General features: G+C 63.3%; 48 protein-coding genes and 3 pseudogenes (1 of these 51 only partly in view). 10 read left to right on the plus strand and 41 right to left on the minus strand.

Annotation, left to right across the window (positions count from 1 at the left end; all coding sequences use genetic code 11):
• From ACNQPL_RS11180 to ACNQPL_RS11205, 6 genes are all read right to left on the minus strand, one after another.
• Positions 1-40, minus strand: the start of a protein-coding gene (locus ACNQPL_RS11180; RefSeq protein ID WP_346613423.1) for an ABC transporter ATP-binding protein. 800 nt of this gene lie to the left of the window's left edge; the window shows 40 of its 840 coding nt (coding positions 1-40); its start codon is at positions 38-40; its stop codon lies off the left edge, out of view.
• 11 nt (positions 41-51) lie between these two features.
• Positions 52-969 (minus strand): ABC transporter permease, encoded by a 918-nt coding sequence (locus ACNQPL_RS11185; RefSeq protein ID WP_346613424.1) that lies wholly within the window; start codon positions 967-969, stop codon positions 52-54.
• 24 nt (positions 970-993) lie between these two features.
• Complete coding sequence (locus tag ACNQPL_RS11190; protein ID WP_416466734.1) at positions 994-2,604, minus strand: ABC transporter substrate-binding protein; 1,611 nt, start codon at positions 2,602-2,604, stop codon at positions 994-996.
• 45 nt (positions 2,605-2,649) lie between these two features.
• Positions 2,650-3,687, minus strand: a complete 1,038-nt coding sequence (locus ACNQPL_RS11195) for an ABC transporter permease (protein ID WP_346613426.1) — start codon at positions 3,685-3,687, stop codon at positions 2,650-2,652.
• Between the two features lie 66 nt (positions 3,688-3,753).
• Positions 3,754-5,364: an ABC transporter substrate-binding protein gene (locus ACNQPL_RS11200; protein WP_416466735.1), complete on the minus strand. Its 1,611-nt coding sequence runs from the start codon at positions 5,362-5,364 to the stop codon at positions 3,754-3,756.
• A 69-nt stretch (positions 5,365-5,433) separates the two neighbouring features.
• Positions 5,434-6,588: a mandelate racemase family protein gene (locus ACNQPL_RS11205; RefSeq protein ID WP_346613428.1), complete on the minus strand. Its 1,155-nt coding sequence runs from the start codon at positions 6,586-6,588 to the stop codon at positions 5,434-5,436.
• A 358-nt stretch (positions 6,589-6,946) separates the two neighbouring features.
• Here ACNQPL_RS11205 and ACNQPL_RS11210 point away from each other — a divergent pair, with 358 nt between their 5' ends.
• From ACNQPL_RS11210 to ACNQPL_RS11235, 6 genes are all read left to right on the plus strand, one after another.
• Positions 6,947-7,672 carry an oligogalacturonate-specific porin KdgM family protein gene (locus tag ACNQPL_RS11210; protein WP_346613429.1) on the plus strand — a complete coding sequence of 242 codons (726 nt, stop codon included), beginning with the start codon at positions 6,947-6,949 and terminating at the stop codon, positions 7,670-7,672.
• A 78-nt stretch (positions 7,673-7,750) separates the two neighbouring features.
• Positions 7,751-8,569, plus strand: coding sequence for an NAD(P)-dependent oxidoreductase (locus ACNQPL_RS11215; protein WP_346613430.1), 819 nt, complete (start codon positions 7,751-7,753; stop codon positions 8,567-8,569).
• Between the two features lie 144 nt (positions 8,570-8,713).
• Positions 8,714-11,251 (plus strand): HWE histidine kinase domain-containing protein, encoded by a 2,538-nt coding sequence (locus ACNQPL_RS11220; protein ID WP_416466736.1) that lies wholly within the window; start codon positions 8,714-8,716, stop codon positions 11,249-11,251.
• 196 nt (positions 11,252-11,447) lie between these two features.
• Positions 11,448-12,821 carry an APC family permease gene (locus ACNQPL_RS11225; RefSeq protein ID WP_416466737.1) on the plus strand — a complete coding sequence of 458 codons (1,374 nt, stop codon included), beginning with the start codon at positions 11,448-11,450 and terminating at the stop codon, positions 12,819-12,821.
• Positions 12,822-12,955: 134 nt separating this feature from the next.
• The gene (locus ACNQPL_RS11230) at positions 12,956-14,248 is read left to right on the plus strand and encodes an MFS transporter (RefSeq protein WP_416466738.1); all 1,293 of its coding nucleotides are present in this window, start codon (positions 12,956-12,958) and stop codon (positions 14,246-14,248) included.
• A gap of 24 nt (positions 14,249-14,272) precedes the next feature.
• Positions 14,273-15,043 carry a substrate-binding domain-containing protein gene (locus tag ACNQPL_RS11235; RefSeq protein ID WP_416466739.1) on the plus strand — a complete coding sequence of 257 codons (771 nt, stop codon included), beginning with the start codon at positions 14,273-14,275 and terminating at the stop codon, positions 15,041-15,043.
• Here the strand turns inward: ACNQPL_RS11235 and ACNQPL_RS11240 are convergent.
• Positions 15,033-15,938 carry a LysR family transcriptional regulator gene (locus ACNQPL_RS11240; RefSeq protein WP_387524448.1) on the minus strand — a complete coding sequence of 302 codons (906 nt, stop codon included), beginning with the start codon at positions 15,936-15,938 and terminating at the stop codon, positions 15,033-15,035. The genes ACNQPL_RS11235 and ACNQPL_RS11240 overlap by 11 nt on opposite strands.
• A 99-nt stretch (positions 15,939-16,037) precedes the next feature.
• On the opposite strand from ACNQPL_RS11240, the gene ACNQPL_RS11245 reads away from it, so the two are divergent.
• Positions 16,038-17,225, plus strand: coding sequence for an MFS transporter (locus tag ACNQPL_RS11245; protein ID WP_416466740.1), 1,188 nt, complete (start codon positions 16,038-16,040; stop codon positions 17,223-17,225).
• A gap of 136 nt (positions 17,226-17,361) precedes the next feature.
• Here the strand turns inward: ACNQPL_RS11245 and ACNQPL_RS11250 are convergent, their stop codons facing one another.
• From ACNQPL_RS11250 to ACNQPL_RS11315, 14 genes are all read right to left on the minus strand, one after another.
• Entirely contained in the window at positions 17,362-18,360 is a 999-nt protein-coding gene (locus tag ACNQPL_RS11250) for a 2-hydroxyacid dehydrogenase (RefSeq protein ID WP_416466741.1), read from the minus strand.
• 11 nt (positions 18,361-18,371) lie between these two features.
• Positions 18,372-19,664, minus strand: coding sequence for an MFS transporter (locus ACNQPL_RS11255; RefSeq protein ID WP_416466742.1), 1,293 nt, complete (start codon positions 19,662-19,664; stop codon positions 18,372-18,374).
• 63 nt (positions 19,665-19,727) lie between these two features.
• Positions 19,728-20,678, minus strand: a complete 951-nt coding sequence (locus tag ACNQPL_RS11260) for a sugar kinase (RefSeq protein WP_416466743.1) — start codon at positions 20,676-20,678, stop codon at positions 19,728-19,730.
• Positions 20,671-21,450 carry an AP endonuclease gene (locus tag ACNQPL_RS11265; RefSeq protein WP_416466744.1) on the minus strand — a complete coding sequence of 260 codons (780 nt, stop codon included), beginning with the start codon at positions 21,448-21,450 and terminating at the stop codon, positions 20,671-20,673. The genes ACNQPL_RS11260 and ACNQPL_RS11265 overlap by 8 nt, the downstream gene beginning before the upstream one ends.
• A 67-nt stretch (positions 21,451-21,517) precedes the next feature.
• Complete coding sequence (locus ACNQPL_RS11270; protein ID WP_346613441.1) at positions 21,518-22,540, minus strand: LacI family DNA-binding transcriptional regulator; 1,023 nt, start codon at positions 22,538-22,540, stop codon at positions 21,518-21,520.
• Between the two features lie 587 nt (positions 22,541-23,127).
• Positions 23,128-24,366, minus strand: coding sequence for a c-type cytochrome (locus ACNQPL_RS11275; RefSeq protein WP_416466746.1), 1,239 nt, complete (start codon positions 24,364-24,366; stop codon positions 23,128-23,130).
• A gap of 12 nt (positions 24,367-24,378) precedes the next feature.
• Positions 24,379-26,163 carry a GMC family oxidoreductase gene (locus ACNQPL_RS11280; protein WP_416466747.1) on the minus strand — a complete coding sequence of 595 codons (1,785 nt, stop codon included), beginning with the start codon at positions 26,161-26,163 and terminating at the stop codon, positions 24,379-24,381.
• A 3-nt stretch (positions 26,164-26,166) separates the two neighbouring features.
• Positions 26,167-26,901 (minus strand): gluconate 2-dehydrogenase subunit 3 family protein, encoded by a 735-nt coding sequence (locus ACNQPL_RS11285; protein WP_416466748.1) that lies wholly within the window; start codon positions 26,899-26,901, stop codon positions 26,167-26,169.
• Positions 26,902-27,449: 548 nt separating this feature from the next.
• Complete coding sequence (locus ACNQPL_RS11290) at positions 27,450-28,733, minus strand: OprD family porin (protein ID WP_416466749.1); 1,284 nt, start codon at positions 28,731-28,733, stop codon at positions 27,450-27,452.
• A 34-nt stretch (positions 28,734-28,767) separates the two neighbouring features.
• Complete coding sequence (locus ACNQPL_RS11295; protein WP_346613446.1) at positions 28,768-30,084, minus strand: MFS transporter; 1,317 nt, start codon at positions 30,082-30,084, stop codon at positions 28,768-28,770.
• Positions 30,085-30,146: 62 nt separating this feature from the next.
• Positions 30,147-30,671: a gamma carbonic anhydrase family protein gene (locus ACNQPL_RS11300; RefSeq protein WP_416466750.1), complete on the minus strand. Its 525-nt coding sequence runs from the start codon at positions 30,669-30,671 to the stop codon at positions 30,147-30,149.
• Positions 30,672-30,673: 2 nt separating this feature from the next.
• The gene (locus ACNQPL_RS11305) at positions 30,674-31,867 is read right to left on the minus strand and encodes a CaiB/BaiF CoA transferase family protein (protein ID WP_416466751.1); all 1,194 of its coding nucleotides are present in this window, start codon (positions 31,865-31,867) and stop codon (positions 30,674-30,676) included.
• Between the two features lie 11 nt (positions 31,868-31,878).
• On the minus strand, positions 31,879-32,787 hold the full coding sequence (locus tag ACNQPL_RS11310) for a hydroxymethylglutaryl-CoA lyase (protein ID WP_416466752.1): 909 nt from the start codon (positions 32,785-32,787) through the stop codon (positions 31,879-31,881).
• Positions 32,788-32,887: 100 nt separating this feature from the next.
• Positions 32,888-33,799 (minus strand): LysR family transcriptional regulator, encoded by a 912-nt coding sequence (locus ACNQPL_RS11315; RefSeq protein ID WP_346613450.1) that lies wholly within the window; start codon positions 33,797-33,799, stop codon positions 32,888-32,890.
• Positions 33,800-34,090: 291 nt separating this feature from the next.
• Here ACNQPL_RS11315 and ACNQPL_RS11320 point away from each other — a divergent pair, with 291 nt between their 5' ends.
• Together ACNQPL_RS11320 and ACNQPL_RS11325 are read left to right on the plus strand one after the other, a co-directional pair.
• Positions 34,091-34,942 (plus strand): LysR family transcriptional regulator, encoded by an 852-nt coding sequence (locus ACNQPL_RS11320; RefSeq protein WP_416466753.1) that lies wholly within the window; start codon positions 34,091-34,093, stop codon positions 34,940-34,942.
• A gap of 97 nt (positions 34,943-35,039) precedes the next feature.
• Positions 35,040-36,035, plus strand: a complete 996-nt coding sequence (locus ACNQPL_RS11325; RefSeq protein ID WP_346613452.1) for an aldo/keto reductase — start codon at positions 35,040-35,042, stop codon at positions 36,033-36,035.
• Between the two features lie 39 nt (positions 36,036-36,074).
• Here the strand turns inward: ACNQPL_RS11325 and ACNQPL_RS11330 are convergent, their stop codons facing one another.
• From ACNQPL_RS11330 to ACNQPL_RS11345, 4 genes are all read right to left on the minus strand, one after another.
• Positions 36,075-37,424, minus strand: coding sequence for an MFS transporter (locus ACNQPL_RS11330; RefSeq protein ID WP_416466754.1), 1,350 nt, complete (start codon positions 37,422-37,424; stop codon positions 36,075-36,077).
• Positions 37,425-37,517: 93 nt separating this feature from the next.
• Entirely contained in the window at positions 37,518-37,865 is a 348-nt protein-coding gene (locus tag ACNQPL_RS11335; RefSeq protein ID WP_416466755.1) for an NIPSNAP family protein, read from the minus strand.
• Entirely contained in the window at positions 37,865-39,580 is a 1,716-nt protein-coding gene (locus ACNQPL_RS11340; RefSeq protein WP_346613455.1) for an FAD-dependent oxidoreductase, read from the minus strand. The genes ACNQPL_RS11335 and ACNQPL_RS11340 overlap by 1 nt, the downstream gene beginning before the upstream one ends.
• Complete coding sequence (locus ACNQPL_RS11345) at positions 39,577-40,404, minus strand: SDR family NAD(P)-dependent oxidoreductase (RefSeq protein ID WP_416466756.1); 828 nt, start codon at positions 40,402-40,404, stop codon at positions 39,577-39,579. Before ACNQPL_RS11345 ends, ACNQPL_RS11340 begins: the two co-directional genes overlap by 4 nt.
• A 178-nt stretch (positions 40,405-40,582) precedes the next feature.
• Between ACNQPL_RS11345 and ACNQPL_RS11350 the strand changes: the two genes are divergently transcribed.
• The gene (locus tag ACNQPL_RS11350) at positions 40,583-41,464 is read left to right on the plus strand and encodes a helix-turn-helix domain-containing protein (RefSeq protein ID WP_346613457.1); all 882 of its coding nucleotides are present in this window, start codon (positions 40,583-40,585) and stop codon (positions 41,462-41,464) included.
• A 15-nt stretch (positions 41,465-41,479) separates the two neighbouring features.
• On the opposite strand, the gene ACNQPL_RS11355 is transcribed toward ACNQPL_RS11350, so the two are convergent.
• The 16 genes and pseudogenes from ACNQPL_RS11355 to ACNQPL_RS11430 all read right to left on the minus strand — a co-directional run bounded on the left by ACNQPL_RS11355 (position 41,480) and on the right by ACNQPL_RS11430 (position 56,896).
• Positions 41,480-42,538 (minus strand): lipocalin-like domain-containing protein, encoded by a 1,059-nt coding sequence (locus ACNQPL_RS11355; RefSeq protein WP_416466758.1) that lies wholly within the window; start codon positions 42,536-42,538, stop codon positions 41,480-41,482.
• A complete protein-coding gene (locus tag ACNQPL_RS11360; RefSeq protein WP_416466760.1) occupies positions 42,528-44,987 on the minus strand; it encodes an FtsX-like permease family protein in 2,460 nt (819 codons plus the stop codon). The genes ACNQPL_RS11355 and ACNQPL_RS11360 overlap by 11 nt, the downstream gene beginning before the upstream one ends.
• A complete protein-coding gene (locus tag ACNQPL_RS11365; protein WP_416466761.1) occupies positions 44,987-45,643 on the minus strand; it encodes an ABC transporter ATP-binding protein in 657 nt (218 codons plus the stop codon). The genes ACNQPL_RS11360 and ACNQPL_RS11365 overlap by 1 nt, the downstream gene beginning before the upstream one ends.
• 684 nt (positions 45,644-46,327) lie before the next feature.
• Positions 46,328-47,101 (minus strand): IclR family transcriptional regulator, encoded by a 774-nt coding sequence (locus tag ACNQPL_RS11370; RefSeq protein ID WP_387524513.1) that lies wholly within the window; start codon positions 47,099-47,101, stop codon positions 46,328-46,330.
• 69 nt (positions 47,102-47,170) lie between these two features.
• On the minus strand, positions 47,171-48,628 hold the full coding sequence (locus tag ACNQPL_RS11375) for an amidase (protein WP_416466762.1): 1,458 nt from the start codon (positions 48,626-48,628) through the stop codon (positions 47,171-47,173).
• Positions 48,625-49,935, minus strand: coding sequence for a citrate-proton symporter (locus ACNQPL_RS11380; protein ID WP_416466763.1), 1,311 nt, complete (start codon positions 49,933-49,935; stop codon positions 48,625-48,627). Before ACNQPL_RS11380 ends, ACNQPL_RS11375 begins: the two co-directional genes overlap by 4 nt.
• A 96-nt stretch (positions 49,936-50,031) precedes the next feature.
• Positions 50,032-51,207, minus strand: a complete 1,176-nt coding sequence (locus ACNQPL_RS11385; protein WP_416466764.1) for a M20 aminoacylase family protein — start codon at positions 51,205-51,207, stop codon at positions 50,032-50,034.
• Positions 51,208-51,720: 513 nt separating this feature from the next.
• Positions 51,721-52,197: a hypothetical protein gene (locus ACNQPL_RS11390; RefSeq protein WP_346613465.1), complete on the minus strand. Its 477-nt coding sequence runs from the start codon at positions 52,195-52,197 to the stop codon at positions 51,721-51,723.
• A gap of 158 nt (positions 52,198-52,355) precedes the next feature.
• Positions 52,356-52,820, minus strand: coding sequence for a hypothetical protein (locus tag ACNQPL_RS11395; RefSeq protein ID WP_346613466.1), 465 nt, complete (start codon positions 52,818-52,820; stop codon positions 52,356-52,358).
• Between the two features lie 223 nt (positions 52,821-53,043).
• Entirely contained in the window at positions 53,044-53,475 is a 432-nt protein-coding gene (locus ACNQPL_RS11400) for an NTF2 fold immunity protein (protein WP_416466765.1), read from the minus strand.
• Positions 53,476-53,631: 156 nt separating this feature from the next.
• Positions 53,632-54,123 carry a hypothetical protein gene (locus ACNQPL_RS11405; RefSeq protein WP_416466766.1) on the minus strand — a complete coding sequence of 164 codons (492 nt, stop codon included), beginning with the start codon at positions 54,121-54,123 and terminating at the stop codon, positions 53,632-53,634.
• A gap of 51 nt (positions 54,124-54,174) precedes the next feature.
• The gene (locus tag ACNQPL_RS11410; RefSeq protein ID WP_416466768.1) at positions 54,175-54,813 is read right to left on the minus strand and encodes an NTF2 fold immunity protein; all 639 of its coding nucleotides are present in this window, start codon (positions 54,811-54,813) and stop codon (positions 54,175-54,177) included.
• Between the two features lie 42 nt (positions 54,814-54,855).
• A pseudogene (locus tag ACNQPL_RS11415) lies at positions 54,856-55,051 on the minus strand (hypothetical protein); the annotation flags it as partial.
• Positions 55,052-55,152: 101 nt separating this feature from the next.
• Positions 55,153-55,675: pseudogene (locus ACNQPL_RS11420) on the minus strand (DUF6386 family protein).
• A pseudogene (locus tag ACNQPL_RS11425) lies at positions 55,652-56,252 on the minus strand (type IV secretion protein Rhs); the annotation flags it as partial. The pseudogenes ACNQPL_RS11420 and ACNQPL_RS11425, both read right to left, overlap by 24 nt.
• 152 nt (positions 56,253-56,404) lie before the next feature.
• Complete coding sequence (locus ACNQPL_RS11430) at positions 56,405-56,896, minus strand: SMI1/KNR4 family protein (RefSeq protein WP_416466770.1); 492 nt, start codon at positions 56,894-56,896, stop codon at positions 56,405-56,407.
• Positions 56,897-57,449 lie beyond the last annotated feature (553 nt).

The raw sequence follows: 57,449 nt of genomic DNA on the forward strand, positions 1-57,449 counted from the left end.
GCACGTTGAGCGAATCGACATTGAGTTTGAGCGTCGACATGTAACCTCCAGTTATTCGCTACGTGGATCGAGAATGTCCCGCAGGCCATCGCCCAGCAGGTTGAACGCCAGGCTCACCAGCATGATGGCCGCACCCGGCACGGCGACCAGCCACCAGCATTCGAGCATGTAGCGCCGGCCGGTGGAGATCATCGCGCCCCATTCCGGCAGCGGCGCCTGCGCGCCCAGGCCGAGAAAGCCCAAGGCCGCGGCGGTGAGGATGATGCCGGCCATGTTCATCGTCAGGCGGATGATCACCGACGACAGGCACATCGGCACGATGTGGCGCAGGATGATCCGTGTCGACGAGGCGCCCTGCAGCTCGACCGCCACGACGAAGTCGGCCTTGCGCAGCGACAGCGTTTCGGCCCGCGCCAGGCGTGCGATCGGTGGCCATGAAGTCAGTGCAATGGCCACTACCGCATGCTCGAGGCCAGGGCCCAGTGCGGCGATGAACGCCAGCGCCAGGACCAGGCTGGGGAACGAGATGAAGATGTCGGTGATGCGCATGAACACGCTGTCGACAAGGCCACCGTAGTAGCCGGACACCGTGCCGATGAACAACCCGATCGGGCCGACGATGACGGTCACCAGGGTAATGATGTAGAGGGTGATGCGTGAGCCATGGACCAGCCGGCTGAAGATGTCGCGGCCGTATTCATCGGTGCCGAACCAATGCGCGGCACCGGGTGCCTGCAAGGCGTTGGCAAGGTTTTGCACGACCGGGTCGTGGGTGGCGATCCACGGCGCAAAGGCGGCTACCACCACCAGCAGCAAGGCCACCAGCAGGCCGGCCAGGGTCATGGGGTTGCGCAACAGGTGGCGCAGCACCCGTAGGCTGCTTTTGTACAGTGCATCGACGCTTGAAGCAGGCGACCGGTCGGCCTGCGGCTTGGCGCTTGAACCGGTAGAAGAAATGTTGGCAATCATCGGCATGCTCTCGAAGTGAAAGGTTCAACGTTGCTTGTAGACGCCCAGGTAGCGGGTCGCTTCGGCGTCATCACCGGTAAAACCGCGGACATCCCGTGCGCTGACGGCGGTGTCGGTCATCTGCGAGATCATCATGATCGGCCCGGCCTGTTCGTCGTAGCGCTGCTGCGCCTGGTGGTACAGGTTCAGCCGCGCGGCTGCGTCGCGCTCGACCCCGGCCCGGTCGATCAGCGCGTTGAGCTGCGGGTCGAAGAACGACGCCCGCCAGCCCTGGAAGTTAGGCAGGCCGGCGTTGTCGCTGTTGTCCGGGTTGTAGGCAAAGGTGCGCAGGCTGAAGTACGGGTGCGGGTAACGCTCGGCGCCGCGGGCCACGATCATCTCGAAGTTGCGCGCGCGCATGGCGCCATACACCTGGTTGCCGGTGCCGGTGACGATGTTGGCGGTGATGCCGCCTTCGGCCAGGGTGGCCTGCATGCGCGCGGCAATGTCGATGAATGGCGGCTCGGACAGCGTGCGAATGGTGGTGCTGAAACCGTGCGGGTAACCGGCTTCGCTCAGCAGCGCCTTGGCCTTGGCCACGTCGAGCTTGTAGCCTGGGTCTGGCAGGCGGGCCTGCAGGCCCAGTTGCATCGGCTGCTGGTTGAGCACGCCGTAATGCGGCATTACCTGCTGGTCGATGCCCTGGTAGTCGATCAGGTTGCGCACCGCCTCGCGTACCTTGCGGTTGGCGAACTCGGGCTGCTTCATGCTCATTGCCACGTAATACAGGGTGCCGCGTTGCAGCGGCTGCACCTGCAGCGTGGCGGCGTTCTCGATGGCCTTGATGTCGGGCGCGGCCATGCCGTACGCCAGGTCGAGGTCACCGCGCTCGAGCATCAGGCGCAATGATTGCGACTCGGTCATGTGCCGCACCAGCACCCGTTTCATCCTCGCCGGCCCACCCCAATAGCCATCGAAACGGGTCATCACCAAGGTGTCGTTGGCGGTCCATTTGGCCAATGTGAAAGGCCCGCTGCCGGCTTCGTTGGTGACCAGCCAGGCAGCCCCGAGGTCGCCGTTCTTCTCGTGCTTCAACACCGCCAGGCGGTCGACCACCACCGCGCTGGGCGAAGTGGCCAGCGAGTCGATCAGCAGCAGTGGGTCTGCCGGTTGCGGCAAGTCCAGCACCAGGGTGTGCGCGTCAGTGGCGCGGATCAGCCCCTGGATGTTCTCGGAGGTGTACCCGTAGGCCTTCCAGGTGGTGGCCAGGCCATAGTTGAGTTTCATCACGCGGTACAGCGACCAGGCGACGTCTTCTGCCGTCAGCGGGTTACCGGAGTGAAACGTGACATCGCTGCGCAAGTGAAAGGTGACCTGCCGGCCGTCGTCGCTGATTTCCCAGCGCTCGGCCAGTTGCGGCAGGTGTTGCTCCGGGTTGCCCTGGTCGCGCTTGACCAGTGTGTCGTAGAGGTTGGCATTGACCCCGGAGGCGTCCAGCCCTGGGGCGTTTGCCGGGTCGATGGAAAACAGGTTGACCATGCTCATGCCGACGATCAGCTGGTCGGCAGGGGTCTTGGCCTGCACCGCGGCCATCGGCGCCAGCGCCAAGGCGACAGCCAGCAGGTGCAGGTGCAGTGGGTAACGTAGTGTCTTCATTGAGCGTCCTTCTTTTTATAGTTGTTCACGCCAACCCCGCAGGGCTCAGCGGGTCCGTGGGTCGAACACCTTGTACAGGGCATCGCTGATCAGGTTGAGGGCGACGAAGATCAGGCCGATCACCAGCACGCAGCCCATCACCGCGTTCATGTCGCCGAGCATCAGGCTGCTGGTGAGGTACTGGCCGAAGCCGGGCCAGGCGAACACGGTTTCGATCAACACCGCACCTTCGAGCAGTGAGCCGTAGGCCAGGGCCACCACCGTCAGCAGTTGCACGAGGATGTTGCGAAACGCATGGCCCCAGACCACCTGGCGCCGCGACAGGCCCTTGACCCGCGCGGTGATGATGTACTCCTGGGACAACTGCTCGAGCATGAAGCTGCGGGTCATGCGGCTGATATAGGCCACCGAGTTCAGGCCGAGAATCAGCCCAGGCAGAATGATGTGGCGCACGGCGCTGCTGAAGGCTTCCCAGTCACCGGCCAGGGCCGTGTCGATCAGCAGCAGGCCGGTGACGTCTGGCACCATGCCGTCGTAGGCCAGGTCGATGCGCCCTGCCCCGCCCGCCCAGCCGAGCCAGGCGTAGAACACCAGCAGGCCCATCATGCCCACCCAGAAAATCGGTGTGGAATAGCCGAACAGGGTAATGACCCGCGCCACATGGTCGCCCACCCGGCCCTGGTTGCTGGCCGCGACCACGCCCAGCGGCAAGCCGATGAGGATGCCGAACAGGATCGCCAGCGTGGCCAGTTCGATGGTCGCCGGGAACACGCGCCGGATGTCTTCGAGCACCGGGTGGCCGGTGAGCAGCGCGTTGCCGAAATCACCGTGCAGCAAGTCGCTCAGGTAAAGCCCGAACTGGGCCCAGATCGGCTGGTCCAGGCCCATGGCCCGGTACACCTGGTCGTAGGTGGAGCTGTCGGCGTCCGGCCCGACCACGGCCAGCACCGGGTCCAGCGGCATCACCCGGCCAATGAAAAAGGTCAGCGCCAGCAGGCCGAGCAAGGTCACCAGCACCGTGCTGGCGCGGCGGGCAGTGGCGGACACACGGGTGCCCATCACAGAGGCAGTCGAAAGCAACATTACAGGCTCCTGAAAAAACGTTCAGCAAACACCGTGGCGTGCGGGGCGCGCACGCCCCTGGCCCGCTCATCGCGACTTGTAGACGTCTTTGTAACGGGTGGTGGCCGCGCTGTGGGCCTGATAGTTCTGCACATCGTGGTAAAGCACCACGGTGTCGGTCATCTGCGAGATCGGCAAGATCGCCCCCACCTGCGCATCCAGGGTTTGCTGGATCTGCTGGTACTGGGCTTGCTGGCGGGTCTTGTCGGGCTCGACTTCGGCCTGTTCGATCAGGCTGTTCAGCTCCGGGCTGTAGAACGAGGTGCGCCAGCCCTGGAAGTTGCTCAGCTTGGCTTCATCGCGGTTGTCGGGGTTGTACACCAGGGTGCGCAGGCTGGAATGCGGGTGGCGTTCGGCGCCGCCACCGCCACGCCCGACCAGGATGTCGAAGCTGCGTTCACGCATGGCGCCGTAAATCTGGTTGCCGGTGCCGGTCACGATGGTGGCCTGGATGCCGGCTTGGGCCAGGGTCGCCTGCAGGCTGGAGGCGATGTTGATGAACGGCGGCTCGGTGAGCACGCGGATGGTGGTTTTGAAGCCGTCGGGGTAACCCGCGTCGGCCAGCAGCTTTTTCGCCTCGGCCACGTTCAGCCTGTAGCCCGGGTCATCCAGGCGCGCCGGCAAGCCCAGCGGCAGCGGGCGCTGGTTGAGCTGGCCGTAGTGCGGCATGACGGTCTGGTCGATGCCTTGATAATCGATCAGCGACCGGACGGCCTGGCGCACGCGGGCGTCGTCGTAAGGCTTGTTCTTGACGCTCAGCGCCACGTAGTAGAGGGTGCCGCGCTGTACCGTCTGGGTACGCACCCGGTCGGACTTTTCCAGCGCCTCGATGTCGGGCGCGGACATGCCCTTGGCCAGGTCCAGGTCGCCGCGCTCGACCATCAGGCGCAACGACTGCGACTCGGTCATGTTGCGCATGACCACCCGCTTGAGCTTGGCCGGGCCGCCCCAGTAGCCATCGAAGCGGCTCATCAGGATCACGTCGTTGGCGCGCCAGGCATTGAGGATGTAAGGGCCACTGCCGGCCGCGTGGGTGGTCAGCCAGGCGCCGCCCATGTCATTGCCCCTCTGGTGTTGCTGAACCACCTTACGGTCGAGGATGAAGGCGCTTGGCGAGGTCGCCAGGGTGTTGAGCACCAGCATCGGGTCGGTCGGGCGCGGCAGTTCGACCACGAAGGTGTGTTCATCGACCGCGCGCATGTGCTGGTCGACGTTGCCGGCAGTGAACCCGTAAGCCTTCCAGGTCGAAGCCAGGGCCAGGTTGAGCTTGAGCACGCGCTGCAGCGACCAGGCGACGTCCTCGGCGCTCAACGCGTTGCCGGACTGGAACTTGACGCCCTGGCGCAGGTTGAACGTAAGGGTCTTGCGGTCATCGCTGACCTGCCAGCGCTCGGCCAGCGCCGGGACCAGTTGGTCGGGGTTGTTCGCATCCTGCACCAGCAGCATGTCATAGAGGTTGGCGTTGACCTCGGACACGTCCAGCCCGGTGGCAGCGGCCGGGTCGAGCGACAGCAGGTTGATCATGCTCATGCCGACGATCAACTGGTCGGCAGGTGTTTTGGCCAAAACAGCAGGCACTGAGGTCATCGCCAGCGACGCCGCCAGGACCCCCGCCCACAATTTGGGGAGAACGCTCATGTGAGATTGCCTTTTTATAGTTATTGGACTCTCGGGCGGCACGCTGTGGCGCGTGCCGCCATGCACGCATCAGAAGCTGCGCAGCGTGTTGGTTTCGACGTAGTCGAAGTCGATTTCCTCGCCCAGGCCCGGCAGGTCGGACAGGTGCACGAAGCCGTCTTCGTCCATCGGGTCGACCAGGCGCTTGAGGTAGGCCGGCACCTCGTCGTAGTTGAGGAAGGGGTGCAGCAGGCCGCGTTCGTACCAGCTGCAGTTCTTGATCGCACCCACCACCGCCAGGTTGGCCGCGCCGTTGCCATGGATCTCGCAATCCATGCCGAATGACTCGGCCATGTGCGCCACCTTCAGGCACGGTGCGATGCCACCCACGCCAGCGACGCCGGCCCGCAGGATGTCACAGACATCGTGCTTCACCCAGCTGGCCCGGCTCAGGTGCTTGCCACCCAGGCTTTCCGGGCCCAGCACCGGGATGTCCAGCTGGCCGGCCAACCAGGCGTAGGATTCTGCAGAGTCCTCCATCATCGGCTCCTCGAACCAGGCGAAGTCGAGCTTCTCCAGGGCGCGGCCGATGGTCAGAGCCTCGGTGCGGCTGTACCAGTGGTAGCCGTCGATCATCAGTGCGATGTCCGGGCCTACGGCTTCACGTACCGCGGCGCATGCCTTGATATCCATGCTTACGCTGGGGGCAAACGAGACCGGTGGCATCCAGGTGTGCAACTTGATGGCCTTGTAGCCGCGCTTGACCAGGGCCTCGGCAAAGCGGCCGTACTCTTCAGGGGTCGACAGCCCGCCGGCAAGCTCATCACCACACATGGTCGAGCCATAGGCAGGCACCTTGTCGCGGTAGCCGCCAATCAGCTTGTGTACCGGCAGGTTCAGCTTGCGCCCGGCCCAGTCCCACAGCGCTTGCTCGACCAGCGCCAGGGCGCGGTCGGTCAACTGGCTGGCGCTGCCGCGCTGCCAGTGCGCCAGGTCGTGCCAGATCTTTTCGCGGTCGAAGGCGTTGGCGCCCACCAGCACTTTGCGCACAAAACCGTCGAGCACATACGGGCGGATCAATTCAGGGGCGCCCAGGGCATACCCTTCGCTGCCGCATTCGGTGCGGATGCGCAGCAAGGCCATCTGGGCCTGGGTCACGTCGCCTGGGTGGGCATGGCCTGCGCTGTCGACGGCGCGGCGGGTGGGGTAGGAAAAAACCTGGACGTTTACGGCGGTGATGATCATGGACGTCTGAGCCTTCTTATTGGATTTGTGGCGGGTGAGTCACGCTCTGGCAGTGATCCTACGTCATCATACAACTTTTGAAAAGCACCCCTCGAAAACTTTCAGAAAGTGCCAGATCGGTTCACATTTTTGCCCGTACCCTGCCCTCCACGTATAGACAACACAGTCTATACAGCTCTAGAACAGTGCTCAAAAGCTGCCCTACAAGGTCGTCCGACAACATTTGAATAAATCGTAGACAACCCTGAGGTCGTACGATAACTTACGCAAAAATTGCCTTGGAGCCCTGCCCTCGACCAACCCGCCACTGACGCCTCACCTCATAACGACCTCGACAAAAACAACAAAAGAAGATCGCATGAACACCACACTCCGCCTGCTCGTTGCTGTCAGTACCCTCGGCCTGTCGTTCCATGCCTGCGCAGACTCGGCCAGCATCAACTACCGCCACGGCTACACCGAAGACGACAGCATCCACTCCGACCGGATCAAGCTCAGTTACAGGAAGGACAGCGGCCTGGGTTTCGCCGCCGAGATCAAATACAAGACCGCTGGCGATCGCGAAGACGTCGCCTACGACAACATGGTCAACAACGGTCACGAGTTCACCATCGACTACAACTACAAGCTCAGCGCCCAATCGACCCTGACGCCCGCGTTCCAGATGGACAGCTCCAAGGACTCCACCACCTACAAGTTCGGCCTCAAGTACAGCTACAAGGTCTCCGACACCTGGTACGTCGCCGGCCGCGTGCGCCAGGATGCACGCAGCCTGGACCGCGACCAGGTCGACCATGACTGGCCCGACCGTGCCAAGGACAACCAGAACACCACACGCCTTGAAGGCTGGCTGGGCTACACGCCCAAAGGCCCCTGGGCGTTCGAGTACCAGTACATCCACTTCCAGACCGACTACATCCGCTACGACAACAAGAAGAGCGACTACGAACAGAACCTGATCATCAAGTACAAGCTCGACAAGCAGTGGGCGCCGTTCATGGAGGTGGGGGACATCAAGGTCAATTCCTACACCGACGACCGCCAGGCCCGCTGGCGTGTGGGGATCCAGTACAACTTTCTGTAAACCCTGGCCCGGGCAGTCAGCGGATTGCCCCACGGCAGCACCACGTCATTTACCAACCCTCGACAACAGGCGCCCGCCATGACCACATCCTTGAGCAAACCCTTCAATCGCATCCTGCTGACCGGCGCCGCCGGCGGCCTTGGGCTGATCCTGCGCGAAGCCTTGCAAACCCATGCACAGGTGGTGCGCGCCTCGGACATCAGCGCCATGGCGCCTGCGGCCGGCGCGCATGAAGAAGTGATCAGTTGCAACCTTGCCGACAAGGCCGCAGTCCTGGCGCTGGCCCAGGACGTGGATGCGATCGTGCACATGGGCGGGATCTCCACCGAACGGGCCTTCGAGGAAATTCTCGACGCCAACGTCCGCGGTACCTTTCATGTCTATGAGGCTGCGCGCAAACACGGCATCAAGCGGGTGGTGTTCGCCAGTTCCAACCATGTCACCGGCTTCTATACGCAGGACCAGCAGCTGGATGCACACACCCCGCGCCGCCCGGACTGCTACTACGGGCTGTCCAAGTCGTATGGCGAAGACCTCGCGACCTTCTACTACCACCGCTATGGCATCGAAACCGTAAGCCTGCGCATCGGCTCGTCATTCCCCGAACCACGCAACCTGCGCATGTTGTCGACCTGGCTGAGCTACCCCGACCTCGTGCACCTGCTGGAGCGTGCGCTGCTCGCAGAAAACGTCGGCCACACCGTGGTGTATGGCGTTTCGGCCAACCGCGAGCTGTGGTGGGACAACCGCTACGCCGCGCACCTGGGCTTCAACCCGCAAGACAGCGCCGAGCGTTTTCGCCCGCAGATGGAACAACTGCCCAAGCCCGCTGCTGATGACCCCAACGCACGTTTGCAAGGTGGCGCATTTACGGCGGCCGGGCCCTTTGACGACTGAGCCTTGCGCGCGGCGTTCCGACGTGGATGACGAAGATTATCGAGCCAGCTAGACTCCGAGGCAGAATGTGACTGTGAACATATCGTTTGCCTGAAATTCGCCGGTCATGCAGGCAGCCGGTCTTCGATCAACCGGCAGGTACCCATGACTTTGCAACCCCACGTCAACTTGACCAACTGTGACCGTGAGCCGATCCAGATCCCCGGCAGCATCCAGCCGCACGGCTGCCTGCTGGCCTGTAACGCCTCGGCAACCCTGGTATTGCGCCATTCGGCGAATGCCCCGGGCATGCTGGGCGTGACGGGAGGCATAAACGGGCAATGCCTTGAAGCGATCATCGGTACCGAAGCGGCGCACACCCTGCGCAACTCCCTGGCCCGCGTCAAAGAAGGCTCGCGCCCGGCGTTGTCGTTCGGTGTGGTAAGCGCTTGCGGCCAAGCGTTCGATGTGGCTGCACATGTGTTCAAAGGCACCGCCATCATCGAGTTCGAGCCCTGCGGTTCGAGCATCGCCGAGCCGATTGAGCTGGTGCGCACGGTGATCGCCCAGTTGCGTGAGATTGACCGCAGCGAAAAGCTGATTGCCGATACTGCCCGGCGTGTGCGCGCCCTGCTCGGCTATGACCGGGTGATGATTTATCAGCTTGGCGCGGACGGTGCCGGCAAGGTCGTTGCCGAAGCCAAGCGCAGCGGCCTTGAGAGTTTTCTTGGGCAGTACTTCCCGGCCTCGGACATCCCCCAGCAGGCACGCGCGCTGTACCTGCGCAACCCGGTGCGGATCATCTCCGATGCCAAGTTCAAGACCGTCCCCATCGAGCCTGTACTGGACCTGTCTGGCGAGCCCCTCGACCTGTCCTACGCCCACCTGCGCAGCGTTTCGCCGATCCACTGCGAATACCTGACCAACATGGGTGTGGGCGCTTCCATGTCGATTTCGGTGATCGTCGACGGCGCACTGTGGGGGCTGATCGCCTGTCACCACTACGCGCCGCGTATCCTGAGCATGGGCCAACGGGTGGCCGCAGAAATGTTCGGTGAATTCTTCTCGCTGCAGATCCAGACCCTGCAGGCCAGGCAAACCCTCGAGGCCGCCGCGCATGCCCGGCGGGTGCTCGACAACCTGCTGCACGACGCCCACCGCACGCCCGATATCGACGAGCTGCTGCGCGCCCGCCTGCCAGACTTCGAAGCCTTGATCCCCTGCGACGGCATCGGCATGGTGCTGGAAGGGCAATGGACCGCCGCCGGGCTGACCCCGCCCAGGCACGCCATTCCCGGGTTACTGCGCTTTGCCGAGGGTGTCGCGCAAGGCTGCACCTGGGCATCTAATTGCCTGTCCATGGCCCACCCCGCAGCCGACGCTTATGCCACCGAGGTGTCCGGGGTGCTGATCATTCCGATGTCGCAGCAGCCCAAAGACTACCTTGTGCTGTTCCGCAAAGAGGTGATCGAGACCCTCGATTGGGCCGGCGACCCGAACAAGACCTATGAAAGCGGCCCGCTGGGTGAGCGCCTGACGCCACGCAAGAGCTTCGCCGTGTGGAAGCAGACGGTGCACCACCACTCGCTGCCCTGGTCGGCGCAGGACCGCCAGTTTGGCGAGGCCATTCGCGCAGCGATCGTCGAAGTCGCGCTGCACAACAGCGAACTGCTGGCCGAGGAACGTTCCCGGTCGGACGTGCGCCAGCGCATGCTCAACGAAGAGCTCAACCACCGGGTAAAGAACATTCTGTCGCTGATCGGTGCGCTGGTGGCGCACCCCACAGCGGAAAACCAGACCCTCAGCGGCTACGTGGCCACCCTGAAGGGGCGCATCCAGGCGCTGGCACTGGCACACGACCAGGTGGTGCGCGGTGACGGTGGCGGGCGTTTCTCGGCGCTGCTCGAGGCGGAGCTTTCGCCTTACCGCACCGCAGCCGATGCGCTCGAGTTGCGCGGCCCCAACCTGCTGCTCGATGCCCGTGCTTTCTCCGTACTGGCGCTGGTACTGCACGAGCTGGCCACCAACGCCGCCAAGTACGGCGCGCTGTCGCGGGCAGGCGGCAAGCTTTCGGTCACCTGGGCGATCGATGCTGGCGGCGCCTGCGACATCACCTGGTGCGAGAGCGACGGGCCAACCGTGCGCCCGCCCACGCGCAGCGGCTTCGGCTCGGTACTGATCGACCGCAGCATCCCATTCGACCTAGGCGGCACCAGCGCGCTGGAATACCGGCCCGAGGGCCTGCTGGGGCGCTTCAGAATTCCCGCCAGGCACCTGACCTTGTTGGAGGATGTCGACACCGAGGTGCCTGCAACGGCGCCGGCTCAGCCGCAGGTAGACTGCGCACGGCTGGCCAACGCCTGCGTGCTGATCCTCGAAGACCAGCTGGTGATCGCCGTGGGCCTGGAGCAGATCCTGGCCGATGCGCAGGTCGAGGATGTCATCACTGCAAGTTCCGAAACCGAGGCCATGAATGTGCTCGCCGGCCGACAACCGGACGTGGCGGTGCTGGATATCAACCTTGGTGCGGGCACTTCGATTGGCGTGGCCGAAGCGCTCACGCAGCTCAACATTCCGTTCCTGTTCGCCACCGGCTATGGCGACAGCGTGATCATCCCCGCGCATCTGAAGCATGTGCCTGTGGTACGCAAGCCTTACGACGCTGCTTCGATCCTGCAGAACCTGGAAACGCTGTTGACCTGAAGGGGTAGCTCAGCCTGTAGGCGCAACCAGATCGGCACCCGGGTAGCTCCCCCCAAAGGGTGATTTCGGGGGGGACGCGAGTGTGGGAGCATTCCCCCAGCCCCACCCCCTAGCTCTGCCCCTGATCAAACGCCACCCACAGTATCGAGCCCGCTCGCATATTGCGGCGTCCTGCATCCAAAACCAGGAGTCAGCAATGCATACAACAACAACTACAGCCCATCCACCCCACCCTGCGTCGCAACCCGATTCCGCCGGCCGCTTCAGAAAATCCATGGGCATGACCGCGCTGGTACTGTTCGGCCTCGCCTACATGGTCCCGCTCGCTGTTTTCACCACCTACGGGCTGGTCACGCAGATGACCAAGGGGCATTTGCCCACCGCCTACCTGCTGACCCTCGCCGCAATGCTGCTCACCGCCTACAGCTATGGCCGCATGGTCCAGGCCCACCCCTACTCGGGCTCGGTCTACACCTACACGCGCAAGGCGTTCGGCAGCCATTTCGGCTTCATCGCCGGCTGGACGTTGCTGCTCGACTACATCTTCCTGCCGCTGCTGAGCTACCTGCTGATCGGTATCTACATGTCCGAGTACTTCCCGGCAGTGCACGCCTGGGTATGGGTGCTGGGGTCCATTGCCCTGGTCACCTTCCTCAACCTGATCGGCATCGAGTCGATCACCCGGGTCAACTGGATACTCGTGGTGGCCCAGCTGGTGTTCATCGTCGTCTTCGTTGCCCTGTCGGTGCGCAACCTGGCCGGGCAGGCCGAGCCGGTCTCGCTGCTGGCGCCGTTCCACCACGACGGCTTCAGCGTGCCGTTGATCATGACCGGTGCAGCGGTGCTGTGCTTGTCGTTCCTGGGCTTCGACGCGGTGTCGACCATGGCCGAAGAAACCAGCAACCCGACCACACGCATCCCCCAGGCAATCATGGCGGTGTCGGTAATCGGCGGCCTGCTGTTCCTGCTGGTGTCGTACTTCGCGCAGATGGTCTTCCCGGAATGGGCCACGTTCGCCGACCCGGACTCGGCCTCGGTGGATGTCATGCGCCGGGTGGGTGGCGAGCTGCTGGTCACAGCTTTCACCGCCACCTACGTGGCCGGGTGTTTTGCCTCGGCCATGGTGTCCCAGGCCAGCGTGTCGCGGGTGCTGTTCGCCATGGGCCGTGACGGCGCCCTGCCCCGGGTGTTCGGCCAGCTGGCGACCCGCAAGCGCGTGCCGGCCACGGCGATCATGCTGGTCAGCACGCTGTCGCTGGTCGCCCTGTTCATCACCCTCGACACCGTCGCCAACATGATCAGCTTCGGTGCGCTGTTCGCCTTCTCGGCCGTCAACCTGGCGGTGGTCAAGCATTACCTGGTCGACAGCAAGCTGCGAGGTTCGCGCAATTACCTGCTGTATGGCGGCATACCGGCCCTGGGGTTTCTCAGCACGCTGTGGCTATGGAGCAGCCTGTCGAGCATGTCGTTCACCATCGGCCTGTGCTGGATGGGCGCAGGCTTCCTGTGCCTGTTGGGGCTGACCCGCGCGTTCCGGGTAAAACTGCCGGAGCTGCAGATGGCGGATTGATCCAGCGGGCACATCAATCAATGCGAACAATGCAATTCTCATATCAATCACCCTGCCGCACCATGCTCCGCCAATAAGAACCGTGCGCCGTCTCCCGCCGGCGCATGTCACAAAAGCGGTATGGAGTACAGGCAATGACAGCAGCAACCTCCTCCGGCGGTTCCCGGGCCGGTGCAATCTTCCGGGTCACCTCGGGCAATTTCCTCGAACAGTTCGACTTCTTCCTTTTCGGTTTCTACGCCACGCAGATCGCGGCGGTGTTCTTCCCTGCCAGCAGTGAATTCGCATCCTTGATGATGACCTTCGCCGTGTTCGGCGCGGGCTTTCTGATGCGCCCGCTGGGTGCCGTGGTGCTGGGTGCCTACATCGACGAAGTGGGCCGGCGCAAAGGCCTGATCGTTACCCTGTCGATCATGGCCAGCGGCACGATATTGATCGTGCTGGTGCCCGGTTACGAAAGCATCGGCCTGCTCGCGCCGGCGCTGGTGCTGGTCGGCCGGCTGCTGCAAGGCTTCTCGGCGGGCGCAGAACTGGGCGGCGTTTCGGTGTACCTGGCGGAAATCGCCACGCCCGGCAACAAAGGCTTCTTCACCAGTTGGCAGTCTGCCAGCCAGCAGGTGGCGATCATCGTTGCGGCGGCGCTGGGCTTTGGCCTGAACCAGTGGATGGCCCCGGCGATGATCGCTGATTGGGGCTGGCGCATTCCGTTTTTCGTCGGCTGCCTGATCGTGCCGTTCATTTTCTTCCTGCGCCGCAACCTGGCGGAGTCCGAGGAGTACGCCGCACGCACGCATCGCCCAGGCATGGCCGAAGTATTCCGCACCCTGCTGCAACACTGGACGACAGTGCTCGCCGGCATGCTCATGGTGGCGCTGACCACCACGGCGTTCTACCTGATTACCGTGTATGCGCCCACCTTCGGCAAGACCGTGCTGCACCTGAGCACCTCCGATGCGCTGCTGGTGACCTTGCTGGTGGGCGTCTCCAACTTCCTCTGGCTGCCGCTGGGCGGCGCGCTGTCCGACCGCATCGGGCGCCGCCCGGTGCTGATCGCCATGACCCTGCTGACCTTGGCCACGGCTTACCCGGCGCTGGACTACCTGGTCAACGCGCCCAGCTTCCTGCACATGCTGCTGGTGCTGCTGTGGCTGTCGTTCATCTACGGCCTGTACAACGGCGCGATGATCCCGGCGCTGACCGAAATCATGCCGGTCGAAGTGCGCGTTGCCGGCTTCTCGCTGGCGTACAGCCTGGCCACGGCCGTATTCGGTGGCTTCACCCCGGCGATTTCGACCTTCCTTATCCAGTACACCGCCGACAAGGCAGCGCCAGGTTACTGGATGAGTTTCGCGGCGCTCTGCGCGCTGGGTGCGACGCTGTTCCTCTATCGCCGCGCCAGCGGGCGCCTGCAACCGGCGATGTCTTGAACCTTACTGCCCGAGAACACAACGATGCGTAAATTACTGCAATCCATCGCCTTGCTGGCCAGCGCCGGCCTGGCCACCGCCGCCCAGGCAGAACACCTGCAGGTGATGACCTCCGGCGGCTTCACGGCGGCGTACCAGCTGCTGGGCCCGAAATTCGCCGCAGCCAGCGGCAATACCCTGGAAACGAGCCTCGGGCCGTCGATGGGCAAGGCGCCCGAAGCCATCCCCAACCGCCTTGCCCGCGGCGAAAAGGCCGATGTGGTCATCATGGTCGGCTACGCACTCGATGAGCTGATCAAGCAAGGCAAGGTCGACCCGGCTTCTCGGGTGGAGCTGGCCGATTCGCGGATCGGCATGGTGGTGCGCGCTGGCGCGCCGAAGCCGGATATCGGTTCGGTGGAGGCGCTGAAACAGACCCTGCTGGCGGCCAACTCGGTGGCCTATTCGGACAGTGCCAGCGGTGTGTACGTCGAAAATCAGCTGTTCAAGCGCCTGGGCATCGAAGATCAGCTCAAGCCCAAAGCCACGATGGTGCCGAAAATCCCGGTAGGCTCGGTGGTTGCCAAGGGTGATTACCAGGTGGGTATGCAACAGGTGAGCGAGCTGCTGCCGGTGCCCGGCGTGAGCTTTGTCGGCAAGCTGCCCGAGGCGGTGCAGTCGGTGACGCGCTTCGCTGCCGGCATCCCGGTCGGTGCGCAGCACCCGCGCCAGGCCAAGGCACTGCTCGACTACCTGGCCTCGCCAGGCGCGCAGCGGGACGTGCAGGCCACCGGGCTGGACTCGGTCAGCCGCTGACGTCGGCCTTCATCTGCACCACCAGGCGCTCCAGCGCCAACGCCGCCGGGGTCAGCGTACGGCCCCGGCGCTTGATCAGGCCAACGCTGCGCATGACCACCGGGTCGGTCAACGGTACCCGGGTGAGGATCGGGTGGTCCGCCGCCGGCATCGCCATCAACGGCACGGCGGCAACGCCCAGGCCGGCTTCCACCAGGCCGATCATGGTCGTCACGTGGCGGGTTTCGCAGATGCTCTGGCGCTGCGGCACGATGCCACTGAGCGCCTGGTCGAGCAAGAAGCGGTTGCCCGAGGTCTTGCCCAGCGAGATGTAGTCCTGCTGGTAGAACGCTTCCCAGCTGACGCTGCTGCGCCCCGCCAGCGGGTGGTCGCGCCGGCACGCCACCACGTAGCTCTCCTGCACCAACGGCTCGAACTCCACGTCGGCTTCCAAGGTGCCCATGAAACTCACGCCGAAATCCGCCTCGCCATCCACCACCGCGCTCAGCACGTCGTGGGCGCTGGAGTCCAGCACCTTGACCTTGATGCGCGGGTACTGCTGGTGGTAATGGGCGATCACCTGGGGCATGAAGTAATACGCCGCTGACGGCACGCAGGCGACCGTCACCTGGCCAAGGCGCGTCGAGGCCACTTCGCTGATGCCCAGCAGCGCGTTGTCCAGGTCGTCCAGCAAACGCTCGACGCTGGGCATGAAACCCCGCCCGGCCTGGGTCAGGCTGACCTTGCGCGTGGTGCGCTCGAACAGTCGCACACCCAGCGCATCTTCAAGCTTTTCGATGCGCCGGCTCAGCGCCGGCTGCGAAATGCGCACGGCGTCCGCGGCCTTGCTGAAACTGCCTTGGTCGACCACCGCACGGAAGGCTTGCAAGTCGTTGAGGTCGAAATTGATGGCCATGGCGCGCACTCGGACGGGCGGATTGATTCAGCCATTTTATGAGTACAGCGAATTAATGCAAAATGTAACGAGCAAATAACGATTCAGCTAAGGATCCAGATGTCTGTTCAGGAATTACCGCCGCTCACCCGCTCCAAAGGCGAAATCGGCAAGATGGAAGCGGCCATGGCGTTGGGCAGTTTTGCCATCGGCACCGGCGAGTTCGCGATCATGGGGCTGATGCCCGACATCGCCAGCAACCTGCAGTTGAGCGAACCCCAGGTGGGCCACGCCATCAGTGCCTACGCGCTGGGCGTGGTGGTCGGTGCACCGGCGCTGGCGATTCTCGGCGCCAAGCTGCTGCGCAAGCACATGCTGCTGCTGTTGATGGCGCTGTACGCGGTTGGCAACCTGGCCACCGCCTTTGCCCCGTCGTTCACCAGCATGGTCGCCTTCCGCTTCATCAGCGGCCTGCCCCATGGCGCGTACTTCGGCATCGCCGCCGTGGTGGCGTCGAGCATGGTGCCGACCAATCAACGGGCGGGGGCCGTGGCCAGGGTGATGATGGGCCTGACCCTGGCCATGTTGCTGGGCAACCCGGTGGCAACCTTCCTTGGCCAGTTTTTCGGCTGGCGCTCGGCATTCATCCTGGTGGGTGTGATCGCGCTGTGCACCATCGCACTGGTGTGGCGCTACGTGCCCCAGCCGCACGATGAGCCGCGCAGCGACCCGCGCAAGGAGCTGCAAGCCTTCACCCTGCCCCAGGTGTGGATGGCGCTGGCGATTGCCTCGATCGGCTTTGCCGGCATGTTCTGTGTGTTCAGCTACCTGGCACCGACCATGCTGCAGGTGACAAAGGTATCGCCGGAGTGGATTCCGTTCGGCCTGGCCGCGTTCGGTGCCGGTGGCATCATTGGCAACATCGCCGGCGGCAAACTGTTCGACCGCCTGCAGTTCCGCGCGGTGGGCATCGTGTTGCTGTGGTCGGCCGCCGTGCTGCTGTTCTTCACCTTCGCCGCGCACTCACTGTGGACGATTCTGCTGGGCATCGGCCTGGTCGGCACCATGATCGCCCTGGCAGCGCCGCTGCAGATCCGCCTGATGGACATCGCCCACGAGGCGCCAAGCCTGGCCGCTGCCTCCAACCACGCTGCCTTCAACCTGGCCAATGCCCTTGGCCCCTGGTTTGGCGGCATGGCGATCAGTGCCGGGTTGGGCTGGACCAGCACCGGCTACATCGGCGCCGCTACTGCGCTGGCCGGCCTGGGTATCTACCTGGTGGCACGGCGCATGAAGGGTGGTCACTAGTCAGATGACGTTATTGGGGCTGCTTCGCAGCCCATCGCCGGCAAGCCAGCTCCTACAGGTACCGCGCAAACCTCAAGCATTGTGCGGTACCTGTGGGAGCCGGCTTGCCGGCGATGGGCCGCAGAGCGGCCCCAATTCAAGCCTTGTATGCCCCGGTGACCGCTTTCCAGGCACCCTCATTCACCAGGTTCATCGGTCGCTCACCCGCCAGCGCACTCAGCAGGTTCTCCACCGCACAACGCGCCATCGCCTCGCGTGTCTCGTGGGTTGCCGAGCCGATATGCGGCGTCGCCACTACGTTATCGAACTGCAGCAGCGGCGACGCGGTTGATAACGGCTCCTGCACGAACACATCCAGCCCGGCGGCGCGAATGCGCTTTTCCCGCAACGCTTCGATGAGCGCGGGCTCGTCCACCACTCGCCCGCGCGCGATGTTGATCAGAATCGCCTCGGGCTTCATCAGCGCCAGCTCGCGCGCGCCAATCAAGCCCTCGGTGCTGGCACTCAGTGGCACCGTCAAACAGACGAAGTCCGCTTCGCGGAGCAGCGCATCGAGGTCGCAATAACGCGCGCCATAACGCGCGTCCACCTCAGGCTTGGGCCGCGAGCTGTGGTAGAGCACGCGCATGCCGAACCCGGCGGCGCCACGGCGGGCCAAAGCTTCGCCAATGCGCCCCATGCCGACGATGCCCAGGGTCTTGCCATGCACATCAGTGCCAAAGTGTGCCGGCCCCAGGTTGGCCTGCCAGTGGCCGTCACGCACCCAGCCGGCCAGCTCCACCACGCGCCGGGCGCTGGCCAGGATCAAGGCGAAGCCGGTGTCTGCAGTGGTTTCGGTGAGCACGTCGGGCGTGTTGGTAAGCATCACACCGCGGCGCGTCAGCTCGGCGATGTCGTAGTTGTCCACCCCTACCGATACGCTGGACACCACCTGCAACTGCGGCGCCAGGTCCAGCAGGCTGCTGTCCAGCCGCAGGCTGGCACCCAGCAGGCCATGGGCGCCGGGCAAGGCGTCGCGCAGCCGCGCCAGGCCGTCTGTGCCGGTGGTATCCACCCAGGTCACCTCGGCCTGCTGCTGCAGGCGCGCCAGCAATGCTTCGGGCAGGCGCTTGTAAAGGACGATTCGCTTTTTCATGGTCGGTTTTCCTATTGGCTGATTGCCAGGCGCTGGCCACGGGGCTTGGCCTGGCCAGAAGTCTGTGTTGTTTTCAGCGCGGCCGTGAGCACCACTGCGGTCAGCAGCGCCCCGGACATGAACAGGTACGAGGCCCCCGGGCCACCGGTCGCTCCGTTGAGATAACCCACCAGCCACGAGCCCCCGAACGAGCCGAGCGCGCCCATGCTGTTGATCAACGCCATGGCGCCACCGGCCACGTTGCTGGGCAGGATCTCCGGCACGATGGCGAAGAACGGGCCATAGGGCGCATACATGCAGGCCCCGGCCACCACCAGCAGCGCATAGGACGCCCAGAAGTGCTCGGTGCCCAGGGCGTAGGAGCCATAGAACGCCAGCGCAGCCACCAGCAGTGGCGGCCAGACGAAGCGCTTGCGCTTCTGCAGGCGGTCCGAGGCCCAGGACACCCCAACCATCGCCAGCACCGCCGCCATGTAAGGCACCGACGCCAACCAGCCGGCCTCGACGATATCGACGTTGGCCGCCTGTTTGAGAATCGACGGCAGCCACAGCACGAAGCCGTACACGCCGATGCTCCAGCAGAAGTACTGCAGCGACAGCACGATGACCTGCGGCGAGCGGAATGCCTCGCGGTAGTTCTTGACCGGCTTGATGCCTTGCTGCTCAGCCGCCAGGGCCGCTTGCAGCGCGGCTTTTTCCTGCTCGCTCAACCAGGCGACCTGCGCCGGGCGGTCGGCCACCAGGCGCCACCAGATGAACGCCCAGAGCACCGCCGGCAAGCCCTCGATGATGAACATCCAGCGCCAGTCGAAATGCTTGATCAGGTAGCCCGAAACCACCGACATCCACAGGATGGTCACCGGGTTGCCGAGCATCAGGAAGGTATTGGCGCGCGAGCGCTCGGCACGGGTGAACCAGTGGCACAGGTACACCAGCATCGCCGGCATCACCGCCGCCTCGACCACGCCGAGCAGGAAGCGGATGCCGATCAGCAGGTAGACGTTGCTGATCATTCCGGTCAAGGTCGCCAGGCTGCCCCAGAGGATCAGGCTGACGAAGATCAGTTTCTTCACACTGCGTTTTTCGGCGTAGATCGCGCCGGGCACCTGGAAAAAGAAGTAGCCGAGGAAGAACAGCGCGCCCAGCAAGGACGACAGCACGGGGGTGATGTTCAGGTCGTCGGCCATGCCGGAGGCTGCGGCAAAGCCATAGTTGGCGCGGTCCAGGTAGGCCAGGCTGTAGGTGATGAAGACGATCGGGATGATGTACCACCAACGGCGTGGGGCCAGGCTTGTCGATTGCATGATGCGTGCTCCTGAGCTTGTTGTTTTTGTCGCAGCAGGGCCGGCGTACCGGCGATCAAAGTGTCAGGCACTCTTGGGTAGCGCGTAAGCCTCCAGCTCGTGGCGCAACGGTAAACCTTCCATGTCGCCGCGCGATTGCACGGCGCGGCTGCCGCACCAGTTGCCACGCGCCACCGCTTCGGCCAGCGGGCGGCCTTCGAGCAACCCGCTGACCACGCCGACGGCGAAGGCATCGCCGGCACCGACTGTGTCCACTACCTTGGCCACCGGCACCGGGGCCACACGCCCCTCGCCCTGGGCGTTACGGTAGTAGGCACCCTCGCCGCCCAGCTTGATCACCACCTGCTCGACACCGCGCTCGAGGTAGAACGCGGCGATGTCGGCCGGTGCTTGCAGGCCGGTCAGCAAGCGGCCTTCTTCAAGCCCCGGCAGCAGCCAGTGCGCCTTGACTGCCAGTGCGTTGACTTCACGCACCATGCTCGCACGGTCGGGCCACAGCGACGGGCGCAGGTTGGGGTCGAAGGAAATGCTGCGGCCCTCGGCGCGCATGCGCTCCACCAGTTCATGGGCCAGCGACCTGCAGCCGGCCGACAGCGCCAGCGGGATACCCGTAGCGTGCAGGTGGCGGGCCTGCAGCAACCCCGGGCGGAGCAATGCGGGCGAAAGGTGGCTGGCAGCGGAGTTGCGACGAAAATACTCCACCACCGGGTCACTGCCATCGTCGCAGCGGCCCTTGAGCTGGAAGCCTGTCGGGTGGCTGGCATCGACCTCGACATGGCTGCAATCCAGCCCTTCCTGGCGCAGGCTGTCGAGCACGAAGCGGCCCAGCGAGTCGTCGCCCACCCGGCTCAGCCAACGCACCCGGAACCCCAGGCGGGCCAGGCCGATGGCCACGTTGCTGTCGGCGCCGGCAATGCGCTTGCTGAACTGGCCGACGCTGGCCAGGTCACCCACCTGCTCGGCAACGAACATGGCCATGGTTTCGCCAAAACACAGCACGTCATGCTCAAGCATGGCTCACCTCCTCGCCCAGGCCGATGCGCGCCAGGTTGTTGACCTGGGCGCGGGTCAGCGCCAGCAGGTCAGCGCCGGCCAGCGGGTATTCCACGGCGCGCACCAGCCCCGGGGTGAATTCATCGAACAGGGTTTCCCAGGCCACCAGGTCGGCAGCCTGCGGCACAACAGCGACCAGGCGGCCACTGGCCTCACGCTGCACGGCCTTGCAATGCACGTAACGCACCCAGCGACCGAGCTGCTGCGCAGCTTGTAACGCAGATTCGCCCTGCCATTGCCAGTTGCCGATGTCGAAGGTCATGCCAAGTGGCAATGCCAGCGCTTCGCTGCGCTGGAAGAATTGCAGCAGCGGCTCGATGCGCCCGCCTTGCGGCGTCTGGTCGTTCTCTACCAGCAATACGGGGGCACCGTCGTGCAGCAGCGCCTGCAAGGCCGTCAGGTCGAGCTGGGGGTGGTAATGCCCCAGCGACACCTTCAGCGCCACCGCGCCGAACGCCCGTGCCAACGCCAGCTTGGCAGGCAGGCGTGGGTCGAGCAGGCCGTCGGGCGTCCACAGTTCGAGTGGCGAGGAGTACAGGCACTCCAGGCCCAGCGCGTGGCTGGCCGCAGACAGCAGCGCGGCGTCCGGGGCGTCGTCGAACAGCTCTTCGCGCCATTCGACACGGGTTACGCCAGCAGCGGCCAGCAGTTCAAGGAAGCTCTCCTGGCCTTGCTGCCGAACCAGGTCGGCACCGTAGCTGGAAAGGCTGATGGAAACGGGGTTCGCGTGCATTGTTTTTGTCCTTATGAAACCGGTTTCATTTTGATATGAAGCAACGGGCAGCATTGCTGCCCGTGGGTTAATCGCGTGGGTGTGTGGAGCCTCGGATAATCAGGTCGGCCTTGAAGTCGATGCGCCGCGGCGCCCCGCTCTCGCCGCGCAAACGGCCGAGCAGGCAATCGAAGGCAGCAACGCCGATGCGTTCGGTGGGTTGAGCCAGCGCGGTGATCCCGCTGCTGACTAACGGGTACCAGTCCAGTTCGTCCAGGGCAATCAGGCCGACGTCCTGGAACAGTTGGCAGCCGGTGTCGTGGAGCACCCGGGTCACCGCCAGGGTGGCCACGCCGTTGAAGGTGAAGATTGCCTGCGGGCCGTGGCCGTTGCCAGCAAGGAAGGCGCCGAGCCCGGCTTGCAGGTGCGCATCGACTTCAAGCAATTGCTGACGCATGCCGGCACGGCGGCTGATCGAAGCCGTAAACGCCTGCACCCGCTCAAGGCGGGAGCTGGTGCCGTCCAGCGGTTCGGTGACTGCCAGAATGTCGCGGTAGCCACGCGCCTGCAGGTGGTCCAGGGCCTGCTCGATGGCGTCGGCGTTGTCCAGACCGACCAGGTCGACGTTGAGCTCGGGCAGTTGCCGGTCGACCAGCACCATGGGGATATCCCGCTGCAGGTTCAGCAGCTCGCCCGGATGACGGCCGAGGGTATTCACGATCAGGCCCTCGACGTTGTAGGACTGCAGGGCCACCAGGTGGTGGCGCTCCTGCTCGTCGTCGCGGTTGGTGTTGCACACCACCAGGCTGTAGCCGTGCTGGCGGCAGGCAGTTTCGACGCCGTGCATCACTGCGACCGAATAGGGATTGAGGATGTCCGCCACCAGCATGCCGATCAGCCGCGTCTGGCCGCGCTTGAGGCCCCGGGCCATCTGGTTGGGCCGGTAGCCCAGGCGCTCGATGACCTCTGCCAGGCGCGTGGCGGTGGCTTCGGCGAGCAGTTGCCGGTCGCCGCCGATGTAGCGCGACACCGTGGCCTTGGAGACGCCGGCAACACGCGCCACCTCGCTGATGGTCACGCGCTCGCGGGTATGGGCAGGCAGGTCGGTCATTGGGGTCCCTTGTGATTATTGTCGGTGACGTGAATGAAACCGGTTTCAATACATCAAAACCGCGGGGTTTCGTCACCTACCGTTCGTCGGGATTCTACTGGATCGCAGGCGCTCGCCGTTGTTGATTTGTTGATCATTAGATCGAGCGCCGCCCGCGCGGCGCATCGCGGGCAAGCCCGCTCCTACATTTGTTGCAACGCGCCGTTCCAGTCAGGCCATGGTTGTTCGCCTTGGTGCATGGCTGAAGACAGGTGGGGCGCCGGCAGCGCCAGCCGAAAAATTGGGTCATGCCAACAAGGCTGGCAACTATGGCCTCACAGGCCATGGCACGTTGCAACAAATGTGGGAGCGGGCTTGCCCCGCGAAGCGCCGCGCGGGCGGCGCTCGATCTCACAGGCGCTAAAGATCTCAAGGCAAGCGCTCCGCGATGCGCCGCGCGGGCGGCGCTCGATCTCAAGGGCGCCAAAGATCCCAAGGCAAGCGCTTCGCGATGCGCCGCGCGGGCGGCGCTCGATCTCAAGGGCGACAAGAACCTACCGGCATGCACTCGCACCACACACATGCCAAATGGTGAAGGCCCCCAGCTATCAGCGCAGGGCTTTTACATCCCCTGCAGTAACAGCCTCGCCCTGATTCCCCCAGCTACTACGAATGAAATTCACCACCTCAGCCACTTCCTGGTCGCTCAAGCGCCAGCCGAATGCGGGCATGGTGAAGTTCGACGGTGCGGCGTGGGTCGCTGGCACCGTGCCGCCAGCCAGCACCACATGAATCAGCGAGGTGGCATCGGCCGTCTGCACCACCGGGTTGCCGGCCAGCGCCGGGAACACCCTGGTATAGCCCTGGCCATCGGTACGGTGGCAGGCCGCGCAGTTGTCGATGTACACCGCCGCGCCTGGCTTGCTGTCATCCCCCTTCCACAGCGCCTCTGCCACCTGCTTGTCGTAGACATGCGGCTGGTCGTCCGGGTTGCTTGGCGGCAGCGTCTTCAGGTAACGGGCGATAGCGGTCAAGTCGGCATCGTTCAGGTGCTGCATGCTGTGCTCGACCACATCGCTCATGCCACCGAATACGGCGCTGCAGTCACTGCGGCCGGTCTTGAGAAACTGCACCAGCTGCTCCTCGCTCCAGCTGCCCAGGCCATCCTTGTGATCACCGCGCAGGTTCTTGGCGATCCAGCCTTCGAGCGGCGCACTGCCGGCCAGGAACTGCTCACCGTCTGCGGGGCTCAGCGCCTGTTCCTGCATGGTCAACGCCCGGGGGGTGTGGCAGGCACCGCAGTGGCCCAAGCCTTCGACCAGGTAGGCGCCGCGGTTTATCACCGGGTCCGTTTCGGCCGGCGCTTGCCAGGCTTTGACTTCTGGCGCGAACAGGCCACGCCAGACCGCCAGCGGCCAACGCATGCTCAGGGGCCAGGGGATGTCCGTGGCCTTGTTCGGCTGGGCGACGGGTTGCACGCCTTGCATGAAGAAGGCGTACAGCGCACGCATGTCGTCGTCAGTGACCCGTGCGTAAGACGGGTATGGCATGGCGGGGTACAGCGTGCTGCCGTCCTTGCCGATGCCTTTGCGCACGGCCAGGTCGAAGTCTTCGAAGCTGTACTGGCCGATGCCAGTGGCGTCGGGCGTGATGTTGGTGGAGTACACGGTGCCGATGGGGGTTTCCATCGGCAGCCCGCCTGCGAACGGCTTGCCGCCCTTGGCGGTGTGGCAGGCCACGCAGTCACCGGCACGGGCCAGGTACTCGCCCTTTTTCACCAGCGCGTCATCGGCCTGTACAGCCATGCTTGCGCCAAACATCAGGCTTGCGATCAACAGTGTCTTCATGTTCATCGCTCCTCAAGCCTGGACCAGCGGGCCGGGGTGTTTCAGGTACTGCTCGCGGATGGCCTTGACCGACCAGTAGGTCAGCGCCGCCACCAGGCCGGTCGGGTTGTAGCCCAGGCCCTGAGGGAACGCCGAGGCGCCCGGCACGAACACGTTGTGCACGTCCCAGCTCTGCAGGTAGCGGTTCAAGGCGCTGGTCTTGGGGTCGGTGCCCATGATCGCGCCACCGTTGAGGTGGGTGGTCTGGTAGCTGGCAGTGTTGAAGTGCTCCTTGACCTTCTTGCCGAGCACGGCGATGGCCTTGGGGTTCATTGCCTGGGCGATCTTGCCGAGCTTGTCGACCATGAACTGGTTCATCTTGATGTCGTTTTCCTGCCAGTCGAAGGTCATGCGCAGCAGTGGCTGGCCGTAGGCATCACGGTAGGTCGGGTCGAGGTCGAGGTAGTTGCTGCGGTACGACTGGTGCGCGCCGTGGGCGTCCATCGACAGTTGGTGGGTGTAGTAGTCGGCGGTGGCCTTCTTCCAGGCGCTGCCCCAGGCGGGGGTGCCGGGTGGGTTGGCGATGCCGGCAATCGGCCGGCTGCCGGCCTGGTTGACCCACATCGGCGAACCGCCGACGAAGCCGTGCGGGCCATGGTCGAAGTTGTCGGCGTTGAAATCGTCGATCGCCACGCCATTGCCGCCGGCACCGATGAAGTTGTTGGTGTAGGTGTCCTTGTCGAAGAACGCTTTCACCGTGCCCATGTTCTGGTAGGCGAAGTTGCGGCCCACTACTCCTTCGTTCTTCACCGGGTCGTAGGGCTTACCGATGCCGGACAGCAGCATCAGGCGAACGTTGTTGAACTGGAAGGCGGCGAGGATGACGATGTCTGCCGGCTGCTCGACTTCACGCCCCTGGGCGTCAATGTAGGTCACGCCGGTGGCCTTGCGCTTGCTGTCATCGAGGTTGACCCGCAGCACATGGGCGTTGGCGCGCAGCTCGAAGTTCGGCACCTGGCGCAGCGCCGGCAGGATGTTCACGTTGGGCGACGCCTTGGAGTACATGTAGCACACGTAACCACTGCAGAAGCCGCAGAAGTTGCACGGCCCCATCTGCGCGCCGTAGGGGTTGGTGTAGGGCCCGGAGGTATTCGCCGAGGGCAGGTTGTAAGGTTTGTAGCCCAGGCTTGCAGCGGCCTTTTCAAACAGCTTGGCCGACACCACGTTCTTCTGCGACACCAGCGGGAACGGGTTGGAACGGTCTGGCGCGTAGGGGTTACCGCCCTTCCCTTCACCGACTACCTTGCCATTCACGGTCCACGCCTGGCCCGAGGTGCCAAAGACTTTTTCGGCAAAGTCGAAATGCGGTTCGAGCTCTTCGTAGCTGACGCCGAAGTCCTGGATGGTCATGCCTTCAGGGATGAAGCGCTTGCCGTAGCGTTCTTCGTAGTGGCTGCGCATGCGCAGCTCCATCGGGTCTACCCGAAAGTGCACACCGGACCAGTGCAAGCCGGCGCCGCCCACGCCCTTGCCCGGCAGAAACGCGCCCAGCTGGCGGTTGGGCAGCGCCACGTCGTTGCCGCTATGGCGGATGGTGACGGTTTCTTTCGAGACGTCGACGAACAGCTTCTTGCGCACGCTGTAGGTCAGCTCATCGATGACCTGCGGGTAGCTGCCCTCGGGGTAGGTGTCCTGCATCGGCCCGCGCTCCAGCGCGACCACCTGCAACCCGGCTTCGGTGAGTTCCTTGGCCATGATCGCGCCCGCCCAGCCGAACCCGACGATGACTGCATCGACCTTCTTCATTGCATTGGCCATGCCTTACGCCCTCTCGCCGCGAATCGAAACTGCCGGGAACGGGTACGGCTCGTTGCGCTCGACCCAGTCCATGAAATCTGCCCGGGCACCGGGGAAGCCGATTTGCGTCCAGCCAACCATGCCCTTGTTGCCCCCGTGGATTGGGTCGCAGAAGAAGCCTTCGCGGGTGTTTTGCACCAGCAGGCTGAAAAACACCTTGGCCGGCAGTTGCTCGAAAACGATCTCACCGGCTTCGATCTTGCCGAGAACCTTGTCCCGGGTAGCGCTGTCTTGCTCGGCAAACGTTTTGCCGCTGGCGTTCTTGCACCACGCGTCCGCTGCGGCGATGCCCAGGCGGTAGATCTGTTGCGGGCTGAGTTGCAGCTGGTAGCCAAGCTCGGGCGCGGCGTCGGCCTTGAACGGGCCTTGCATGTACCACTGTGCGCCGGTGGCGTAGGGGGTGTTCATTTGCCGATCGATGAATTCAGCGGCACCCGCCTCCAGCGCACCTGGGCCGAGTTCGTCTGCGGGGATGATGCGCGACACAGCCGCTTGCACGAAGGCCCACTCTTCGGCGGTGAAGAAGGTCGGCTGGAAATTGCCGGCAGGTGGTGTGGCCGGCACCTTGGGTTCGCGAACCGGTTCGGCCAGCAACTGGCTGGCACCCAGCCCGGTGCTGGCCACGGTGACCACCGGTATCAGGGTCAGGGTTTTGCGCAGGAAGTCCCGGCGCGGGTTGTCGGGAGCATGCTCAGGCATAACGAATCCTCATCAGCAATGGGGCGGCCTTGGGGTGCGCCGTCTGGGTTTCGATCAGGGGCGAGGCCCTGAGAAAGCCGGGTAATCTAGCTGGTTCGGAAATGTTTTGAAACCGGTTTCAGTGTGAGGGTTCGCTTGAGGGTTCGCTTGAGGGGTGTGGTGGGTTGGAGATCGAGCGCCGCCCGCGGAGCGCTTGCCTTAGGATCTTCAGCGCCCATGAGATCGAGCGCCGCCCGCGCGGCGCATCGCGGGCAAGCCCGCTCCTACATTTGTTGCAACGCGCCGTTCCAGTCAGGCCATGGTTGTTCGCCTTGGTGCATGGCTGAAGACAGGTGGGGCGCCGGCAGCGCCAGCCGAAAAATTGGGTCATGCCAACAAGGCTGGCAACTATGGCCTATCAGGCCATGGCACGTTGCAACAAATGTAGGAGCGGGCTTGCCCGCGATGCGCCGCGCGGGCGGCGCTCGATCTCATGGGCGCTGAAGATCCCAAGGCAAGCGCTTAGCGCTCGATCTGGGCATCCCCATAAAACCGCCGCCATACCCCCCTCAAAACTCGACCACATACCCCACAATCACCCGGTTCTCATCCGCCGCATCGGCAAAGTTCGAACGCATGCTTGCGTTACGCCAGCGCAGCGACAGGTTCTTCAACGCCCCCGACTGCACCACATAGGTGATGTCCGTGGTCCGCTCCCATTCCGCGCCTTCTCCACCCCGCGCTGCCAGCGCCCTGCCCTTGGCGCTGGCGATCCGCTGCGGGTCGACCTGGTCGCCTTTCACGTAACGCACATTGAACGTAAGCCCGGGGATGCCCAGGGCCGCAAAGTTGTAGTCGTAGCGCAGCATCCAGGCACGTTCATTGGCCAAGGCAAAGGTGCTGACTTGCTGTTCGCTGAACAGGTAGGTGTCTGTCCCACCTACATACGCATAGGCCGTATCGCCACTGACTTTCTGATACCCGCCGCTGAAGGTATGGCCCTTGAGGCTATAACCGAAATTGGTGCTCAAGGTTCGGTTATCCACCTCACCGAGCAACGCCCTGCCCTGTTCCCGCGCATTGAACCAGCGCCATTCGGTAAAGGCTTCGCCCGGACCCAGGCCGGTCCGGTACCTTAACCCTGCGTAATCGCGGCGGAACAGGTCATCCAGCTGGCTGCTGTGCACGCTCAGGGTCAGGTGCTTGATTGGCTGATAATCGGCGCCCAGGTAATAAAGGCGGTCACTGGTCGCCGTCGCTGAATACGCGCCCTGTTGCGCCATCGCCGTCAGGTCCTCGAAGTCGGTCGAGTCGCGCAGCTTGGTCGCATCCACCTGCAGCAAGGTCAAGGTCAGGTTGTCCAGGTCCTTGCTCACCAGCTGTGCCCCGTTGAACCACTGCGGGAACAGCCGGCTGTAGTTGGACGCCAGCAACGGCAACTGCGGGCTCAGCCCACCTACCTGCAGCTCGGTCTGCGACGCTTTGGCCTTGAACGTGGCAACCGCCTTGCCGTAGTCATCCGCCGCGCGCCTGTCGCTGCCCCGTGGCAGCAGCCCGGTACCACTGCGCGCTGGGGATGAGTCGAGTTTCAGGCCAAACATGCCTGCCGCATCCAGGCCGAAACCCAGCACCCCGTCGGTATAGCCGGACTGCCATTTGAGCATGAAGCCCTGGGCCCATTCGCCACGCCGGGACTGGCTGGCGGCAGCACCGTGAAAGTCGCGGTCGAAGTAGAAGTTGCGCAGCTCCAGGCTGCCTTTGCCGTCCTCGACAAAAGCCGCGTGGGCCGATTGCCAGGCGCAGCAGAACACCGCGAGCATCAGCGATGCCCGCCGAGAGGTGGAAGTGGTCATGGGTGTGCCTTGTTATTGTTGTTGTCGGGCGGTTTCAGGCTTTGGGGTTCTTGACGTAGCGCATCACCACCAGGCAGGCCAGCAGGATCAGCGGCGCAATCGACAGCATGCCCATGTACGTGCTGCCCGTGAGGTCATTGATCTGCCCCACCATCACCGGCGCCACGATGCCGCTGAGCTGGCCCACGGAGTTGATCGCCGCCGTGCCGGTGGCAATCGCCAACCCCGAGAAGGTCGACTGCGGGATGGTCCAGAAGATCGGGATGGCAATGAACGTGCCCGCCGTGGCCAGCACCAGCGCCGCCATCATCGCCCAGGACGAGTCCGAGAACAGGCACGCCAGCAAGTAGCCGACCGCAGCCGCCAGCAGGCAATAGACCAGGTAGCGCTTGCGCTCGCCGGTGCGGTCCGAGCGCCGGGTCAGCAGCACCATGCCTACACAGGCCACCGCATACGGCAGCGCCGACAGCACGCCCACCCACAACATGTCCTGCACACCCGACGACTTGATCAGATGGGGCATCCAGAAGTTCAGGCCGTAGGACGCGGTTTTCACCACGTAATAGATGAACGCCATGATCGCCACCTCACGGGTGAGCAGCACCCGCCACAGCGACCCCAGCACCGGCTTCTGCGCGCGCTTGTCCTGCGCCAGGTTTTCCACCAGCAGGTCCTTCTCCGCGCGGCTCAGCCATTTGGCCGACTCGATGTCACGGTCGAGCTTCCACAACACCAGCACACCCAGCACCACGCACGGCAACCCCGACATCAGGAACAGCCAGTGCCAACCGGCCAGGCCCAGCACGCCATCCATGGTCCCCAGCAGAAAGCCCGCCGCCGGCCCACCTACCGCCCCGGCCAAGGGCACGGCGAGGAACCACAGCCCATTCATTTTCGCCAGGTGTTTACGCGGGAACCAGCACGCCAGGTAGAACAGGATCGCCGGCCCGAAACCCGCCTCCATCACGCCGATCAGAAAGCGCAGGAAGTACAGCGTGTACTGGGTGTAGGCAAACACCAGGGCGGCGGTGGCCAACCCCCACGACACCATGATCCGGCAGATCCACGCCGGCGCTCCGTAGCGTTTGAGCCCCAGGCTGCTTGGCACTTCGAACAGCACGTAGCCGATGAAGAACATGCTCGCGGCCAGGCCGTAGGCCGCGTCGCTCAGGCCAAGCTCGGCCTGCATCTGGGTTTTGGCGAAGCTGATGTTGATGCGGTCGAAGTAGGAAAACAGGAAGCAGATGATGGCCAGCGGCATGATGCGCCAGGCCACGCGGCGGTACAGCAGCAGTTCATTGATGTGGCTGTCGTTGCGCTCACGCGCCAGAACACCGGTCAAGGCAACCATGGTGGATCTCCATTCTTGTAATTATTGGAGAGCGGCGGCGCCCCAGGCGCCGCTTGAAGCTGTTAGCCGATACGCACGAGCTTTTCCTTGTAGGCGGCCCCTTTGCAAACGTAGTCGGCGGCGTTGGCGTGCAGGTGGGCGATGGCGTCAGGCGTCAGCTCACGCACCACCTTGGCCGGCGCGCCGAGGATCAGTGAATTGTCCGGGAATACCTTGCCTTCGGTGACGATGGCGCCCGCGCCCACCAGACAGTTGCGGCCGATCACCGCACCATTGAGCACCACCGCCTGAATGCCGATCAGCGCACCATCGCCCACCGTGCAGCCGTGCAGCATCGCCTGGTGGCCCACGGTGACGCCGCTGCCCACGGTCAGCGCAAAGCCAGGGTCGGCATGCAGTACCGCGCCCTCCTGAACATTGCTGTGCTGGCCGATGCGCACCGCTGCGTTGTCGCCGCGCAGCACTGCCTGGGGCCAGATGCTGACGCCCTGCTCCAGGGTCACGTCGCCAATCACCGTGGCCTGCTCGGCAACGAAGGTTTCAGGGTGCAGGGTTGGGGTCAGTGTGTCGTAGCGATAGATAGCCATGCTTAGCGCCCCTGTTCGTCGGTCTTGAGCACGCCCGCCGCGCACAGCTCGGCGATGTGTGCGTCACTGTAGCCAAGCTCGCGCATGACCTTGTGCGTGTGCTCGCCAATGCGTGGTATGGGCCTGCGCGGTTGCAGGCGCTGGCCATCCAGCGACAACGGCAGCAACGGCATCGGCGTGCTGCTGCCGTCCTCCAGGGTCAGGTCGGCCATGCCGCCGCTTTGCTGCAGATGGGGGTCGTCGAACAGCTCTTCCGGGCGGCGGATCGGCGCAAACGGGATGCCGTTGGTCTCAAGCTCCACCGCCAGTTGCTGAGCGTCGACGGTGGCGAATACCTCGGCCAGGTGCGCCAGCAAGCGCGGGCGCTGCAGCACGCGGTCATTGTTGGTGGCCAGCGTCGGGTCATCCCGCAAGGCAGCCTGGCCCAACACCTGGCACAACGCGTTCCACTGCCCTTCCCCCGTGGCGGCCACGAACATCTGCTCACCCCCGGCGAAGGTGAACACGTCGTAGATGGCCCAGGCGCTGATGCGGTTGGGCATCGGCGCCGCGGCTTCACCGGTCACCACGTACTGCTGCATGTGCTGGGCGGCCAGCAGCACGCAGTTCTCGTACAGCGCGCTTTGCACCTCGCGGCCACTGCCGGTGCTGTTGCGCTCGTTGAGCGCGGCGAGCACGCCGATGGCGCCGAACATGCCGCCCATGATGTCGTTCACCGAGCTGCCTGCCCGCAACGGCCGGCCTACCGGCCCGGTCATGTAGGCCAGCCCGGCCATCATCTGCACCACTTCATCCAGCGCCAGGCGGTTGTCGTAGGGGCCACTGAGGAAGCCCTTGTGCGAGGCGTAGATCAACCGCGGGTTGCGCTGGCGCAATGCGGCGTAGTCGAAACCGAGCTTGTGCATGCGCCCGGGTTTGAAGTTCTCGATGAACACGTCGGCCGTGTCGATCAGGTCCAGTACCGCATCGCGGCCCTGGGGGGTTTCGACGTCGATGGCGATGCACTGCTTGTTGCGGTTGAAGGTGCGGAAAAAACCGGCCCCCGCGCCCAGCAGGCGGCGCGTGCCGTCACCGCGGGTGGGCTCGATCTTGATCACTTCGGCGCCAAGGTCACCGAGGATCATGCCGCAGGTGGGGCCCATGACCATGTGCGAAATCTCGACGACACGAATGCCGTCCAAGGGGAGGCTGGACATTGTTTTATCCCTTAATAGTTGAGCGGCAGGCCGGCGCGGGCGATAGCGCCATACAGCGGTTCATCGGGCAAGGCGTCGCGCAGCACCTGGCGCGAATCGATCAGGGCCTGCAGGTCTATGCCGGTCTGCAGCCCCATGCTCTGCAGCATGAACACCAGGTCCTCGGTGACGGTATTGCCCGAGGCGCCCGGGGCGAACGGGCAGCCGCCCAGCCCTGCCAGCGAAGCGTCCAGCTCGCGGATGCCCTGCTGCACGGCGACCAGGCTGTTGGCCAGGGCCAGGCCACGGGTGTCATGAAAGTGCGCGGCACGTAGCCGCTCGCCGGCGATGGCGCGCACGGCCTGGATCACCGTGGCGACCTGGCCTGGGTTGGCGTAGCCGGTGGTGTCGCCCAGCGAAACCAGGTCGCAGCCGGCTTCGATCACCTGCCGGGTCAATGCGCACAGGTCGCTCAGCGGCACGTCACCCTGGCGGGTGCAGCCGAAGGCCACCGACATGCCGGCAATCACCTCCACGTCCTGGCGGCCCATGTCGTTGCGCAGCTGGCACATGCGCCCCAGCTCCTCGACCATTTCCAGGGGGGTACGGCGTACGTTGGCCAGGCTGTGCGCCGTGCTCACCGACACCGGCGCAACGATGCGATGCGCCCCGGACTCCAGCGCATCCTGGGCACCGCGCAGGTTGGGGGCCAGCACCGTCACCCGCAAATCCGGGTATGTGAGGGCGTGGGCGACCACTTGCCTGGCATCGGCCATCTGCGGCAGCAGCCGGGCCGGCACGAACGAGGCGACTTCCATATGGCGCACGCCCGCGGCATAGGCGCTGTCGATCCAACGCTGCTTGGCGGCGGTAGGCATGACTGTCTGCAGGCTCTGCAGGCCATCACGCAGGCCGACTTCGTTGATTGTTATTGTTGTCATCAGGGGCTCTCTGTCTGAAGCGTGCGGCCAGACTAAGAGCAGCGCGACGGGCAGAAAAGACGTCTTTCACGGGCTGATCCATCGTCAGCCACGATGGATGTCAGCGCACGCTTTGCCAAGCGGGGGCCCGCAGTAGCAGGTGGTCCACCAGCCGCCGCGCCGACAGCGACAATGCATGCCGGTCGCGCATGCAGATGACGAACTCGCCCAGCGCCCAGTCATCGGTCAGCGGGATCACCCTAAGGTCGAACAACGGCGCATAGCGTGCCACCGCCTCCTGCGGGAACACTGCCAGGCCCAGGCCGAACTGCACCAGCCGGTACGCGGCGTCGAACGACGACACATAGGAGCGAAAGCGCAGCTCCTTGCCCGCTGCCTCGGCGCTCGTGCGCATGAAGTTGTTCAAGGTGGCGAACGCCGATAGACCCAGGTGCTCGTAGCCCAGCGTTTCGGCAAAGGCAATGCTGCTGCGTGCGGCCAGGGGGTGATTGGCGCTGACCACCACGGCCAGGTGGTCCTGCCGATACGGCACGAATTCAAGGTCGCCGACTGCAGCGGACTGCCTGCAGATGCCCAGGTCGGCATTGCCCTCCGCCACCCCGCGGACCACATCGGCGCTGAAGCGCTCTTCGATGTCGGCCTGGATCAGCGGGTTGTCCAGCATGAAGGCCGACAACTCCTCGGGCAGAAACTCCATGATCGACGACACGTTGGCCAGCACCCGCACATGCCCGCGCGCGCCTTCGGCGTACTCGCTCAGCTCGCTGTCCAGGCGCTCCATGGCCCGGGTCAGGCCACGGGCATGGCGCAGCAGGGCAAGCCCCGCCGGGGTGGGCTCGACCCCGCGCTTGCTGCGCTTGAACAACGCGGTGCCAAAGCGCGCCTCGATGTCCGAGATACGCTTGCTGACGGCCGACGGCGCCATGAACGCCCGCTCACCGGCACCGGCGATGGTGCCCTCTTCGCAGACCACGATGAACAGGTGCAGGGAAAGGTGATCGAGGGGCTGCATGGGGGTGTCCGGGCTGTAAATGACAGCAATGCTAGCATCGATTCAGGCCTACTTTGTGGCATCTACTGCCTTGGTCACGTTGTGAAAGTTGATGCAAATCCTGTGGGATCTACTGCCCTGGTCACGGTGTGAAAGTTGATGCAAATCCTGTGGGAGCGGGCTTGCCCCGCGAACACCGGCGACGCCGGTGCCATTCACCGCGTCGCCTGCTTCGCGGGTGTACCAGGGCAAGCCCGCTCCCACAGAATGACCCGACGGCTTTATCATGGTGGTCCCTACCTGAGGCCCGCCATGTTCGATTGGGAAGATCTGCGCCATTTCTCTGCCTTCATCAGCCAAGGCTCACTCTCGGCCGCGGCCAAGCAGCTGAGCGTCGACCACGCCACCGTGGCCCGGCGCATCGCTGCGCTGGAAGCTGCGCTCAACCTCAAGCTGGTCGACCGCCGCCCCAGGGCCTATGTGCTGACCGAGCATGGCCGCCGAGTGGGCGACTACGCCGAACAGATGACCCAGTCGTCGTTCGCCCTCGAGCACTTCGCCACCGCCGGCCAGCAGCAAGTTGCAGGCGAAGTGGTACTGGCCGCCCCGCCCGCGCTGCTGGGCAGCATCATCGCGCGGCGCCTGGGCCAGCTGTGCAACCACTACCCGCAACTGCGCCTGAAGCTGGTCGGCAGCAAGTCCCGCGCCTCGTTGGCGCGGCGCGAAGCCGACATCAGCATCGCCCTGGCCCGGCCCACCGAACCGACGCTGGTGGCCAGCCTGCTTGGCTATCTGGATTACCGCCTGTACGCCGCCCCCGGGTACCTGCAAAGCACCCGCGCACCGCGCTATATCGGCTATGACCAGTCCCAGGCCAAGTCGCCACAGCAACAATGGCTGCTGGACCAGACCCACCACCAACCCTTCGTGCTGCAAAGCAACGACCTGCGCATCCAGGCCCAGGCCGCCGCCGGCGGCATCGGCATAGCCTGCCTGCCGGCGTTCATGGCCGAGGAACATGGGCTGCAGGCTACCGGCGATGAAGCACAGACCATGAGCATCGAGATCTGGCTGGCGGTGCACGAGGATGTGCGCAACACCCCGCGCATAAAGGCCGTTACCGACTTCTTGCAGCAACAGGTCAAACCGCTGCTGCGCTTGTGAATTTCTGCAGAGGTCGCCTGCACCGATACGGAATTTCCGCAACCCCGCAGCCCCGCTAAGCTTCCCTGCATCGCAAACGATCACTGAGGAGACGCGGATGCAGTACGTCAAGTTGGGCAACACCGGCCTGGATATCTCGAAGCTGTGCCTGGGCTGCATGACCTTCGGCGAACCCGACGCCGGCACCCACCCCTGGACCCTCGGCGAGGCCGACAGCCGCCCGATCATCCGCCACGCTGTCGAGCACGGCATCAATTTTTTCGACACCGCCAATAGCTACTCGGCCGGCACTTCGGAAATCATCCTGGGCAAGTTGCTGAAGGAATTCACCCGCCGAGAAGAAACGGTCATCGCCACCAAGGTGTTCTTCCCGGCCAACATGTGGGAAGGCAGCACCCGCCCCAACGAACAAGGCCTGTCGCGCAAGGCGATCATGGCCAATATCGACGCCAGCCTGACCCGCCTGGGCACCGACTACGTCGACCTCTACCAGATCCACCGCTGGGACTACCACACCCCCATCGAAGAGACCATGGAAGCCCTGCACGACGTGGTCAAGGCCGGCAAGGCCCGCTACATCGGCGCATCGTCGATGTACGCCTGGCAGTTCGCCAAGGCTCAGCAGGTAGCCGCGAGCAACGGCTGGAGCCGCTTCGTGTCGATGCAGAACTACCTCAACCTGATCTACCGCGAAGAAGAGCGCGAGATGATCCCGCTGTGCCTCGACCAGGGCGTCGGCCTGATGCCCTGGAGCCCGATGGCGCGCGGCCGCCTGACCCGCCCGCACGGGCAGCAGACCGAACGCACGCGTACCGATATTTCCGGGCAGTCGTTCTATGCCAACACCGAGGTGGAAGATGGCCGGGTGATCGACGTGGTCGAGCAGATTGCCCGCGAGCGCGGTGTGCCGATGGCACAGGTGGCGCTGGCCTGGGTGCTGGGCAAGCGCGGGGTTTCGGCGCCGATCGTTGGGGCCTCGAAGGCGGCGCAGCTGGATGACGCGATTGCGGCGCTGGCGTTGACGCTCAGCGCCGATGAGATCGCGCGGCTCGAGGCACCTTATGTGCCGCATGCGGTGACCGGCTTCAAGTAAACACAAATGGAGCGGAGTACATCTGTACTCCGCCCAGCATTACCCCAACGCAACAGCAGCACGTGCCGCCGAGCGCGCGTGCCACCCCTGCAGCAACACCGCCAGCGCCGCCAACCCGGCCGGTATCAGCAGCGATGCGAATACCTGGGCAAAACTCCAACCCAACGCCAGCATCTGCGCCCCGGCAAACGCACTCATGATCGCCCCGAACCGGCCGATACCACTCATCCAGCTCGCCCCGGTGGCCCGGGCCTCGGTGGGGTAGAACGCAGCCGCCAGGGCATTCATCCCCACGCTTGCCCCATTCAGGCCAAAGCCCACGGCCGAAGCGATGATGCACAGCCCGGTGAAGTCGCCCGCCACCTGGCCTATGGCGAAGATCACGGCACCACTGAACAGGAAGGTGAGCATCAGCACCCGCTGCGGGTTGCACCGGTCCATCGCCCAACCCACCGATATCGCCCCAAGCGGCCCGCCGATCTGGAAGCACGCCGTAACGATGGCCGCCTGCGAAACAGAGAAACCACCGCCCTCCTTCACCAATGTCGGCAACCAACCGCTGAACAGGTAGACCAGAAACAGCGCCAGCACATAGCCCGTCCACAGCATGAAAGTGCCGAAGCGGTAGCGCGGCGAGAGAATGGTGCCGATCGCCCCGCCTGGGTTTGGCGTGGCGGCCGGCACCGCAAAGGTGCTGTCGGGGCCGCAGTGTTCCGGCGCCAGGCGGCGGACAATGGCGCGAATGCGTTGCGGGTCGGCGCCTTTGCTGACCAGGAAGGTCACCGATTCCGGCAAACGCCAGCACAGCAACGGCAGGGCCAGTAGCGGCAATACACCGCCCAGCACCAGCACGCTGCGCCAGCCCAGGTTGGGGATCATCCAGGCACTGACGAAACCGCCGAGCGCCGCCCCCAGCGAGAAACCGCAAAATGCCAGGGTGATCAGCAGCGAGCGGCTGCGAGCCGGCGCGTATTCGCTGACCAACGTACTGGCATTGGGCATTGCTGCGCCCAGGCCGAGGCCGGTGAGAAAACGCAGGGCGATCAGCGTCTCCAGGTTAGGCGAAAACGCCGAGGCCAGCGTCCACACGCCAAACAGCAGCACGCTGCCGAGCAACACCGCCTTGCGCCCGTAGCGGTCTGCCAGTGGGCCGGCGATCAACGCCCCCAGGGCCAGGCCGATCAGCGCAGCGCTGAGCACCGGGCCCAGGCTTTGTGCACCGAGGTGCCATTCACTTTTCAGTTGCGGGGCTATGAAGCCGATGATGGCGACGTCAAGGCCATCCAGGGCGATGATCAAAAAGCCCAAGAAGACTACCCATTTCTGGTAGCGGCCGATGGGTAGCTGGTCGATCAGTTGGCGCACGTCAACGGGGTTGGGGGCTTTCATTTTTTGCCTTGCCTCTTGTTGTTTTTATTCGAGGATGGTTGGGGCCGTTGCGGCCCATCGCCGGCAAGCCGGCTCCCACAGGTTTCGCGCTGTCTATGCCGGCGATAGGGGCATCGACTGGCCAAGGCTGTGCAGTAGCACCGGCTTGATGATCCGCGTTTCCTGGGCCACCACCAGGTCCCGCGTAGCCTGCAGGTACGCGGCAAAGTCCGGGTCGGCATCGCGGGCGGCGCTGCGCCGCTCGAAGTCATCCAGGCTCTCATAAGCCCACAGGTGCACCACCTGGTTGAGCGGGCCAATGCTGCTGACGTAAAAACCCAGCGGCGCGCCCAGGTGGCGCAGCAGGATCGGCATCGCCAACTGGTCGAAGGCTTCGAGAAACGCCGCCATGCAGCGAGGGCGGATGGTGTAGATGCGGTGGTCGACGATGGCTTTGCCCATCACGCCACCTCCCGCGCCGAGCCCGCGCTCGCCAGGCCCTGCTCGACACCGGCAAGGTGGCGGCCGGTGATGTAGCCGAAGGTCATGATCGGCCCCAATGTGATGCCGGCACCGGGGTAATTGCCGCCCATCATGCTGGCCCGGTCGTTGCCTACCGCGTACAGCCCGGGGATGGCCTGATGCTCGGCATCGAGCACTTCGCCCACCACACTGGTGCGGATACCGTCGAACGTTCCCAGGTCGCCCATGATTACCTTCACCGCGAAGTACGGCCCCTCGCCCACCGGTGCCACGCACGGGTTGGGCTGCTGTTGCGGGTCGGCCAGGTAGCGGTTGAAGGTGGTGCTGCCGCGGCCGAACTGGCGGTCCTCGCCCTGCACGGCGCCCAGGTTGTATTCACGCACGGTGCGCTCCAGCCCTTGCGCATCGATGCCCGCCTTCTGCGCTAGCTCGGCCAGGGTGGTGCCCTTGAGCAAGTAGCCATTGCGCAACAGCGGCCCCAGCGGCATCGGCGCCGGTTTGGCGTACCCCAGGCCGTACTTGGCCAGGGTGCGCCGGTCGCAGATCAACCACATGGCGGTTTCGGCCTGGCCCGCGCATGCCTCGATCAACGCCGCGCCCACATCGTGGTACGAGTTCGACTCATTGGTAAACCGCCTGCCGCAGCGCAGTACGCCAATCACGCCGGGCTTGTAGCGGTCTAGCAGGTGCGGAAAAGCCACCTGCCGGGCGCCCATCGGCACCTTGGACACCGGCATCCAGGCCGCCGCCGCTTGCAGGCGGATATCAACCTGCCCGCCCAATGCTTCGGCCATGCGCGCGCCATCACCGGTGTTGCCCGCCGGCACCGGCGAAAAGTGCTCGCCGCCCCGGCGCACGTGCGGGTAAGCCTGCTTCAGCCGCTGCACGTCATGGGAAAAACCGCCACAGGCCAGCACCACACCGCGCCGCGCCTCGATACGCACCTCGCCACCACCCTGCCCGGCCAACGCGCCCACTACCCGCCCGCCCTCGCGCAACAGCTGCCTGGCCGGGGTGCCGGTGAGGATCGGAATACCCAGGTCCAGGGCCGACTTGACCAGCCGTGCGGCCAACGCATTGCCGCTGGTGACCTGAGTGCCGCGCCGGTACAAGGCCAGCTCCTTGAAGTGGGTCAACAGGCGCTTGGCGACATACACGAACGAGGTGAACGAACGCGTGACGTTGAAGAAGTGCTTGAGGTCGGCATTCGATGAATTGAACATCATGCCCATGAACGTGATGCTCTCGAGCGGTGGCCGCAGCCGCGCCATGTCGGCGCCCAACCCGCGGATATCGTAGGGTGCGGCGAGGATCGAGCGGCCGATGTCGACGCCACCCTCGGCCTGCGGGTGGTAATCGGGGTACAGCGTGGGGATGAATTTGACCGTGGTCTCACGCTCGAAGAAGTCCACCATCTGCGGCCCGTAGCGCAAGAACGCCTCCACGGCCGGCGCGTCGAAGCAGGCAGCCGTTTCGTTGCGCAGGTAGGCCAATGCTGCCGCCGGGTCGTGGTGCACGTCATGCCGGTTGCCCGGCACCCACAGCACGCCACCGGAAAACGCCGTGGTGCCGCCGAAGCAGTCGGCCTTCTCGATGACCAGCACCTTCAGGCCCTGTTTTTTCGCGGTGATCGCGGTGGCCAAACCGCCGGCCCCCGCGCCAATCACCAGCACATCGCAGGTGCGCGTGTTCATGCGCGTACCCCTTCGAAACCGGGGCGCGGGATCAGCGCCATGGGCATGCTCTCCAGGCCACCGTCCACGGTCAGTTCGGCACCGTTGATGTAGTCGGCACGCGGGCTGGCCAGAAACAGCACGGCCTCTGCGATGTCTTGCGGCTCGCCGATGCGCTGGTTGGCCGTCATGGCGCTGCGTTGGCGCTCCACCTGCGGGTCGGCGTAGAACGCGGCAGACAGCGGCGTGCGGATCAGCCCCGGGCACACCGCGTTGCTGCGCACCCCGCGCGGCCCCCACTCCACGGCGATCTGCCGCGACAGCATGCCGACCCCGGCCTTGGCCGCACTGTAGGCACCGCTGTTGGGTTGCGGATAGTGCGCGGCGATCGAGGCGACATGCACGATGCGCCCTTGCCCGCGTTCAAGCATCGAGCGGCCAAACGCCTGCGCGCACAGCAGGTAGCCACTGAGGTTGACCGCCAGCACCTGATTCCACTGTTCAAGGCTGAGCGTTTCGAGGGCGCCTGGGCGCAGCACACTGGCGTTGTTGACCAGCACGTCGCAGCGCCCATGCAACGCCTGCACCTGCGCGGCAGCCTGCTCGACACTGGCCGGGTCGGCGATGTCGCAGGCCAGGGCACTGACCTCGCCGACGCTGTGCTCGCCGAGCGTCGCCGCCAGCTGCAGGCACTTGTCGCCGTCGCGGTCCAGCAACACCACATGGGCGTGCTGTTCGACCAGCGCCGCGGCCAGCGCCGCGCCGATGCCACCGGCCGCCCCGGTGACCACGCACACGGCCGAATCCAGGCCAAGCCAGTGAGAAGAAATCTTGTTGTTATGCATGCTGCTCTCCAGAGTGTCGCTTCATCTGGCGAACAGCCTATGGCCGGTGGGCCTGCCGGCAGAATGGACAAAACCTGCAACCGCCCCCACATTCCCGACAATTTCGCCCGCAGCGCCCTGAACCCGGCGCAGGTCTGTGGCACAGTGCCCGGGTAGCGATCAGAACAATTACAAGACCATGACCAAGATCCCCAACTATGCCCTGTATGGCGAAACCGCACAGCCGGTGTGGCACGAGGCCCTGCATGTGGAGCGGATCTCCCTGCGTTCGGGCGCGTACAACTGGGAGATTGCCGCGCACCGCCACGACGGGCTGCTGCAGTTGCTGTACCTGCAAAGTGGCAGTGGCGAGGTGCTGTTCGACAGCGAGCGCCTGCAGGTGCAGGCGCCGTGCGTGGTCTATGTGCCGGCGCAGGTGGTGCACGGGTTCAACTGGACGCAGCAGGTCGATGGCCAGGTCATCACCGCCGCCCAGCCGCCGCTGGAGAGCATCGCCCAGGTGCTGGCGCCGCAGCTGCTGGCACAGATTCGCAAACCCCATGTCATCGCCCTGCCATTGTGGCGCGACGAGGACGACCCGTTGCTGCCGCTGTGCCGCGCCTTGGGCGAGGAATACCACAACCGCGCCCGCGAGCACGTCGCCAGCAGCATGTCGTTGCTGCTGGCCCTGCTGATCCAGGCGCTGCGCCACGAACCTGCGCTTGCGGGCGAAGCGCGCCGCCCGGCCTCACGGCGCAGCCAGCAGTTGACGGGGTTTCGCGAGCTGGTGGACATGCACTACCGCGAGCATCGGCCGCTGGGCTTCTATGCCAGCGAGCTGGGCATGACCCTGGCGACGCTGGGGCGGTTGTGCCAGGAGCATCTGGGCATGACGCCGATGCACGTGATCAACGCGCGGTTGGTACTGGAAGCCAAGCGAGGGCTGGGGCATTCGGATGCGAGCGTGAAGGAGATCGCCCATGAGCTGGGCTTTGCCGATGTGGGGTATTTCAGCCGGTTTTTCCGCAAGCAGTGCGGGGTGAGCCCGAGTGCGTTTCGGGGCGGCAAGGCCCGCAGCTAGCAGACGATGCCAGGGTCAATACCCTGTCATTTCCAGGTACCCCCGGCCGTTCCCACTGACCCGTACCGGCCCTTCCCAGTACGGAAACCGCGTCCCCATCCAGGCCTGTGGCTCCAGTGCATCGACCTCGACATCTACCTGAATCGACGGCACCGCCACCCGCCAGCGCGTCGGCAGCCGCTTGCCATTGGCCAACGTGGTCCAGGCTAACGGCGTCAACGCGATCTGCTCGCCTTGCAACGCCCGCGAGCGCCCCTGCGCATCGATCCAAGTACCCGCCCGGTAAGGCAGCCCCTGCGCTTCACGCACCTGAAACAGCATCAACTTCGCACCCTTGGCCAGGTGCAGCGAAAACCAGTCCCAGCCGCTTTGCCCTGCTGCCAACGGTTGGCTGCTCCATTCCCGGTCAAGCCATGCCTGGCCTGTGACGGCGATGCGCTGCCCGCCCCGCTCGACCTCGCCGCTGACCGTGTAGAACGGCTGACTGTAGTAGTACGACGCCTGCCCCTTGCCGGATTTTTCGCTGTAGCCTTGCGCGCCATGCAGCACCAACGGCCGGTCACTGGTCAGCGCCAGGTCATAGCCAAACCCTTGGCCACCGGCGCGCATCTGCAAACGGTCGACACCAGGGCTGCCCTGCAGCGACCAGTCGTTGATCCACGCATGGAACGGTTGGGCGTCGACGCCGGCCTGGCCAACCCCACCCCGGGCCAGGGTTTCGCTGACCTGGTGGCCGCCCGGCCCGGTCAGCGCGGCATGGCCCATCCACAGGTTGGGGCTGTGCCAGTCCGCCGTCTCCGGCCCTGGCCGCAAGGCCGAGCGGAACAGCGTCCATTGCACGCCCCAATCGCGGCCCTGTTCATCCTTGAGGTTGGCGGTGACGTACCACCACTCGATACGAAAGCCGTCATGGGCGCCATGGTCGCGGGGAAAGACCAGCGGCGCGCCCGGCACCACTTGCTTGAAAGCCGCCGCGTCGGCGCCCAGGCCTGCAAAACTCTTGGGTTCGGGCGCAGGCGGGTCGCACCCGGCCAGCAACAGGCAGGCCATCAACACCCAGGCTTCAGTTTTCATCGGCGAACTGCCTCAACAGCGCGCTGGGCTGGCTGCGCGCCAGTTGCCACAACGGCCAGGCGCTGGCCAGCAAGCTGGTCAGAAGCCCCAGCACGGCCAGCTGCAGCAGTTGCGCGGGGAACACATGCCAGGGCAGCCGCCAGCCGAACGCCTGCACATTCACCACCGCCACCAGGCACCACGCCAGCAGCAGCCCTAGAGGCATCGCCAACAGCACAGTGAAACAACTGAGCATCAGCGTTTGCCCCAGGCTCAGCCAGGCCAGCCAGCGGCGTGGCACGCCCAGCGCCCACAGCGGTGCCAATTGCCCCAGGCGGCGCTGGCTCAAGGTCAGCTGGCTGATGAACAGCGCCACCCCCGCCACGCCCAGGGTCAGGCTGTTCAAGGCGGCCGTGACCGCGAAGGTGCGGCTGAATATGTCTTTCGACCAGCTTTTAAGGCGGCTCTGCTCGACGACCTGATTGTCATCCAGGGCGAAGCGTTGCTGCAGTTCGTCCTTCAGTGCGGCGACCTGGCCAGGCCGTACCAACAGGCCCAGCCCAGAAAGGCTCGCGCCCGGCGCGTGGCGGCGCAACCAGTCGGCGTTGACCAGCACATGGCCTTTGGGGTTGCCGTAGTCGGCATAAATGCCAACCACCGTCACCGCCTGCTCAGGCTCGCTCGGCAGGCGTAGCGTACCGCCCACAGCGAGCCCGAGGCGGCGGGCCAGTTGCTCGCTGAGCATGGCCCCGCGGCCGGTGGCCAGCGCTTGCCAGGCACCCGGCGCCTGCTGCAGCAACGGCCAGTGCTGGCGGTAGAACGGATGGTCGATCACCCCTTGCACTTGCACCGGCCATTGCTGCAAGCGCCAGTCCACCCGCCAGCTCGGCAGTACGGCGCTGATGGCAGGGTCTGGCACTAACCGGTCATGAATCTGCTGCGCCTGGTCGCCGTCGCGGGGGGTGACATACAGGTCCGCAGCCAGGCGCTGGTCCAGCCAGCCAATGAAGGTGCGGCGGAAGCCTTCGGTCATCCCGCCGACCCCGACACTGGCGGCCAGCGCCAGCAACAGCGCCATCAACGCCAGGCTCAAGGCCGGCAGTTGCTGGCGGCTGTCGGCAACGAACCACTGCGCCAGCGGGCGCTGGCAATACCGCGCAAGGCCGTTGAGCACGAGTGCCAGCAGCCCCGGCAACAGCAGTGCCGCCGCCAGCAGCAGTGCCGCAAGCATGCCGAATGCACTGGGCAGCCCTGCGCCGGCAATGCCGCACCCCAGGGCGACCACCAGCAGCACCGCGCCGACCACCGCCTGGCGCCGCAGCCACGGCACTTGCGCCAAGCGCCAGGCCTGGGGTTGGGCCAATGCCAGCAGCGGCAAGCGGGCCGCCCGCAGCAGGCTGTCGAGCCCGGCCAGCAGCGCGCCCAGCAGGCTGACGGCGATGCCCAGCAACCACCACTGCAGCGGCAAGTGCAGGTGCCCGGCCACCTGCGCCCCGTACAGCCCGCGCAGGCTGGAGGCGAAGTCGGGCAGCATGAGCGCCGCCAGCAGGTAACCCGCTGCCACCCCCGCCACACCGCCGACGATGGCGAACAGGCCCAGCTCCAGCGCCAGGGCCGCAAGCATCACCCGCAGGCTCACGCCGCAGGCACGCAAGGTGCGGATCAGCCCACGCCGCTGTTCCAAGGCCAGGCCAATCGCCGCGTGGGCGATGAACAGCCCGACCACGAATGCCAGCAGGCCCAGGGCTGTGAGGTTGAGGTGAAAGCTCATCGTCAGGCGTTGCAGGTCGGCGTCATCACCCGGCGGCTGCAGCTTCAGGCTTGTGGCGATGGCGGCCGGTAACGGCCGGTCGCTGTCGCCGAGTAGCTGCGACAGTTGCCCTGGCGCCTGGAGCAACGCCTGCGCCTGGCCGATATCGACCACGATCACCCCGGACGCCAGCTGCCCGTGCAACGTAAGCGGCGGTAGCAACTGCCCGGTCGCGGTGCTGACCTGCTCGCCGGGTTGCCTCCCCAACTGGCGCAGCGTGTCCGGCCCGACCCACGCCTGCCCGGGCGTACCGACGAACGCCTGCAGGTCAAAGCCCTGCACGTCGGCACCAGCGACTGCCATACCGGGTAACAGGCTGAGCGGCTCGATGCCGATCAGCCGCACCGCGACCGGCGGCTCGCCGGCCAGGCGCAAGCGCCCTTCCAGCACCGGCGTCACCTGCCAGCCCAGCCTGCGCAGCTGCACATACAGCGCCTGGTCGAAACGCTGCCCAGTGCGCGCCACCAGTTGCGCCCGGGCAGGCCCGGCCAGCACGGCACTGGCCAAGGCATAGTCGTTGCGCGCCTGGGTATTGAGCGCCTGCACGCCGGTCCATAACGCAGTGGCCAGCCATAAACCGGTGAAAATGCTGATGCACTGCAGGCGATGGCGCCACCAATGGCTGCACAGGGCCTGCAAGGTGATGCGCAGGTTGTTCATCAGGCTTGTACCCGGCCCATCTGCAATACACAGCGCCGTTGCAAGCGGGCGGCCAGGCGCTGGCTGTGGGTTACCATCAAGACGCTGCTGCCGGCCTCCTCGACCACCTGCAACAGCAGCGCCAGCACCTCGTCGCTGCTGGCTTCATCAAGGCTGCCGGTGGGCTCGTCGGCGAGCAACAACAGGGGGCGGCTTGCCAGGGCCCGGCCGATGGCGACGCGTTGTTGCTGGCCCCCGGACAATTGCTCCGGGTAACGTTGCAGCAATGTGGTCAACCCCAGGCGGGATGCCAGGTGCGCGCTCCACGCGGGGTCATGGCGGCCTGCCAGGCGCGCCTGGAAGGCCAGGTTGGCAGCAACGTCCAGGCTGCTGATCAGGTTGTATTGCTGGAACACCAGGCCAATGCCCTCACGCCGCCAGCGTGCCAGGGCGGCTTCGCCACGGCTGTCGAGGGGTTCGCCGTCGATCAGGATGCGCCCGCCGTCGGCGCGGTCGAGGCCGGCCAACAGGTGCAACAACGTGCTCTTGCCGCTGCCGGACTCGCCCATCAGCGCCAGGCTGCTGCCGCGTTCCAGGGTCAGGTCGACCCCACGCAGTACCTCAAGCGGGCCTTGGGCGGTGGCGAACGACTTGCGCAGGTGTTCGACTACCAGCATTGGGGGGGACCTTTGTCGATGGGTGATTATTGCAGTATGGCGTTAAGGTGCATGGCGGTGGATGTTTTGCGCCGATGAGATCGAGCGCCGCCCGCGCGGCGCTTGCCTTGGGATCTTCAGCGCCCTTGAGACCGAGCGCCGCCCGCGCGGCGCATCGCTAAGCGCTTGCCTCGGGATCTTCAGCGCCCTTGAGATCGAGCGCCGCCCGCGCGGCGCTTCGCTAAGCGCTTGCCTCGGGATCTTCAGCGCCCTTGAGATCGAGCGCCGCCCGCGCGGCGCTTCGCGGGGCAAGCCCGCTCCCACATTTGTTGCAACGTGCCATGGCCTGTGAGGCCATAGTTGCCAGCCTTGTTGGCATGAACCAATTTTTCGGCTGGTGCTGCCGGCGCCCCGCCTGTTTTCAGCTATGCGCCAAGGCGAACAACCATGGCCTGACTGGAACGGCGCGTTGCAACAAATGTGGGAGCGGGCTTGCCCCGCGAAGCGCCGCGCGGGCGGCGCTCGATCTCAAAGGCGCTGAAGATCCCAAGGCAAGCGCTTCGCGAAGCGCCGCGCGGGCGGCGCTCGATCTCAAGGGCGCTGAAGATCCCAAGCCAAGCGCTTCACGAAGCGCCGCGCGGGCGGCGCTCGGTTTCACCGGCACCATCAATCGATCGACGAACACCGGGTGGTCAAAAACACGCCTCAGTTCACCAACGCGCGCTGCACCTCACCCACCGTCCCCGCCAGGCTGTTCAGATGCAAACTCAACACCCGCTCCACCGGCGCCTGGTCCAGCGGCCAATGCAGCGCAATGCTGCCCGCCAACCGCCCCTCCACCCGCACCGGCAAGGCAATCGCGCGGATCAGAAACGGCAACCGCACCGGGTACTCCCAAAACCCTTCGGTCCGCTGCCCAAAGCCTTTGTGCACATCCGCCTCGATATCGCGTAACAGCGCATCACCGCCCACCGGCTCATGTGCCGCCAAGCGCTGCACCTCGTCCGCCGCCAGCTCCTTCAGGCAAGCCCGGCCCATCGCCGAATGAAACAGGCTGGCATGGTGCCCGACGATCTGGCAGTTGACCGGGTAGCGCTTGCGCAGCACTTGCGGGATGGCGCTTTCCATCACCTCCAGCCGCTCACCGTCAAAACACGACAGGTCCGCCACCAGGCCAGTACGCTCGCTTAGCTCAAGCAACAACGGCGCTGCGCTTTCCACCAGCTGGCGCTTGAAGCGCTGCTGGCGGTCGCCGAACAGGCGCCGGGCGCACAAGCGGTAACGCCGGTCGCTCAGGCCACGGTAAACCCAGCCCTGCTCCTGCAAGGTAGCCAGCATGCGCGACACCGTGGCCTTGGGCAGCGTGGTCAGGTAATGCAGTTCCTCCAGCCCCAGCGCCTGGTGCTCGCCGAGCAACTCGACGATGGCCAGCGCCCGCTCCACCGAGCGCACGCCGCCGCTCTCTGCCGTAGTACCCATGGGTTCGACCTCCCTGTCTGTGCGTGGATGGTCATCATGCCCAGCAAGATACGGGCCTGCCCAGGGTTTTCAGCGCGCCTGCAGGCACATCGGCGGCTGCCGCGCCACCCAGCGGGTCTGCTGCTCATGGGCAAAGGCCAGCTGCAGCACGGCATGGTCGGCCTGCGCCGGGCCTATGATCTGCAGGCCCATCGGCAGCCCTGCGGCATTGAAGCCCACCGGCACGCTCATGCTCGGCAGGCCGGCCAGGGTCGGCCCGATCACCACCTCCATCCAACGGTGATAGGTGTCCATCACCTGCCCGCCGACCACCTTGGGCCACGGCTCGGCTGCGTCGAAAGGGAACACCTGGGCAGACGGCAACAGCAGGTAATCGTAACGCTGGAACAACGTATTCAACGCCTGATACCAGGCGCTGCGGTCGAGCGAGGCGTTGTAGATAGCCGCTGCCGTCAACCGCAGCCCGCCCTCCACCTCCCACTGCGCCTCGGGCTTGAGCAATGCGCGCTTGCCGGGGTCGGCGTAGGCCGCACCCAGGTTGCCGTGCACCAGGAAGTGGCGGTGGGTAAGCCAGCATTGCCACAAACGCGCCAGGTCGAAACCTGGCTGGCACGCCTCGACCTCGCAGCCCAGCTCGGCGAAGTCGGCCAGCGCCGCTTCGCACAGGCTCAGCACACCGTCATCCATCGGCAGGTAGCCGTCGAAGTTGCCCAGCCACCCCACCCGCACACCCTTGAAATCGCGTTGCAGCCCGGCTGCAAAATCGCGGGGGCCGTCACTCAGTGACAACGGCACCCGAGGGTCATGCCCCGCCTGTACCGACAGCAACCGTGCCACGTCCGTCACCGTGCGCCCCATCGGCCCCTCGGTGGCCAGCTGCTGCATGAACAGCTCCGGCGTCGGCCCATAGGGCACCCGCCCGCGCGAAGGGCGCAAGCCGTACACGTTGTTGAACGCCGCCGGGTTGCGCAGCGAGCCCATCATGTCGCTGCCATCGGCCACCGGCAGCAAGCGCATGGCCAGCGCCGCCGCCGCGCCGCCGCTGCTGCCACCCGCCACCCGGCTGTGGTCGTAGGCATTGGTGGTGGTGCCGAACAGCGTGTTGTAGCTCTGCGACCCCAGGCCGAACTCCGGCACATTGCTTTTGCCAACGATGATCGCCCCGCTCGCCCGCACCCGCGCCACGCTGACGGCATCGTGCGCCGGCACCTGCTCGGCGAACAGCGGCGAACCCAGCGTCGTGCGCAGGCCCGCCGTGGCCGCCAGGTCCTTGATCGCCTGCGGCATGCCATGCATCCAGCCACGCGACGCACCGCGCGAGAGCTCCCGGTCACGTTCATCGGCCTCTGCCAGCAAAAGCTCGCCCTCGCGCAGCGACACCAGTGCATTCACCTGCGGGTTGAAGCGCTCGATATGCCCCAGGTAGGCCCACATCACCTCACGGCACGACAGCTGGCGAGCATGGATTGCCTGGGACAGCGCCTCGGCATCGAGGGCGACGATCGGGTCGATGGCTAACTGGTTCACGGTTTGACTCCAAGGTTGAAGGCCACAGGTTTGCCTGCACGCGGCGCCTCTTTCAGGCAATAGGTGCCCAGCAGCGTCAGCAGGCAGGCGAACAGCACGTAGAACGACGGCGCCACCGGGGTGCCGAGCACCTTGCTCAGCCAGGTGACGATCAGCGGGGCGAAGCCGCCGAACACCATCACCGCCACGTTGTAGGCCACCGACACGCCGGTGGAACGCACTTCGATCGGGAACTGCTCGGCCAAGGCAGTGGGCGCGGGGCCGAAGAAACCGCCGATGGCGGTGCACAGTAACAGCTGCATCACCAGCAGGCGTTCGATCGACGGCGCCGCGGCCACCCACACGTACAGCGGGTAGACCATCACGAAGAACGCCAGGGTGAAGGCCATCAACACCGGCCGGCGACCGAGCCGGTCCGACAGCGCGCCGGCCAGTGGAATCACCACGGTCATCAGGCCCACAGCCAACATTTGCACCAGCAGCACCTGGTCCAGCGGCAGGCCGAGGTTCTTGTGGGCGAAGGTCGGCATGTTCACCAGCACCACGTAGAACGACACGGTGGCCCCACAGGCCAGCCCCATCGACACCAGCAAGCTGCGCCGATGCTCACGCAGGACCTGCCACAGGCTCGGCGCCTGGCCCTTGGCCTGCTTGCGCGCTTCGAGGAATTCCTCGGGCTCTTCCATGTGCTTGCGAATCCACAACCCCACCGGCCCGATCAGCAAGCCGATCACGAACGGGATCCGCCAGCCCCAGCTGTCCAGCGCCTGTGGCGTGCACAGGTGGGTCACCAGCGCGACCATCGCCGCCCCCGAAAACACCGCCAGGCACTGCCCCACCAGTTGCCACGAGCCATACAGGCCCTTGCGATGGGCCGGCGCGCTTTCCACCAGAAACGCCGTGGCGCTGGCGTATTCACCGCCCGTAGCAAAGCCCTGCAGCATGCGCGCGACCACGATCAGCAGCGGCGCCCCCATGCCGATGGCCAGGTAGCTGGGCGCAAAGGCGATCATCGCGATCGACACCGTCATCAGCCGAATGATCAGCTGCATCGCCGCCTTGCGCCCCTTGCGGTCAGAATAGATACCCAGCAGCACGCCCCCCACCGGGCGCATGAAAAAGCCTACGCCGAAGGTGGCCAGAGCCATCAGCAGCGACGCGTACTCGTCGTCGGAAGGGAAAAACTGGCGGGCGATGATGCTTGCCAGAAAGCCGTACACGATAAAGTCGTACCACTCCAGGGCATTACCGATGACCGCCGCGACCACTTGCCGGGTACGCGACGCGCCTGTGTGTGAAGTCTGCATGCGGAACACTCCATCAATCTGTTGGCCAGAAACGGTTCAAGTGATCGCCCAGGCGCGGTCGCGCCCGGGTTCCAGCGGCAGTCGTCAATGAAGGGGTCAGGCGGGCTTGAGCCAGCGCTCGGTCAGCGCGCCCCAGTAGGCGGCGCCGGTCAGCAGGATGTCGTCGTTGAAGTCGTAGGCCGGGTTATGCACCATCGGCCGCTTCTCGCCATTGCCGATGAACAGGTAGGCGCCCGGGCAGCGCTGCAGCATCCAGGCGAAGTCCTCGCTGCCCATCAGCTTGCGGGTGTTGCCGTCCACCGCCTCAGCACCCAGCAGCTCGACACCGACCTGGTGGGCGAAGGCGTTTTCTGCGGCATGGTTGACCAGCACCGGGTACGCCGGACGATGCTCGATGCTGGCGGTGCAGCCATAGCTCTGCGCCTGGCTGACGATGATCGCCTGCACCCGCGCCAAGGTCTGCGCCCGCACCTCGGCGTTCAGCGCCCGCAAACTCAAGCGCAACAGCGCCTGCTGCGGAATCACATTGGCCGCCTCGCCCGCCTGCAGCGCGCCGACCGTCACCACCGCCGCCTCCTGCGCATCGATATTGCGCGCCACCACCGTTTGCAGCGCCATCACCACACTGGCCGCAGCCACCAACGGGTCGACGGTCAAATGCGGCATCGAGCCATGCCCGCCGACACCTTCGATGGTCACCGTGAGCAAGTCTTGCGAGGCCATCATCGGCCCCTCACGAAACCCCAGGTGCCCCGCCGGCAGCCCCGGCATGTTGTGCATGCCGAACAACGCGTCACACGGGAAGCGCTCCAGCAGCCCATCGGCCAGCATCGCCTCGGCGCCACCCTGGCCCTCCTCGGCCGGCTGGAAAATCAGCGTCAGCGTGCCATCGAACTGCCGCGTCGCCGCCAGGTAGCGCGCCGCCCCCAGCAGCATGGTGGTATGCCCGTCATGGCCACACGCGTGCATGCAACCCTGGTGGCGGCTGCTGTAGGCAGCGCCGGTGGCCTCATGGATCGGCAGAGCGTCCATGTCCGCCCGCAGGCCGAGTTTGCGCGTGCTGCTGCCATTGCGCAGCACGCCGACAACGCCGGTCTTGCCGACGCCGGTGTGCACTTCATAGCCCCAGTCCTTGAGCAACTGGGCAACCAGGGCCGAAGTGCGGCTTTCTTCAAAACCGAGTTCGGGGTGAGCATGGATGTCGTGGCGGATGGCGTGTAGGTCGCTGGCCACGTCGTTGAGCCAGGCCAGGATGTGCTGGTGTTGCTGCATGGGGAATCTCCTCGCGCGGGTGGGTCCCGTTCTTGTTGTTCGCTTCGAGATCACGACGGGGAAGGCAGGTCGTGCTTGGGGACAGATAAGCGCGAGTGGGGCGGGAGTACAACGGAATGTGGTTTCACGTGGTGGAACATCAAATGCACGAGGTGCCTGCAGCGGCGGGTAGGCCCGTGGAGTGGCAGCTAGGCTCTACACGACACATATGTGTATCGCGGGCATTGTAGGAGCTGGCTTGCCTGCGATCGGCTGCGAAGCAGTCGTAAAATCGGTATCCGCGCGGCGCCTGACAGAGCGCGGAAGTAGAGTTGACGACTGGGTTGCAGCCGATTGCAGGGAAGCCAGCCCCTACAAGCGAATGTGATTTCATGCGCTCGAGCTACCCAAATTAATTGCAGAGCGCGTACCCGCACGCGAACACAGAGGCGCTCAGAATATCCCCCAAACTGCTAGGCCCTTCATGGCTAGAAGTCGCCACATGTACCAGCGGTTCTGGCGGCACGTTGTCACCTAGCTTTTAGCGCACATAAGATGAATTATCTGATCCGCATACTGCTTCGCTTTAGGTACTCGTGATGTTCTCAAGTACCCCAGCAATTGCTCCCGCCCTTTCCGGGCAAGCAGGTATTCAATAAGGTTGGTCAAGAGAAAGCCTTGAGAGTACTTTCCGGCCGACACCACCTTAGCTTTCTCATCTTGTCCTGGCTCCAGTCCTAGAGGATATTCCTCTTCATCCTCTTCATTCGAAAGTACAGCAAACTTGCTGACCGAATATCGCATAATTTCAGCGCTATTTTCTGTGAGAAAGTTTAAGATCTCGTGCGCTTCTAATTTCGACCTCACCACTTTCGCAGAATCTAAATTCGCAATAACTTCAGAGTAGCCGGACTCAATCTCTATCCTCCCGACCTTTGCCAATTCTGAAATCATTGCCTGGTAGTCGACCGTAAAAACTATTTGCTCCGAAACGCTTCTGTCTTTCGTCACTATGCATTACACTCCGTTGACTGCTGTAATGAAATTAGCATCAATGCCGAAAATAACCCACTGTTCGTGCCCCACGCCTCACGACCTACGTGAATTTAATTTAAATGCACGTCTCACGCAAGTACTCACATCATCTAGACGTGTTTGCAATGAAGCAATCAGTCGGCTAAAACAGACCCCGGCTCATTCTTATCCTGATGTATGAGTTTGACAACCAGTTCCCAACCTCCATCCTTGCATTCTGTCCTACCAAAAAACACATACGTCATCACACCCTCGTATTGATCACCTTTAGAGCAACCCTCTACCTCGAACTGATGAACAAAATCCATAGGGGTGTTACCTAAAAATCGCCAGCTTGGCTCATCCAGCCATTTGGGCGACGATCCGTAGCATCGGAAGCTATTGGCCAACCTAGAATTTATCCAGGATCTGGCTTGTTTGGGAGCAGCGTCGATCCAGTCCAACGTAGGTGCTTCCAATCCTTGGCTCATGTACTCATCAAATAGCCCCTGCACAAAATATTGTGCTTCTTCATGACTGGTTCCCACCTTGTATTTTTTCGCGGCCACAGCCGTTACTACCGAGCTGAATAAAATATACAATTTATTTCGCTCCCCCATCCCCTACTCCTTTTATGCGTTCACTGAGATTGCAGCCATTTTCTTTGCAACATCAACAACAGCGTATTGTGATAGGTCGGCCTGACTAAGGTTGGGTGTTACATTGAGCATTATTGCGTCCCACTCTCAGAGTACTTCAGTACAGTGCAGCACTCTAACCAGCCTTATCACTATTACCTTTCTCACAAGACGTGAGCAATAGCCACAAGCGCCGCAGGCTCATTTAAAGAGCAACACGCTGCCACTTTCCATCAAAACTCAATACCTCTCTCTTTTTTATCTTCCACTCCCCGCCCTTCATAACCAGATAAAATCTAGAACAGCTCTCCGCGCCTTTCACCTGCTGTACCTGCACCACCATACTACCATTGCTACAAGCCACCAACTCAATGACATCAGTCCCTGGGTCATAAGTCGCCGGCCTTGTACAACCCAAATCAATCAGCCGGCCGTAGTTCGGCTTATCTTTAAAAGCAAACGCGTCAAAAATTGTCTCCAACTTCGAAGCATAAGCCTGCTTCAACCCAATGTCATCCTTTCCCTCAGTGAACCCATCTTTGCGCTTATCGAAAAATTCACACTCCCACTCATTCATCTGCTGCATGAATTCCATAAGAGCGTCAGGAACGACCTCTACAACATCTTTTTTGACCATATCTTTTTCCAGAACCTCTCGAGAGTTTTATCAGCCTTACGATAGACATCCTACATCCTTGCTGTAGTTTAGGTACCTCCATTGTCCAAAAGTTAAACTCACCCTTCACCTCCCCTTTTTGACTGCTGTTGAAGCGCTTGGGCTTTCACGCCGAATTCAAATAACAATCAGCTTAGTGTCGGAGTAGCCAACAGGCCACCTACCTGACAAATAAAGTTCAATCACTTTCGACCACTCCCCAGACACACCATAGTACGACTCCGAAATGTACTGGCGAAATGCAAAACAAGCTCCATCTCGCGCAGCCAGACTGTAATCATGGGGGCCGGCAATGAATTTCACCGTTGAGCCAACTTTAATCGACTGCATAACAGTTTTAGTGACATCGATACGCCAACTCACTAGCTCCTTAGGTGGTTTTGGAAATGAATTGAACGGATCATCTTGATAAGAAGAAGTAGGCAACCACTCAAGATTTTCATAATAACCATGGAAATCTGAAGATACAGGCTCAACGAAGACCCTGAAGACATCCCTTATGTAGACTACATCATCTCTCGAATCTGGATCGCACCCCATCCTCGAGAAAAATTCAGTATCAGCTATTCTTGAAATCAAACTCTTTACATCTTGCATGTCAGCACCCATCTCTTATCATGCCCCCCGTTGCCCGAGGTAAAAAACCTCACTCGCCAGCAACTAGATATAGGTCCTTTGCCATCTTCCATCACTTTCTAGATATCGCCCGCTAACTTTGCAGGCATCATCCTCCATGATTAACGTCAGTTTGAAGGCAGCGCGCAACCCTGTGTTCTTCCTGATAATAACTGAGACCGCACTTCCCTTGCACTCAGACATCCCAACTCCATCACTGACAAGATCATAATCGGGGAACCTGCCGCAGACTAGATTTTTGACGCGATCATAGTTTCGCCCTTCGTCAACAACATATTTCTTAAAAATTACCAAAAGGTCATTTTTAATGCTCAGTTCGACTTCTTGCTCTAAGGAATCATCCGAAAATGCCGCCAATTTCTTTTTGTACCCAGACAATTCCCACTCGTACATAGCGCCCATAAAACCCAACAGCGCATCACGATACTCATCACGCAAGTTAGTTAGTGAATAAGTTATCATCAGTAAGCTCACCATCTCTAAACACATCTTAGGGGAGCTTGGCAGAGTTTGCGCCATCACCCCATTGGGGTTCAACTCCATATCTACCAGGCGCTTATCATATGTCTTTGCTCCGATGGCTGGTTTTCCTGGACCAGCCTGCCGAAAAGAGTACGCAGCATGCCATATCAATTTATGTGCTTTCTGCTTTTCTGCAGCCAAGGTCGACTCAAACTGCCACGCCTTACGCCCCATCGCGTCTTAACCAAAGCAACTGCTGACCATACCTTGCATGCAATACACCTCGCGGTGCAGGTCATCGCGCTCCATGTCGCTGATGACCTGCCCGTCCAGGTTCAACTGGTGCAGGTGGTCGCTGCCGTAGTACAGCTGATAGATCTTGCTCCCGACCGTGTGGCAAGGTCAGCATGGTCAGGTTCATGAGCGGGCCGCACTCATGATGAGCAAGGGAGAATTTCAGAAGGCTGGGACCTACGCTCAACCCTTCACGCCCATTTTTAAAGATCACCTTCACATTCGTAACTCTGGAGTATCTATAATTCAGCCAAGCCGGATTGAATCTGAAAAGTTATTGCGATGACTCTCTGCCCGCGCAAACGACAGCATTATTACCCCGCATTCAAAAGCGAATCCCATCTGATAATTACCTGGAGTGAAAGCAATACAAGCTCCATGTATAGCATCAGAACCATCAGGCTCCATACCCCCCCGTAGTATCCTCACCAGCGCCTATAAATAAGCTCCCGGATGGAATGGATAGAAAAATACTGCCTAAAGCATTGGGCAACTCAGCGAGAACCTTGACCAAGTACTTTCCGTCTTCACCGAGATTTAAAAAAGCGATATTACCCTCATTCATCTCATAGATCTCATCGCTCCGGATACTCCACCAATCAAACGTATCTCTCATTCGATGACGGATAGCGGCAAGATCAAATATCGCCAATGTAGCAGTTTCTGTAATCACCGAGAATCCAGCAGCCATACTTACTCCTAATAATTTCACCACTAATATCGCCAGGCTTAAGGCCGGCCCGCTTCCGTTCGGCTCAGGTTCAAGCATGGTGGTCTGGGTTAGCGCATCGATTACCACCACCAGATCATGACGCTCATTCTAACTAAAATGTACTCTGGCCCGAACAGTCCTGATACCGCTCGACCTGGGCCAGGGTGTTCCACCACAGGTACTTGGACTTGTACGTCGCGTCGATGATGGTGTGTGGCAGGCCATCTTCGCCGTTGAGGTACTCGGTCATCTGGCCCAGCGCATCGAACTCGGCCAGCAGGTTGCCCTTGTCGTCGTAGCGCGCCTGCCACGTGCTGCCGTCCGGGTAAGTGACCTTGGTCACCAAGGTGGTCAGGTGGTGGTATTCGTAGGCGATGGTGCGGCCCAGCGGGTCGGTTTCTTCGAGCAGGCGGGCGGACTCGTCGTACTCGAAGTGCAACTTGTTGCCGTCCGGCAGGGTCAGGCCGACCATGTTGCCGAAATCGTCCAGGTCGATGGCGTAGCGTTCGCCGCCGTAGTCGCGGCTGGCGATGACGCGGTGGTCTTCGTTGTAGTGAATTTCCAGCTCGCGGCCCAGAACGGCGGTGGCCCAGCTGGTGCGTGCTGCGCAGTCATAGCAGAAGTGGTCGTGCTTGCGCTGCCCCCCACTTGATTAAGCAGTTTTTTGAAGATCAAATATGGCTATCGAAACTCAGAGTCCCAAATTTAAAAAACAACAGCCGCAAGCATCAAATACTAACATCGATCTCAACAATCATTCCAAAGATGATTAACGACCCCATATAATCAAAAATCAACATCCACCTCACCAACTAAAGAATCGATAAAATCACCAAAGGAATCCGACATGACTCTTTGAGCATTGATATGGTTAAGATACATGTCAAGATCCGTTTGAAAAGTATCAACAGCAAAATAAATAACTCTCCCCGCACCTTTCTCCAAGCAGATAAAGTTACCAGCCTCATCATTTGCAAAAGGGACTAACTTGGACGGGATAACATTTCTCTCGCGCATCCGCCTGTAACATCCACCGATATATTTTGTCTCATTAGCATCCTGAGCTCCCACACTTGAAATACTTTTAAAACCCTCAACTCTCACCGGCTCAAAATCTTCATCTGATATCCAAAACTCTCGAACAGGTGAACCGCCATTGTATGCTTGATATATCGCCCTAAACCTCACGGGCAAATTAATGCCGATCTGCGCTTCCAGCGCCTCAATATCAGCACCAGAGATCCGCGAGCCGCAGTGCAACAGTTTAAAGTCAGTCATTATCAACACTCTACAAGTGGAAAATACGTGTTTTGACGGCGACCTTTAAGCCACCCCTTATCTTGCGCTATACCTACGAACTCCAAGCTGAACCGAAATTTTTTTTGGATTGTAGTATCTAAAGGCATTGTAATGGCGGAACCTGAGCATTCAACCGACTACTCTCCGGCGCATAATATCCATATATTATATGCAACCATGTTTCTCTGTGGAAATACAGCCCTTAAAAACGCAAATTCTGCTGATTTTTTTGTCCGCTTTCAAACTACTCTATCCCAACGACGCATAGCTACCGGGTTCGTAGAGATTTTCAAAGAACTTGATAGCGACTTTACAAAAATAACCTACCGACACTACTCCCTAACCTTATAGATCTGCCCACGTCGGAAATTGCCCCGAAACATCGGTCTGGTTGCTGAGCGGGTCTTACTCATAGTCCAGCGCACTGCTCGGGGTCAGTTCCTGTGTCAGCCATCCAAGCGGCTCGTAGCGGTAAGTCAGACTTTCATCCGTGATGCCAAACTGTTAGCCTAGACTGCTCGCCGTGCGCTGT

This window comes from Pseudomonas sp. LFS044, from assembly GCF_047978245.1.
GTDB lineage: Bacteria > Pseudomonadota > Gammaproteobacteria > Pseudomonadales > Pseudomonadaceae > Aquipseudomonas.

Coding starts and splice junctions, on each gene's coding strand:
- ACNQPL_RS11185 (WP_346613424.1), bottom strand. CDS start 969: ATGATTGCCAACATTTCTTCTACCGGTTCAAGCGCCAAGCCGCAGGCC.
- ACNQPL_RS11265 (WP_416466744.1), bottom strand. CDS start 21,450: ATGCACGCGAACCCCGTTTCCATCAGCCTTTCCAGCTACGGTGCCGAC.
- ACNQPL_RS11330 (WP_416466754.1), bottom strand. CDS start 37,424: ATGAAAGCCCCCAACCCCGTTGACGTGCGCCAACTGATCGACCAGCTA.
- ACNQPL_RS11210 (WP_346613429.1), top strand. CDS start 6,947: ATGAACACCACACTCCGCCTGCTCGTTGCTGTCAGTACCCTCGGCCTG.
- ACNQPL_RS11270 (WP_346613441.1), bottom strand. CDS start 22,540: ATGACCGACCTGCCTGCCCATACCCGCGAGCGCGTGACCATCAGCGAG.
- ACNQPL_RS11370 (WP_387524513.1), bottom strand. CDS start 47,101: ATGGGTACTACGGCAGAGAGCGGCGGCGTGCGCTCGGTGGAGCGGGCG.
- ACNQPL_RS11300 (WP_416466750.1), bottom strand. CDS start 30,671: ATGGCTATCTATCGCTACGACACACTGACCCCAACCCTGCACCCTGAA.
- ACNQPL_RS11250 (WP_416466741.1), bottom strand. CDS start 18,360: ATGAAAAAGCGAATCGTCCTTTACAAGCGCCTGCCCGAAGCATTGCTG.
- ACNQPL_RS11240 (WP_387524448.1), bottom strand. CDS start 15,938: ATGGCCATCAATTTCGACCTCAACGACTTGCAAGCCTTCCGTGCGGTG.
- ACNQPL_RS11315 (WP_346613450.1), bottom strand. CDS start 33,799: ATGCAGCCCCTCGATCACCTTTCCCTGCACCTGTTCATCGTGGTCTGC.
- ACNQPL_RS11340 (WP_346613455.1), bottom strand. CDS start 39,580: ATGAACACGCGCACCTGCGATGTGCTGGTGATTGGCGCGGGGGCCGGC.
- ACNQPL_RS11385 (WP_416466764.1), bottom strand. CDS start 51,207: ATGCAGCAACACCAGCACATCCTGGCCTGGCTCAACGACGTGGCCAGC.
- ACNQPL_RS11220 (WP_416466736.1), top strand. CDS start 8,714: ATGACTTTGCAACCCCACGTCAACTTGACCAACTGTGACCGTGAGCCG.
- ACNQPL_RS11380 (WP_416466763.1), bottom strand. CDS start 49,935: ATGCAGACTTCACACACAGGCGCGTCGCGTACCCGGCAAGTGGTCGCG.
- ACNQPL_RS11325 (WP_346613452.1), top strand. CDS start 35,040: ATGCAGTACGTCAAGTTGGGCAACACCGGCCTGGATATCTCGAAGCTG.
- ACNQPL_RS11235 (WP_416466739.1), top strand. CDS start 14,273: ATGCGTAAATTACTGCAATCCATCGCCTTGCTGGCCAGCGCCGGCCTG.
- ACNQPL_RS11295 (WP_346613446.1), bottom strand. CDS start 30,084: ATGGTTGCCTTGACCGGTGTTCTGGCGCGTGAGCGCAACGACAGCCAC.
- ACNQPL_RS11355 (WP_416466758.1), bottom strand. CDS start 42,538: ATGAAAACTGAAGCCTGGGTGTTGATGGCCTGCCTGTTGCTGGCCGGG.
- ACNQPL_RS11430 (WP_416466770.1), bottom strand. CDS start 56,896: ATGACTGACTTTAAACTGTTGCACTGCGGCTCGCGGATCTCTGGTGCT.
- ACNQPL_RS11245 (WP_416466740.1), top strand. CDS start 16,038: ATGTCTGTTCAGGAATTACCGCCGCTCACCCGCTCCAAAGGCGAAATC.
- ACNQPL_RS11360 (WP_416466760.1), bottom strand. CDS start 44,987: ATGAACAACCTGCGCATCACCTTGCAGGCCCTGTGCAGCCATTGGTGG.
- ACNQPL_RS11405 (WP_416466766.1), bottom strand. CDS start 54,123: ATGGGTGCTGACATGCAAGATGTAAAGAGTTTGATTTCAAGAATAGCT.
- ACNQPL_RS11280 (WP_416466747.1), bottom strand. CDS start 26,163: ATGGCCAATGCAATGAAGAAGGTCGATGCAGTCATCGTCGGGTTCGGC.
- ACNQPL_RS11310 (WP_416466752.1), bottom strand. CDS start 32,787: ATGACAACAATAACAATCAACGAAGTCGGCCTGCGTGATGGCCTGCAG.
- ACNQPL_RS11260 (WP_416466743.1), bottom strand. CDS start 20,678: ATGCTTGAGCATGACGTGCTGTGTTTTGGCGAAACCATGGCCATGTTC.
- ACNQPL_RS11395 (WP_346613466.1), bottom strand. CDS start 52,820: ATGGGGGAGCGAAATAAATTGTATATTTTATTCAGCTCGGTAGTAACG.
- ACNQPL_RS11275 (WP_416466746.1), bottom strand. CDS start 24,366: ATGAAGACACTGTTGATCGCAAGCCTGATGTTTGGCGCAAGCATGGCT.
- ACNQPL_RS11205 (WP_346613428.1), bottom strand. CDS start 6,588: ATGATCATCACCGCCGTAAACGTCCAGGTTTTTTCCTACCCCACCCGC.
- ACNQPL_RS11400 (WP_416466765.1), bottom strand. CDS start 53,475: ATGGTCAAAAAAGATGTTGTAGAGGTCGTTCCTGACGCTCTTATGGAA.
- ACNQPL_RS11350 (WP_346613457.1), top strand. CDS start 40,583: ATGACCAAGATCCCCAACTATGCCCTGTATGGCGAAACCGCACAGCCG.
- ACNQPL_RS11190 (WP_416466734.1), bottom strand. CDS start 2,604: ATGAAGACACTACGTTACCCACTGCACCTGCACCTGCTGGCTGTCGCC.
- ACNQPL_RS11365 (WP_416466761.1), bottom strand. CDS start 45,643: ATGCTGGTAGTCGAACACCTGCGCAAGTCGTTCGCCACCGCCCAAGGC.
- ACNQPL_RS11225 (WP_416466737.1), top strand. CDS start 11,448: ATGCATACAACAACAACTACAGCCCATCCACCCCACCCTGCGTCGCAA.
- ACNQPL_RS11345 (WP_416466756.1), bottom strand. CDS start 40,404: ATGCATAACAACAAGATTTCTTCTCACTGGCTTGGCCTGGATTCGGCC.
- ACNQPL_RS11195 (WP_346613426.1), bottom strand. CDS start 3,687: ATGTTGCTTTCGACTGCCTCTGTGATGGGCACCCGTGTGTCCGCCACT.
- ACNQPL_RS11230 (WP_416466738.1), top strand. CDS start 12,956: ATGACAGCAGCAACCTCCTCCGGCGGTTCCCGGGCCGGTGCAATCTTC.
- ACNQPL_RS11285 (WP_416466748.1), bottom strand. CDS start 26,901: ATGCCTGAGCATGCTCCCGACAACCCGCGCCGGGACTTCCTGCGCAAA.
- ACNQPL_RS11290 (WP_416466749.1), bottom strand. CDS start 28,733: ATGACCACTTCCACCTCTCGGCGGGCATCGCTGATGCTCGCGGTGTTC.
- ACNQPL_RS11200 (WP_416466735.1), bottom strand. CDS start 5,364: ATGAGCGTTCTCCCCAAATTGTGGGCGGGGGTCCTGGCGGCGTCGCTG.
- ACNQPL_RS11215 (WP_346613430.1), top strand. CDS start 7,751: ATGACCACATCCTTGAGCAAACCCTTCAATCGCATCCTGCTGACCGGC.
- ACNQPL_RS11305 (WP_416466751.1), bottom strand. CDS start 31,867: ATGTCCAGCCTCCCCTTGGACGGCATTCGTGTCGTCGAGATTTCGCAC.
- ACNQPL_RS11320 (WP_416466753.1), top strand. CDS start 34,091: ATGTTCGATTGGGAAGATCTGCGCCATTTCTCTGCCTTCATCAGCCAA.
- ACNQPL_RS11255 (WP_416466742.1), bottom strand. CDS start 19,664: ATGCAATCGACAAGCCTGGCCCCACGCCGTTGGTGGTACATCATCCCG.
- ACNQPL_RS11335 (WP_416466755.1), bottom strand. CDS start 37,865: ATGGGCAAAGCCATCGTCGACCACCGCATCTACACCATCCGCCCTCGC.